At 69.8% G+C, this 57,671-nt stretch carries 39 protein-coding genes (1 of these 39 running past the window's edge); 19 read left to right on the forward strand and 20 right to left on the reverse strand.

Annotated features, from left to right (window positions below):
• Positions 1-225 precede the first annotated feature (225 nt).
• Together ACZ6RT_RS33325 and ACZ6RT_RS33330 are read left to right on the forward strand one after the other, a co-directional pair.
• Positions 226-1,452 (forward strand): cupin domain-containing protein, encoded by a 1,227-nt coding sequence (locus ACZ6RT_RS33325; RefSeq protein WP_470157862.1) that lies wholly within the window; start codon positions 226-228, stop codon positions 1,450-1,452.
• Positions 1,449-1,943 carry a hypothetical protein gene (locus tag ACZ6RT_RS33330; RefSeq protein WP_470157864.1) on the forward strand — a complete coding sequence of 165 codons (495 nt, stop codon included), beginning with the start codon at positions 1,449-1,451 and terminating at the stop codon, positions 1,941-1,943. The genes ACZ6RT_RS33325 and ACZ6RT_RS33330 overlap by 4 nt, the downstream gene beginning before the upstream one ends.
• A gap of 367 nt (positions 1,944-2,310) precedes the next feature.
• Here ACZ6RT_RS33330 and ACZ6RT_RS33335 read toward each other — a convergent pair whose 3' ends face one another.
• Positions 2,311-2,757 carry a hypothetical protein gene (locus ACZ6RT_RS33335; RefSeq protein ID WP_470157866.1) on the reverse strand — a complete coding sequence of 149 codons (447 nt, stop codon included), beginning with the start codon at positions 2,755-2,757 and terminating at the stop codon, positions 2,311-2,313.
• Between the two features lie 794 nt (positions 2,758-3,551).
• Here ACZ6RT_RS33335 and ACZ6RT_RS33340 point away from each other — a divergent pair.
• On the forward strand, positions 3,552-4,469 hold the full coding sequence (locus ACZ6RT_RS33340) for a hypothetical protein (protein WP_470157868.1): 918 nt from the start codon (positions 3,552-3,554) through the stop codon (positions 4,467-4,469).
• 48 nt (positions 4,470-4,517) lie between these two features.
• On the opposite strand, the gene ACZ6RT_RS33345 is transcribed toward ACZ6RT_RS33340, so the two are convergent.
• From ACZ6RT_RS33345 to ACZ6RT_RS33360, 4 genes are all read right to left on the reverse strand, one after another.
• Positions 4,518-5,321 (reverse strand): DUF8094 domain-containing protein, encoded by an 804-nt coding sequence (locus ACZ6RT_RS33345; protein ID WP_470157870.1) that lies wholly within the window; start codon positions 5,319-5,321, stop codon positions 4,518-4,520.
• Between the two features lie 475 nt (positions 5,322-5,796).
• The gene (locus ACZ6RT_RS33350; RefSeq protein WP_470157872.1) at positions 5,797-6,336 is read right to left on the reverse strand and encodes a DinB family protein; all 540 of its coding nucleotides are present in this window, start codon (positions 6,334-6,336) and stop codon (positions 5,797-5,799) included.
• 34 nt (positions 6,337-6,370) lie between these two features.
• Positions 6,371-8,692 (reverse strand): lantibiotic dehydratase, encoded by a 2,322-nt coding sequence (locus ACZ6RT_RS33355; RefSeq protein WP_470157874.1) that lies wholly within the window; start codon positions 8,690-8,692, stop codon positions 6,371-6,373.
• The gene (locus ACZ6RT_RS33360) at positions 8,692-11,841 is read right to left on the reverse strand and encodes a condensation domain-containing protein (protein WP_470157876.1); all 3,150 of its coding nucleotides are present in this window, start codon (positions 11,839-11,841) and stop codon (positions 8,692-8,694) included. Before ACZ6RT_RS33360 ends, ACZ6RT_RS33355 begins: the two co-directional genes overlap by 1 nt.
• Positions 11,842-11,940: 99 nt before the next feature.
• Between ACZ6RT_RS33360 and ACZ6RT_RS33365 the strand changes: the two genes are divergently transcribed.
• Complete coding sequence (locus ACZ6RT_RS33365; protein WP_470157878.1) at positions 11,941-18,228, forward strand: amino acid adenylation domain-containing protein; 6,288 nt, start codon at positions 11,941-11,943, stop codon at positions 18,226-18,228.
• The gene (locus tag ACZ6RT_RS33370; RefSeq protein WP_470157880.1) at positions 18,225-19,673 is read left to right on the forward strand and encodes an amino acid adenylation domain-containing protein; all 1,449 of its coding nucleotides are present in this window, start codon (positions 18,225-18,227) and stop codon (positions 19,671-19,673) included. The genes ACZ6RT_RS33365 and ACZ6RT_RS33370 overlap by 4 nt, the downstream gene beginning before the upstream one ends.
• On the opposite strand, the gene vioC is transcribed toward ACZ6RT_RS33370, so the two are convergent.
• From vioC to ACZ6RT_RS33425, 11 genes are read right to left on the reverse strand one after another with little or no spacing between them, the layout of a single operon-like run.
• On the reverse strand, positions 19,667-20,695 hold the full coding sequence (gene vioC / locus ACZ6RT_RS33375) for an arginine beta-hydroxylase, Fe(II)/alpha-ketoglutarate-dependent (protein ID WP_470157882.1): 1,029 nt from the start codon (positions 20,693-20,695) through the stop codon (positions 19,667-19,669). The two genes, ACZ6RT_RS33370 and vioC, sit on opposite strands and share 7 nt — an antisense overlap.
• Positions 20,688-21,104, reverse strand: coding sequence for an SRPBCC family protein (locus ACZ6RT_RS33380; protein WP_470157884.1), 417 nt, complete (start codon positions 21,102-21,104; stop codon positions 20,688-20,690). The genes vioC and ACZ6RT_RS33380 overlap by 8 nt, the downstream gene beginning before the upstream one ends.
• Positions 21,088-24,747 (reverse strand): condensation domain-containing protein, encoded by a 3,660-nt coding sequence (locus tag ACZ6RT_RS33385; protein ID WP_470157886.1) that lies wholly within the window; start codon positions 24,745-24,747, stop codon positions 21,088-21,090. Before ACZ6RT_RS33385 ends, ACZ6RT_RS33380 begins: the two co-directional genes overlap by 17 nt.
• A gap of 3 nt (positions 24,748-24,750) precedes the next feature.
• Positions 24,751-25,467, reverse strand: coding sequence for a thioesterase II family protein (locus ACZ6RT_RS33390; RefSeq protein WP_470157887.1), 717 nt, complete (start codon positions 25,465-25,467; stop codon positions 24,751-24,753).
• Position 25,468: 1 nt separating this feature from the next.
• Positions 25,469-25,660 (reverse strand): MbtH family protein, encoded by a 192-nt coding sequence (locus ACZ6RT_RS33395; protein ID WP_470157889.1) that lies wholly within the window; start codon positions 25,658-25,660, stop codon positions 25,469-25,471.
• Positions 25,661-25,711: 51 nt separating this feature from the next.
• Complete coding sequence (locus ACZ6RT_RS33400) at positions 25,712-26,473, reverse strand: PhzF family phenazine biosynthesis protein (RefSeq protein ID WP_470157891.1); 762 nt, start codon at positions 26,471-26,473, stop codon at positions 25,712-25,714.
• A complete protein-coding gene (locus ACZ6RT_RS33405; protein ID WP_470157893.1) occupies positions 26,454-27,563 on the reverse strand; it encodes a fatty acid desaturase in 1,110 nt (369 codons plus the stop codon). The genes ACZ6RT_RS33400 and ACZ6RT_RS33405 overlap by 20 nt, the downstream gene beginning before the upstream one ends.
• Positions 27,564-27,566: 3 nt before the next feature.
• Positions 27,567-28,241, reverse strand: a complete 675-nt coding sequence (locus tag ACZ6RT_RS33410) for a TenA family transcriptional regulator (RefSeq protein ID WP_470157895.1) — start codon at positions 28,239-28,241, stop codon at positions 27,567-27,569.
• On the reverse strand, positions 28,238-29,107 hold the full coding sequence (locus ACZ6RT_RS33415) for an aspartyl/asparaginyl beta-hydroxylase domain-containing protein (protein ID WP_470157897.1): 870 nt from the start codon (positions 29,105-29,107) through the stop codon (positions 28,238-28,240). Before ACZ6RT_RS33415 ends, ACZ6RT_RS33410 begins: the two co-directional genes overlap by 4 nt.
• Positions 29,107-30,003 carry a chlorinating enzyme gene (locus ACZ6RT_RS33420; RefSeq protein WP_470157898.1) on the reverse strand — a complete coding sequence of 299 codons (897 nt, stop codon included), beginning with the start codon at positions 30,001-30,003 and terminating at the stop codon, positions 29,107-29,109. Before ACZ6RT_RS33420 ends, ACZ6RT_RS33415 begins: the two co-directional genes overlap by 1 nt.
• Complete coding sequence (locus ACZ6RT_RS33425) at positions 29,993-32,530, reverse strand: amino acid adenylation domain-containing protein (protein ID WP_470157900.1); 2,538 nt, start codon at positions 32,528-32,530, stop codon at positions 29,993-29,995. The genes ACZ6RT_RS33420 and ACZ6RT_RS33425 overlap by 11 nt, the downstream gene beginning before the upstream one ends.
• Before the next feature lie 192 nt (positions 32,531-32,722).
• Between ACZ6RT_RS33425 and ACZ6RT_RS33430 the strand changes: the two genes are divergently transcribed.
• From ACZ6RT_RS33430 to ACZ6RT_RS33445, 4 genes are read left to right on the forward strand one after another with little or no spacing between them, the layout of a single operon-like run.
• A complete protein-coding gene (locus tag ACZ6RT_RS33430) occupies positions 32,723-34,972 on the forward strand; it encodes a non-ribosomal peptide synthetase (protein WP_470157901.1) in 2,250 nt (749 codons plus the stop codon).
• On the forward strand, positions 34,969-36,090 hold the full coding sequence (locus tag ACZ6RT_RS33435; RefSeq protein ID WP_470157903.1) for an aminotransferase class I/II-fold pyridoxal phosphate-dependent enzyme: 1,122 nt from the start codon (positions 34,969-34,971) through the stop codon (positions 36,088-36,090). Before ACZ6RT_RS33430 ends, ACZ6RT_RS33435 begins: the two co-directional genes overlap by 4 nt.
• The gene (locus ACZ6RT_RS33440) at positions 36,087-37,274 is read left to right on the forward strand and encodes a cytochrome P450 (RefSeq protein WP_470157905.1); all 1,188 of its coding nucleotides are present in this window, start codon (positions 36,087-36,089) and stop codon (positions 37,272-37,274) included. Before ACZ6RT_RS33435 ends, ACZ6RT_RS33440 begins: the two co-directional genes overlap by 4 nt.
• Before the next feature lie 58 nt (positions 37,275-37,332).
• Positions 37,333-38,418 (forward strand): branched-chain amino acid aminotransferase, encoded by a 1,086-nt coding sequence (locus ACZ6RT_RS33445; RefSeq protein ID WP_470157907.1) that lies wholly within the window; start codon positions 37,333-37,335, stop codon positions 38,416-38,418.
• Here ACZ6RT_RS33445 and ACZ6RT_RS33450 read toward each other — a convergent pair.
• Positions 38,393-42,967, reverse strand: coding sequence for an amino acid adenylation domain-containing protein (locus tag ACZ6RT_RS33450; protein WP_470157909.1), 4,575 nt, complete (start codon positions 42,965-42,967; stop codon positions 38,393-38,395). The two genes, ACZ6RT_RS33445 and ACZ6RT_RS33450, sit on opposite strands and share 26 nt — an antisense overlap.
• Positions 42,968-43,155: 188 nt before the next feature.
• Between ACZ6RT_RS33450 and ACZ6RT_RS33455 the strand changes: the two genes are divergently transcribed.
• From ACZ6RT_RS33455 to ACZ6RT_RS33490, 8 genes are all read left to right on the forward strand, one after another.
• Complete coding sequence (locus ACZ6RT_RS33455) at positions 43,156-44,997, forward strand: non-ribosomal peptide synthetase (RefSeq protein ID WP_470157911.1); 1,842 nt, start codon at positions 43,156-43,158, stop codon at positions 44,995-44,997.
• 40 nt (positions 44,998-45,037) lie between these two features.
• Entirely contained in the window at positions 45,038-46,219 is a 1,182-nt protein-coding gene (locus ACZ6RT_RS33460) for a cytochrome P450 (RefSeq protein ID WP_470157913.1), read from the forward strand.
• A gap of 23 nt (positions 46,220-46,242) precedes the next feature.
• On the forward strand, positions 46,243-46,983 hold the full coding sequence (locus ACZ6RT_RS33465) for a thioesterase II family protein (protein WP_470157915.1): 741 nt from the start codon (positions 46,243-46,245) through the stop codon (positions 46,981-46,983).
• Positions 46,956-47,735: a thioesterase II family protein gene (locus tag ACZ6RT_RS33470; protein WP_470157917.1), complete on the forward strand. Its 780-nt coding sequence runs from the start codon at positions 46,956-46,958 to the stop codon at positions 47,733-47,735. Before ACZ6RT_RS33465 ends, ACZ6RT_RS33470 begins: the two co-directional genes overlap by 28 nt.
• Entirely contained in the window at positions 47,732-49,069 is a 1,338-nt protein-coding gene (locus ACZ6RT_RS33475) for an MFS transporter (RefSeq protein ID WP_470157919.1), read from the forward strand. The genes ACZ6RT_RS33470 and ACZ6RT_RS33475 overlap by 4 nt, the downstream gene beginning before the upstream one ends.
• 181 nt (positions 49,070-49,250) lie before the next feature.
• Positions 49,251-49,835 (forward strand): response regulator transcription factor, encoded by a 585-nt coding sequence (locus ACZ6RT_RS33480; RefSeq protein WP_470157921.1) that lies wholly within the window; start codon positions 49,251-49,253, stop codon positions 49,833-49,835.
• 56 nt (positions 49,836-49,891) lie between these two features.
• On the forward strand, positions 49,892-50,971 hold the full coding sequence (gene vioD / locus ACZ6RT_RS33485; protein WP_470157936.1) for a capreomycidine synthase: 1,080 nt from the start codon (positions 49,892-49,894) through the stop codon (positions 50,969-50,971).
• 7 nt (positions 50,972-50,978) lie between these two features.
• Positions 50,979-51,800, forward strand: coding sequence for a metallophosphoesterase family protein (locus tag ACZ6RT_RS33490; protein ID WP_470157923.1), 822 nt, complete (start codon positions 50,979-50,981; stop codon positions 51,798-51,800).
• A gap of 115 nt (positions 51,801-51,915) precedes the next feature.
• On the opposite strand, the gene ACZ6RT_RS33495 is transcribed toward ACZ6RT_RS33490, so the two are convergent.
• Both ACZ6RT_RS33495 and ACZ6RT_RS33500 read right to left on the reverse strand, forming a co-directional pair.
• Positions 51,916-54,477: a penicillin acylase family protein gene (locus ACZ6RT_RS33495; protein ID WP_470157925.1), complete on the reverse strand. Its 2,562-nt coding sequence runs from the start codon at positions 54,475-54,477 to the stop codon at positions 51,916-51,918.
• A 5-nt stretch (positions 54,478-54,482) separates the two neighbouring features.
• Entirely contained in the window at positions 54,483-55,136 is a 654-nt protein-coding gene (locus ACZ6RT_RS33500) for a 2OG-Fe(II) oxygenase (RefSeq protein WP_470157927.1), read from the reverse strand.
• Positions 55,137-55,269: 133 nt separating this feature from the next.
• Here ACZ6RT_RS33500 and ACZ6RT_RS33505 point away from each other — a divergent pair, with 133 nt between their 5' ends.
• A complete protein-coding gene (locus tag ACZ6RT_RS33505; protein WP_470157929.1) occupies positions 55,270-55,863 on the forward strand; it encodes a GNAT family N-acetyltransferase in 594 nt (197 codons plus the stop codon).
• A gap of 38 nt (positions 55,864-55,901) precedes the next feature.
• On the opposite strand, the gene ACZ6RT_RS33510 is transcribed toward ACZ6RT_RS33505, so the two are convergent.
• Entirely contained in the window at positions 55,902-57,062 is a 1,161-nt protein-coding gene (locus ACZ6RT_RS33510) for an aminotransferase (protein WP_470157931.1), read from the reverse strand.
• 116 nt (positions 57,063-57,178) lie between these two features.
• On the opposite strand from ACZ6RT_RS33510, the gene ACZ6RT_RS33515 reads away from it, so the two are divergent.
• Positions 57,179-57,671 carry the 5' portion of a DinB family protein gene (locus ACZ6RT_RS33515; RefSeq protein WP_470157933.1) on the forward strand. Its footprint extends 260 nt past the window's final position, so the window shows 493 of its 753 coding nt (coding positions 1-493); its start codon is at positions 57,179-57,181; the stop codon falls past the right edge of the window.

The raw sequence follows: 57,671 nt of genomic DNA on the forward strand, positions 1-57,671 counted from the left end.
CTTCCTCCAGGTCCGTGTCTGCGGATGCCTGAATCACAGTACTCATCAGGTGTATCTCCTTGATCAGGAGTTACACCGAAAACCGTACAGTTCCGGCCTTGGTGAAGATCGGCGCGGTGTTCGTAGCGGATACGTAGCCTTTCCGGAGACGCTTCGGAGCGACAGGGAGTGACCTAATCATGACGATTAGTTGGCTGGGAGGGCGCGGGAACCTACAGTCAAGGAATGCTTGATGACGGGAACGGGGTCGCCGGAGGCGACGAGGCGGTAGGGGGGCTCGCGACACTCCTCGCACCGGTCGGGCTCCGGGAGTTCTTCGGCGGTCACCACGAGAGCGCGCCGCTCTACGTGCCGGGTGCGCCCGGGCGGTTCCGGGATCTGCCGCAGTTGGCGGACGTCGACTTCCTGCTGACGGCGACCGTCTCGGACCGGATCCGGCCCGGTGACGGCGAGCGCCTGGTGCGCAGCGAGGCCGGCGGCGGGCTGACCGAGCGCCGTGTGCAGATCCTGAGCTCCTTCGCCGTCGACGTCCAGGCCGTCTACCGCGCCTACGACGATGGCTTCACGCTGATCGTCAACCGGCTGCACCGGCGGCACGACGCGGTCGCGCGGCTCTGCCGGGAGCTCCAGGCGCAGTTGCGCTTTCCGGTCGGCGCCAACCTCTACCTCACGCCCGCTCGCAGCCAGGGCTTCCTGCCGCACGCCGACAGCCACGACGTGTACATCCTGCAGCTGCACGGCTCAAAGGTGTGGCACGTCAGCGCACCCGAAACCGAGCTCCCGCTGCGCACCGAGCCGGGCGGGCCGCGCGCGTTGCCTGAACCGGAGATCCGCACCCTGACGCCCGGCGACGTGCTGTACCTGCCGCGCGGCTGGCGGCACGCGGCACTGACCGGTGAGACGTCCTCGATGCATCTCACGGTCGGGGTAGAGGCCTACACCTGGCACGACTACCTCACCGTCGCGCTCGACGTGCTCGCCGAATCCGACGTGGCGTTCCGGGCCGCCCTGCCCCGCTCCTACTTCGACGGCCCGGTCGACCCCGACCAGATGGACGCGCTCACCGCCCGCCTCGCGTCCGCCCTCGATGACTCGGGAGTGCGGGCGCGGGCCCGCGATCGGCTGTGCTCCCGCCTGTCGCGCCAGACCCTCCCCACCGGGTTCCAGCGCTTTTCCTCACTCGACGCACTGTCCGCCCTGGAACCCAGCGCGAGGATCCTGCGTAACCCGGGCATCATCTGCGTCGTTCGCACCGGCGCCGCCGAGACAACCATCGAGTTCCTCGGTAACCACGTCACCGGCCCCGCCGTCGTGGCTTCGGCCCTGGCGTTCATCGCCGCAGAGACGAGCTTCACCGTCGCCGACCTGCCCGGCCCCCTCACCGACACCGACCGTCTCGACCTTGTCCGCCGCCTCATCAGCGAAGGCCTCCTGGAGGTAGACCCTAAATGACCGACGACATCGGAAGCGACATCATCGGCGGCGACATGGCCGAGGACGACCAGCGGATCCTTCGGCACTGGCGCGACAGCCTCATCCTGCTCGATGTCCGCTACGAGGACCGCCGTCTCGCCAAGATCGCCGCGCGGGCCATGACCGACCCGGCCTTCCGCGCGTCGGCGCTGGCGCCCGGCGAAACCGAAGCCGCCCCCTACGACGACCAGACGCCCGTCGAGATCCGTTTCCACGTCAACACGCCCACGGTCCTGCACGTCGTGCTGCCGCCACCCGCCGGAGAGGCCGCCCGGCGTCCGCCTTCGCTACGCGAAGCCCTCCGCTCCCGCACCAGCCTTCTCGCCACCGCGGCGATCTTCGGTAACGACGACTGGAACCTCTCCGACCCCGGCACCGACCCACCGATCTTCACCGGCCCGCACACGCCCGACGGCACCGACGGGCACGGCCACGGCACCGGGGACATATTCCAGCTCCCGGGCCACTGAAGGCCAGGGCCGTCAAACGCGCCAGAAGCGGACCAGGTCGGTGAGTTCGCTGCGCGCGCTCCATCCTTGCCGTGCGCGTGTAGCGCTTGCGGTCAGTTCAGGGGCTGTGCGTTCCCACAGATCGTCGGGAACGAGGTCGGGGGAAGACACGCGGCTGATTTTCTTCGAGCAGCGCGGTCGTCACTAGCCTGACACGCCGCTCATTTTGAAACGAGCTGTGATCAACTCCGAGATCATCCACCTGTTGGAGATCGCCCTCGCCGCCGATCCTGGCGGATCAGCGGCCCCTGCCCCGCTACGCGGGAGGCCGGATTCCTCCCCGGCCTGAAGGCTCGGGCATCCTCCGGTTATCCAGTAACCACTTCGCTCAGACGAACATCCAGCAGTAGAGCATCTGGTCGTGCTCCTTCGCGCGGCGAGCCAGCCCGACAAGTTCCTCGACCAGGGACAGCAGGTATTCGCTGTCGTCCGAGGAGTGGAGAGAGAACTCCTCGATCTTCGTCCAGCGTTCCGCCGCCGCGGGCAGGGACGAGTCGTCCGCGCCGGCGAGGATGTCACGCGCGTTCACCGACAACTCGTAGATGGCCGCCCCACCCAGGTAGGGGGAGTCCTCAGGCAGGGCATCCCACTCCTCGTCGGTCTGCGGGGCCGGATCGGGATACGAGGGGTACAGGGACACCGTATCGACCAGGCCGAGAAAGAAGTCGACATCGCCGACGAACGCCACGAGCTGGCCCAGGATCACCTGAGGGTCGACCCATTTAGTCACCACGGCGTCGAACCCGGCGACTCCGTACTCAGGATCGTCGATCACACGGGAACGGTCCGGTTGGACGGTCGCCGCCGCACGATCCGCAGCCCGGTAATACTCACAAAAGACGCTCACGCGAGCGATCCTGGCCCGGCGCGCACACCAGGGCAACCACTCGGGCATACCTGCCCAGTGACCATGTCGCACATGATCGACCGCCTTGACCTGCCAACGTAACGAAGCGAGGCGCCGTCGGCAGATGAGTACGCAGGCCAGTTCGAGGAAGGCCTAGTCAAGATCGGCGCGGACCTCCCGGCAGATGCGCGGGCGGCGGAGGCGAGCAGCACAGCGAATACCTGCTCAACGACCTGGCGCTATCTGTTGAGACCGCAGCCGTGTTCGATGCCGCGGCGGTCGATCAGCAGGCGTATCTACGACTCGCGCACCAAGCGCGGTACGTGTCGTGATCGTAGCCGCGATCGGTCAGGACGACGCCGGGACGCCGCCGAGGGCGGCCGCACTTGTCGCGGACCTTCGAGATCGCGTCCAGTAGCAGGCGAAACTGGGGGCGTCGCCCGCGGTTGGTGCCGGCCACGATGACGGCCAGTGGTATGCCGGTGGCAGCCGAGCTCATTGTGGTGAGCGCTGTTATCCCGCCAGTACGGCCGGGGTGGAGGGTGCACCTTCGGCCAGGTAGCGCTCGACCAACGTGGCCAGTCCGAGGGGGTAGACCTTCTGGTGTGTTGAGCACGACTGGCACGCCGGTGATTTTCCGAAGTGGTCGATGAGGGCAGCAAAGGAAGGATTGACAGCCGGGTCGACGGTTTGCGTGCGGGCCTATGGCATGATCACCCCCCATGAGATGGACAGCGACAATGGCAGGTGCGCTGGGCCTGGCGACCCTGCCAGCCCCCACCCAGACCGCAACGGTCGTCGACGTGGTCGCGGCGGTGCAACGTCTGCAGGCCCAGAGCCGGTCGGTGAAGGTCGTTCAGCACACCGCGGCCGACTGGCCCTACGATCCCCGCTTCCGCGAGATGCCACGCGACGCGTGCCGGAGCGGCAGCGGTGACCCCCATCTGACAGGAGTGGCGCGGCTGGGCCGGGGCGGGGTGGTCGCCGCCGACATGACGCGATCCATGCCGCTCGGCGGGTGTCACCTGCAACTCCTGCGCAAGGACGCCGCGGGCGGCGATCGCCGGGCGGCCGACCTCGCCAAGGTCGGCGCGGCGGCCCACAAGGTACGCAGCGTCGGCGGCGTGCTGTACGGCGCAGGCCCGGCCTACGGCAAGACGTCCTGGGCACGGCTCGGCAACGCACCCGGCGGCGCGGCACTGTACGGCGATCAGATCATCGACGTCTTCGACCTCGGCACGCTCAAAGCGCTCCTCGCCTCGGCCTCCAGCAGCAAGCCGGGCCCACCCCTGCGCGACGCCGACAACCGCGCCGTGAAAAAGACCTGGAGCTACCGCGGCACGACCACCTTCGGGCACCTGTTCGCAAGGTCCAAACCGTTCAAGCAGATGCTCGGCGGGCGCCTGAACCCCCGCTACAGCGGCATCACCCTGCACTGGGGAATCTCCACCGACCTGTCCGGCAGGCCCGTCGTCGTGCAGGCGATCTGGCGACCGGGCGAGGGCTATCCGATGTCGTCGGTGGCGGTGGCCACCCGGTTCAGCTGGAACGTCGCAGCAACCGTCGTCAAGGCTCCGCCCGCTGCCAGCACGGCACAAGACCCCTACGGGGACGACGTCATCGACCTGTTCACGTCCTGACCGGCGAACCCCCCAAGGGTCGATCAGGAACCCGGGCGGTGCGACACCCTACGAGCCCTGAACCGCGAGCGTGGCGAACCAGTCCCCGACGACCATCGCTCGACCGCCGGTGCCCGCCGCCGAAATGGCCGCCACCAACCACGCGCCGGATCGCACCTGAGCGTGGCGGGTGTACGAGCGGCCGCGACTCAACACCCGCGGCCCGCGCCGCGTGAAACTGAGCGGCGACGCACCAGGGGTCGCGGCACGAAACGTATGCGTTTCACGGTGCGCGTACCACACCAGTGCCCCACCATCTCGGGTCCGCAGCCCATACACCCGCTGCGGGGTGGTGACACCCACCGCGAAACTCCACTGCCCCCGCAGTTCCGCGCGATCGGCACGCCGGGCCTGCAGCGCCTGGCTGGTGTAGCCGCCCGCGGCCAGCACCTGCCTGCTGTCAGCGCTGTCGTCGTCACCCAGGCGGGAGAGCCACTCGGCGTGCGCGTCCGCTACGCGCTGGGGGGTGTACATCAGCCCGCGGGCCTTCTCCCCCACCTCCTCGGCATAGCCGTCGGCATCGCGGGCGATCTGCGGAAACTCTCGCGCTTTCGCCGTCGATCCGGCCACCAGACGCCACCCGGGCAATCCTCCAGGTGCCGCGTGCTCCTGGAAGATCAGATGGCTGCGCGAGTCGCTCCACCCCTTGTACATCACGGTCACGACGAACCAGCGGGGCTGTCGTGGTGGTACTCGAGCGATGGTCAGTTCGACAGCCATGATCGGGGGTGGCCCTTTTCGCTGCTTGTCTTCCAGTGCGTTTAGTCGCTCTTGTGTGCGTATTAATTTTGTTTTTGATTTTGAACTTTCCAATTTCCTTTACAATGTAGATTTATAATGAAATGTCCACATTTACTTGGCCTACCGTTGATCGCAGTGAAAGGCTGGCACGCTTGATCCCGTATCGGTCACCGCCGACACCACCCCGGCTTCCCTGCCTGACGGCGCGCCCCTCACTCCCCTCGGCCACCTTGGACACCCTCCCGGCAACGGCCGGTTCCGAGGTGGTGGGGACGGAGGGAGTCGCCAGGCGGGGAATGTCTCCGCCCAGCTCGGTGCCGATTCGGTCAGATGATGGTGCCGGGCGGCCAGGCCGTTGCAGGTCCACCGGCGAACCTCCGCGCCAGGGCACGAGGTCGTTAGAGCTCACATGATCGGAAGATGCTCAACCAGCGTTGCCGGAGCTCTGTACGAAGAGTGGAGGAAGGTAGAAACAGTGGGTTAGATCTGTCGTCGGCGAACATGAACTTTTCGCCCGGAGATCCCCAATTTGGACGATCGCTGAGCGCTACTCCCCCGTCTCCCCGTCCACCGACTCGCGAAGGAGATCGGCGTGACCGTTGTGACGCGCGTACTCCTCGATCATGTGGACCACGATCCACCGCAGGGACGGCGTCTCGCCGCCGGGCCAGGACCGCTGGGCCGGACGATCCAGGCCGCCGTCGTCCAGCGCCTCGGCGACCGCCTCACGGGAGCGCTCCACGGCCTTCTCCCACACCGCGAACAGCTCCTGTGGGGAGTCGTCGGCGGCGGAGTTCCATTCCCAGTCCCGGTCGGCGCGCCAATCTGCGGTGTCCCACGGCGCAGATCGGTCCCGCCCGTGCAACCAGCGGGAGAACCAGTCGTCCTCCACGTACGCCAGATGCTTGAGCAGCCCGCCCAGCGTCATCGACGAGGCACCGACCGTCGCCGTCAGTCCCGCGGTGTCGAGGCCCCGGCACTTCCACCTCAACGTCGCGCGCTGGTAGTCGAGGAAACCCAGGAGGGTCGCCGTCTCGTCACCTGCGACAGGCGGCTCGGGCCGACCGTGCTCGTCCACCTCAGTCATGAACGGCAAGCATAGCGATCGTGATCGCCGCCGGTCAGGAAACACCCGGCCCCGTGTTCCAGGGACGCGGCGAACCCGATCTGACCGCTATCAGACGTAGTTCGGCGGTGTAGAGCTCCCCGTCGGCGTCTCGCAACCAAAGCTGGTCCAGGTCGGGCAGCATCTCGGTGACGGTGATCTCGCCAGCTCCCTCCTCGGCGGTACGACGGATCAGCTTGGCCATGAGGTTCACCATGGGCAGGCTACGGAAGTCCATCGCCAGCGGCTTCCTCTCGCTCGGTACCCGGATGAAGCCCCGCTCGGGCAGACCGTGCCGGGATCGCCAGGACCGTGCGGCGGCGTAGCGCGAGCGCTCGTCCTTGCGATTGGCCCAGGTGGGTTCGGCGGCCGGGAACGTCCAGGTCTCACGGCTCATGACCAGCCGGTCGATGGTGACGCGCGGCCGATGCCCCGATCGGCCGAGAGGGCGGAACGCGTTGGTCGTCAGGGCGGTCAGCGGGTCTCCGGCGGCCTCCAGGAACGGGTAGGTCCGCTTCTCCTCGCGGTGCCGTACGACGAGCGTCTCACCTTCCCGCGTCACGAACAGGTCCAGGATGGAGTGCATGGTTATGCCGGGCGGGGGTTCGGTCGCCTCCCCTCCGATGCTCAGGTAGGCGTTGCCCGGCAGCATGAGTTCGGCGGCCCGGGACATGCGCGAGGTCGTCAGCGGCGAGTCCGCCCGGGGAACGATCAGGAGCCGGCCGTCCGGGTGAGCGGCCGCCGTCGCCTCGCGCAGCCGGCCGGGATCGGGGTGTTGGCTGACGAAGGACCTGTTCTCGATGGTGTTGGCCGCGCAGTGCAGTTCGCCGAGCACGTAGTCGGCCTCGCCGCGCGCCAGGGATTCAGCGTCGGTGGCGATCACCATGAGGTCCGGGGAGAACCAGCGGGCACCGCTCCACCGGGGCGGCCCCACTGGGAACTCCAGGGCTACCCGATCGGCGATGGCGGCGGCGGAGACCCGGTGCTCCCGGACGTCCCCCGGCGGCAGATCGAGGATCCTGGCCCACTTTTCCTGGAACTCCGCCGTCACCTCGTGGACGATCTCCGATTCCGGGCTGAGGGTGAACTGCCCGAGTTCCGGCATGAGAGTGGTCAGGAGCTGGACCAGGGGCAGATCCGCACGACCGGTCCTGGCGGTCTCCCGGTCGAAGATCTCACACGCCAGGGCGTCGTAGCGGTCGCCGACCGTGTTGACGAGCCACAGCGCGCTGTCCAGTACCAATCCCAGCGGTGCGGTCAGAGCGGCGAGCACCCGGGACCCCACCTGGACCTCGGCCGAGCGGACGGTGTCCTCGTAGACCAGGGTCCGGCCGGCGTACAGCCCGCCTGAGCGGCGGCTGGCCTCCTGGTCGGTGAGCCGCTCGAAGGTGTCGGCGAGCTCCTGCTGGGCCTTCATCAGCCGGTCGGCGTCCCCCGCGGCGGCGGCCACGCCCTCCCGCGCCGCCGTCAGCTCTCGCAGCGGCCGGCTGACCCGGTCACGGACCCGTGGGTCGGCGATCGCCTCGATCCGCGCCGCCAGTGTCCGCTCCGGCCAGGTCTCCAGCGGGCCGGACAGGTCGATCCGGACCGCGCCGACCTCGCGCAGCCGCAGCAGGGCCGCCACCGTGGCCGGGACCGGCGGGTCACCGACGATCTCCCGTACGGTCCGCTGCCCGTCGCACCGTGCCAGGACCCGCAGTTCCGCGACCGTCAGCGTCACCGGCCTGGCGAACGGCCGGCGCAGCAGCCCGCCGGTGAGCGACGCCGACAGCTCGCGCCGGGGACGCAGCCAGGGCCACACCTCGGGCAGGGCGGCCAGCGTCCCGGCGAGCGTGCCGATCGCCCAGTCCTCGAAGTAGGTGGTACGTCGGGACAGGAACCCCGTCCCGGGGTCCACGACGATCCCCGTGTCCTCCGGCACCAGCCGGGCCCAGCCGAACGGGCCGAAGAACCCCACCGTGTCGTTCTTGAGGCAGTAACGCTGCAGGTAGGTCGCGATGGTCAGCTCGTGGCGGCGGCCGCGCTTGGCGCGGGACTCGCCCGCCGCGATCTTGTCCAGAGTGAAGCGGACCACCTGTGGGTTCTGCCAGGCCACCGCCTCACGGAAGGCGCCGTCGACCGCGATCCGGCCCATGGCGTCGGACAGGCGTTCGGTGGCTGCGGCGTAGACCTTCTCGTAGGCCGCCCCGGAGTCGGCGGCGGTGGAGTCGCCGGCGGCGGCGAGCTCGTCGTCACAGATCTCCAGGAACCTCCTGGCGGCGAATCCGGCACCGCGCAGCGCGACGTCGCGCCACACGACCCAGCCGGTACCGCCCAGCGGCACGTGATGCTCGCTCATCAGGTCTCGATCTCATCCAGCAGGGTGGCGAACTCGTCCGCTCCGTACCGCTCGACCTGGGCTCGCAGGACCAGTCGCGCCAGCCCTTCCACCGTGGGTGCCTCGAAGACCTGGCGCAGGGAGAGCTCGATGACGAAGGACTCCCTGATCCTGGCGGTGAGCTGGGTCGCCAGCAGGGAGAAGCCGTTCAGTTCGAAGAAGGTGTCATGGACGCCGACCCGTTCGGTTTGGAGCAGTTCCTCGAAGATTTCGGTCAGACGGCGCTCGATCGGCGTGCGGGGGGCCACGTAGGTGTCGACCGCCGGGCCGTCGGAGGCCGGTAGGGGAAGTGCGGCCAGGTCGTAGCCGCCGTCCGGGGTGAGCGGCAGGCCCTCGAGGAGGAGCAGGTGCCCGGGGATCAGGCGGTCGGGCAGCCGGTTGCGCAGGTACGGGGTGATCGTGGCGGTGTCCTGCTCGGGGCCGGGTCCCGTCAGGTAACCGACCACTGCGAGGTCGCCGTCGTCCGTGACCTGCTCGGTCACCAGTGCGTCATGGATCTGCGGCAGCTCGCGCAGGACGGCCACGACGTCCCTCAGGTCATCGCCCGGGTTCTCTCCGCTCCGGGCGACGAGTTCCACCGTGCCGTCGCTCCAGCGGCGCGCGAGGTCGCCGGTGCGGCTGGTTCCGACACGGAGCTCGGCGACCTCACCGGTGGCGGCCGGTCCGCCGCCGGCGTGGACGAGCCGTACCGCGGGGCCGGTGCCCAGGGGGACGACTGTCGGTGCGGACTCCTCCGCCCAGTCCTGTGGAACCGGGTAGGCGGCCGCGGGCCGCCCGTCGCGGCCGAGGCGGTGCACGCCGACGGCCCGGCAGCCCGGTGCCAGGCGGCGCAGCGCGGTGATGTCGCAGGCCAGCAGGTCGCCCGAGTTCTCGATGAAGGCGTGGCGCAGGGCGGGCAGCCGCTCGCCCGCGAGGGCTCGCAGGATAGGCGGTGTCAGGTAGGCGACGGTGATCTCCTCGTCCCGCAGCCAGGCCGACAGGTCTCCGGTGGGTTCCCTCAGCACCAGGGTCCCGCCGGCGCGTAGCGCGCTGGAGACGGCCGAGATCAGGTGGCCGGGCAGCGTGGACAGCACGGCGAAGCGGTCACCGGAGGTGAAGTCGGCATGGGGAGCAGCCGGTCCGGGCAGGACGGGCCGACCTGCCGCCACCTCCTCGTCGCCGGGCCCGTCGGTGAGGGAGCTGAGATCGAGGGTGATGCCCGGCGCGCCGCCGGTCGGGCTCACGTCCAGCACCGTGTCCACCCCGAGGAAGTGGACGGGCACCGAACCGGCGTCCTCGATCACCGAGAACGGCACGCCCGCCTTTGCGCACCCCAGGATCGCGGCCACGAATGCGGCCGACCCTCTGCGCACCACCCCGTAGTGGGCTGGCGCCCGTCCGGCCAGCGTTTCGGCGACCCGGCCGGCCGCTTGAGCCAGTCGCGGGTAGCTCCACTCCCCCTGGCCGTCCCGCACCGCCGTTCCGGTCCCGGGCCATGACGGTGCCGCCTCGTCCGCCGCGGAGCCGCCGGACGGGAGCTCGTCGTGGCCGCCGGGGAGCGGGTAGTCCAGGAAGCTCCTGCCCGGATCCGTGACCGCGGCTTCCAGCAGGGCCTGGAGATGGGTGAGAAGGATGCGCATCATCTCCGGGTCGTAGCGGTCGGCGTTGAAGTCGAGGAAGATCTGGAGCGCTTCGTCGATCTCCTGAGTGGTGATGGTGAGGTCGAACTTGCTGGGGAGCGTGATCGCCTCCAGCGGCTTGACGTCGACCCCGCCGATCCGTTCCGGTTCCGGGCTGTCGATGGTGTTGAGCAGAACCTGAAAGAGCGGGGAGCGACGGGGGTCGCGCGGGACCTGAAGCTCCTTGACGATGACGTCGAAGGGAGCATCGGCGTGCGCCAGCCCTTCCAGCGCGACCTGCCTGGACCGGCCGAGGAGGTCGGCGAAGCTCGGGTCGCCGGACAGGTCTGCCCTGAAGGGCAGGGTGTTGACGAAGAATCCGATCAGTCCGTCCGTGCCGTCGGCGACACGTCCTGCCACCGGTACGCCGATCACCATGTCCCGCTGGCCGCACCAGCGTGACAGGACGGCGGTCAGTCCCGCCATCATCGTCATGAACATGGTCACGCCGTGGCGGCGGCACAGGTCGTGCATCGCCGCGGTCAGCGACTTCGGCAGGGTCAGCTCCAGGTGGTGACCGGGCGAGATCCGTAGCGGGGCCAGGCTCCTGCGGGTGGGCAGGGCCAGCGGAGGCGGCGGATCGGCCAGGTGCCGGCTCCAGTAGCCGACCTCCCGGCGCAACGCCGCTTCGCTCAGGGACTCGCGCTGCCAGACCGCGTAGTCGCGGTACTGGATCGGGAGGTCGGCCAGCCCGGCGCGGGCGGCGTCGCCACCGGCCTCGTAGAGCGCCGACAGCTCGCGGACGAGGAGGCCGACCGACCAGGCGTCGGAGACGATGTGGTGCATCGTGATCGAGAGCAGGTGCTCGGTCTCGGCAAGCCGGAGCAGCGCGCAACGAAAGAGCGGTCCGGTGGCGAGGTCGAAGGGCGTCGCGGCCTGCAGGTCAGCCAGCAGACGAGCGGTCTCGCGCGGGTCTTCCCGTTCACCGGTGAGGTCGGTGAAATCGAGCCTCCAGTCCTCGCCGAGCGCGTCCACGACCTGGGCCGGCCGGTCGTTCACCAGCGGGAACCGGGTGCGCAGTGTCTCGTGGCGGACCAGGATCGCGCGGATGCTCGCCTCCAGCGCGGGCAGGTCGAGCGGGCCGGTCAACAACCTTCGGCCATGGACGTTGTAGGCCGCTCCTGGCCGTACCTGGTCCTCCAGCCACAGACGTTCCTGTTCGAAGGAGAGCACCGGGCCGGCGTCCGCGGGCCGCCGGCCGACGGCATGCGTGCCGGGCATCGGCCGTGCCCCCGCCACCACCGCGGCGATCGTCGGGGAGGCGTAGAACTCCTTGATCGGGATTTGGAGACCCAGCGTCTTGCGGATACGCGCCACGACCTTGGGGACGAGCAGCGAGTGACCGCCCAGCTCGAAGAAGTCGTCGAAGATTCCCAGATCCGGGCATCCCAGGGCATCACGCCAGATCGCGGCGACCGCTTCCTCGTCGGGGGTACGGGGCGAGTGCGACATGGCCACAGGGTAAGCAGGCGGTTCCGGCGGGGCGACGCCCCTCTTCATGTGACATCTCAGCCCGCGGTGCCGTCGGTACGTTCGTGGTCCGGAGGTACGATGCGACGCGATCTTCCTGACTTTCCGACGGCCGCCGACGCGACCACCCTGGCCGAGCTGCTGCGCTGGCGGGCCAGGCGTCAACCGGAGCGCGTCGGCTTCGTGTTCCTGGGCGACGACCACGGCGGTGAGCGGCCGATAACCTACGCGCACCTGGATCGGCGGGCCCGGGCGATCGCCGGCGAACTCCGGCGCGCCGGGGTCGGCCCGAGCGATCGGGTGCTGCTTCTCTACCCGCCCGGTGAGGACTTCCTCACCTCCTTCCTCGGCTGCATGTACGCCGGTGCGGTGGCGGTGCCCACGTTCCCGCCCGACCCGCTGCGGCTGGAGCGTACGCTGCCCCGCCTGCTGACGATCGTGGCGGACGCGCGGCCCGCCGCGCTGCTGACCGTCGCGGCCCTGCTCCCCCTGGCAGGCGACCTACCCCTGAAGGAGCTTGCCTGGATCGCGACCGACACCGCGCCGGACGACGCGGAGGAATGGGCCGGACCCGGAGCCGACGCCTCCGCGCTGGCTCTTCTGCAGTACACCTCGGGCTCCACCGCCGAGCCGAAGGGCGTGATGCTCACCCATGGCAACCTGCTGCACAACTCGGGGATCGTCCAGGAGCTCTTCGGCACCGACGCGGCCATGCGCGGGCTGAGCTGGCTGCCGCCCTACCACGACATGGGTCTCATCGGCGGGCTCCTGCAGCCGCTGTTCGCCGGGTTCCCCATGTGGCTGATGTCCCCGGTCGACTTCCTGCGGCGCCCGGCGAGCTGGCTGGAGGCGATGTCGCGGCTGGAGCTGACGCTGAGTGGCGGGCCGAACTTCGCCTACGACCTGTGCGTCAGGAAGACCACGCCGGAGCAGCGGGAACGGCTCGACCTCAGCGCGTGGCGGGTGGCCTTCAACGGGGCCGAGCCGATCCGGCGCGCCACCCTGGCACGGTTCGCCGAGGCGTTCGCGCCTGCCGGCTTCCGTCCTGAGGCGTTCTTCCCGTGCTACGGCCTGGCCGAGGCCACGCTCATGGTGAGCGGCGGCTTCACTGCCGCCTCCGGGGAAGGCCCGGTCGGCTGCGGGCGTGGCGGCGCCGGCCAGGAGGTACGGATCGTCGATCCGGTGACCTCGAGGCCGTGCCCGGAGGGGCACGAGGGCGAGGTGTGGCTGCGCGGGCCGAGCGTGGCCGGAGGGTACTGGAACCGGCCGCTGGAGAGCCGGGAGGTGTTCCAGGCCGTGCCGGCAGGCGGCGGCGGGCCGTACCTGCGGACCGGGGATCTGGGAAGGCTCGCCGATGGCGAACTGACCATCACGGGCCGGCTCAAGGACCTGATCATCGTCAGGGGCCGCAACCACTACCCGCAGGACCTGGAGGCCACCGCCGAACGGGCCCATCCCCTCCTGCGGCCGGGCTGTGGGGTGGCGTTCACCCTGGAGCACGACGAGCCCGCGGTCGTGCACGAGGTCGCGCGGGACGCCGGTGACGTGGCCGTCGCGGAGGTGGCGCGGGCGGTCAGGACCCTGGTGGCCGAGGAACACGGTCTGCACGTCGGGCTGGTGGTGCTGATCCCGGCCGGCTCCCTGCCCAAGACCACCAGCGGCAAGGTGCGCCGGCGGGTCTGCCGGGACCTGCTGCTGTCCGGAGAGCTGCCCGAGATCGGCCGCAGCTCGATCGACCTGGAGGCCTGTCTGCGCGAGCAGGCCGCCGCCGTCTGCCGGCTCCCCGCATCGGACATCGCCCGCGAGCTCCCCCTGCTGGCCCTGGGCATGGACTCGCTCGCCGCCCAGGAGCTGAGCCGGCGGGTTCAGGCCGAGCTGGGGGTACGGCTCCCGCTGGGTGACCTTCTCGGCGGCGCCTCCCTTGCCGACGTCGCCTCCCTTGCCACCGATCTCCCGCTCCCGGTCCCCGCCGACGAGCCGATCGCCGGGGAGTCTGGCGACTCCGGGTCATCAGTGACCCCTCGGGTGTCGCAGGGGCAAAGGAACCTGTGGTTCCTGCACCGGCTCGAACCGGAGAGCACGGCCTACACCACGGCGGCCGCGTTCCGGCTGAACGGGAAGCTGGACACGGAAGCGCTGCAACGAGCCCACGACCGCCTCCTGGGGCGGCATCCGGCGCTGCGGACCGTCTTCGCCGAACGGGACGGCGAGCCGGTGCCGGTCGTCCGACCGGCCGACCCGCACTCCTTCTCGGTGTCGGAGCTCGGAGAGACGGAGCTGGAGGCCCGGCTCGAGGCCGACGCGAACCGGCCCTTCGACCTCGCCTGTGGCCCGCCGGCCCGGTTGCACCTCTACCGGCTCGCGAAGGACGCGCACGTGCTGCTGTTCGTCGCGCATCACATCGTGACCGACTTCTGGTCCACGATGGTCCTCGGCCGGGAACTGGAGGCGCTGTACGTCGAGGAGACCGGTGGCCCGGCCGCCGGGTTGCCCGCCCTGGACTCCGGTCCGGCCGGTGTGCCGTCCCAGCAAAAGGAGCAGGTGAACGGCGAAGAACGGCCCTTGCTCAGCGGCCCGGGCGGGACCCGCAGGTTCGGGATCGGTGCGCCGCTGACCGCCGGGCTGATACGCCGCGCGGCGGCGGAGGGGGTGACGCCCAGCGTCTTCCTGCTCACCGCCTACCAGGCGCTGCTGCACCGGCTCACCGGCCGGGACGACCTGGCGGTCGGCGTCCCCTTCGCAGCTCGCACCCGGCCTCACCTGGCCGGTCTCGTCGGCTACCTCATGAACCCGGCGCCGATCCAAAGTCAGGCCCGAGACACCTTCCGCGAGCTGCTGGCCCAGACCAGGGACCAGGTACTCGGCATGCTGGAGCGTCAGGACCACCGCGATTCGGCCCGGTTCCGGACGATGTTCGTCTTCAACCAGCCGGCCGCCGCCGACGCCGCGGCCTTCCCGGCGCTGCTGCTCGGTCACGGCGGCGTCCGGCGCCTGTTCGGCGAGCTGCAGGCCGAGTCGATACCGGTCGGCCTGCGTGAATGCGCCATGGATCTGGAGTTGTCGCTCACCGCGCTCGACGGCGACATCCACGGTTGTCTCCGCTTCCGGACCGACGCCTTCGACGAAGACGCAGCGGATCGGTTCGTCCGGCACTTCACGGCCCTGCTCGAGGCGGTGGTCGCCGACCCCGGCGCCGCACTGGGTTCGGTCCCGTCCGCCACCGCCGAGGAGCGCACCCGCCTGCTCGGCAGGTGGAGCACCGGCGGACCCGCGCCGGACATCGAACTTCCGGTGTCCCGGCTCGTCGAGGAGCAGACACTTCGCTCGCCGTACGCGACGGCCGTCGTGGCGGGCGGCGAGTCGCTGTCCTACCTGGAACTGGATCAGCACGCCAACCGGCTCGCGCACCTGCTGCGCGCCAGGGGCGTCGGCTCCCGCGGCCGGGTCGGCATCTGCCTGGACCGCGGCTCCGGCATGGTGGTGGCGATGCTCGCGATCGGCCGGGCCGGCGCGGCGTACGTGCCGATCGATCCGCTGAGCCCGGCCGACCGTGTCGCCGCCGTCTTCGCCGACGCCGGTGTGGACGCCGTGGTGAGCGAGGAGGCGCTCGCCGGAAGGCTTCGGGGCGTCACCGCTCCGCTGGTCCTGCTCGACGCGGATCGACCGGAGATCCTCGGCCACCCGGTGACGGCGCTGCCACCGCCCGCGCTGGACGATCCGGCCTACGTCGTCTACACCTCGGGCACGAGCGGGACGCCGAAAGGGGTGGAGGTCCCGCACCGCGCACTGTCGTTCTTCACCCGGCAGGCCGCCGAGCTGTACGGCATCGGCCCGGACGACCGGGTGCTGCAGTTCGCCTCGATCGGGTTCGACGCCAGCGTCGAGGAGATCTATCCCACCCTCACCCGTGGCGCGCGCCTGGTCCTGCGCACGGACCGGATGCTGGCCGACCCGGGCATGTTCCTGGCCGCCTGCGCGGCACAGGGGGTGACCGTGCTCGATCTGCCGACGGCGTTCTGGCACGAGCTCGTCGACGCGCTGGGCACACCGGGGACGCCGGGGACGCCGGGGACGCTGCCCGCCGCGATCCGGCTCGTCATCATCGGCGGTGAGAAGGCGTTGCCGGAGCGGGTCGCGGCGTGGCATGCCGCGGTCGGCAGCCATGTCCGGCTGGTCAACACCTACGGTCCCACCGAGGCGACCGTCGTCGCGACCAGCCACGAGCTCGACCGGCCGGGCCGTGAGGTCCCCATCGGCCGTCCGCTGGCGGGGGTCCGCGCCTACGTGCTCGACGTCGCATGCCGGCCCGTGCCGGTCGGCCTGACCGGCGAGCTGTATCTCGGCGGCGCCGGGCTGGCCCACGGCTATCTGAATCGCCCCGGCCTGACCGCAGAGCGGTTCGTCGCCGATCCCTTCGGTCCGTCCGGAGGGCGGCTCTACCGCACCGGTGACCTGGTGCGGCACCGGTCCGACGGCACGCTGGTCTTCGTGGCCCGCTCCGACCGGCAGATCAAGCTGAGCGGTTACCGCGTGGAGCCGGGCGAGGTCGAGGCGGCGCTGCGCGAACTGGACGGCGTCACCGACGCCGCCGTGGTGCGGGACGGGCGGTCCCTGCTCGCCTACGTGGTGCCGGAGACGTGCGTGGCCGACGAGTTGCGGGCAGCGCTGCACGCCGTCCTGCCCGGCTACATGGTCCCGGCCCGGTACGTGCCACTGCCCGCGCTGCCGCGAACCCTCAACGGCAAGACGGATCTCGGCGCGCTGCCCCGGCCGCCGGTGTCACAGCCGGGCGTCCAGGGGCCGTTCCGCACGCCGCAGGAGCGTGCGCTGGCGGAGATCTGGCGTGAGGTGCTCGACGTGGAGGAGATCGGCAGGACCGACGACTTTTTCGCGGTGGGGGGACACTCCCTGTCCGCGACCAAGATGCTGGCGCGGGTGAATGACGTCCTCGGTCTCGACCTGCCGCTCCGGGCGGTGTTCGAGACCCCTGTCCTGGCCGAGCTGGCGGACCGGCTTCGCCACGCGCCGCAGGCCCTGTCCCGGCGGGTTCCCCCCGCGCCACGGGACCGGCCGCTGCCGTTGTCGTTCGTCCAGGAGCGGATCTGGTTCCTGCAGCAGCTCGAGCCCGAGAGCACCACCTACAACGTGCCGCGTGCCCTGCGCCTGCGGGGCCGGCTCGACGTGGCGGCGATCGCCAGGACCCTGGACGATCTGGAGGTCCGTCACGAGATCCTGCGGACGACCTTCCCCGAGATCGACGGCGAACCCTTCCAGGAGATCGGCGAGCCGCGCGGAATCCCGCTGACCGTCGTCGACGGTGATGAGGGCCTGCTCCAGGAGTTCATCCTCGCGGCCGGGCAGGAACCCTTCGACCTGGCGAAGGGTCCCCTGCTGCGGGTCACGCTGGTCCGCCTGGCGGCCGATGACCACGTCCTGGTCGTGGTGGAGCACCACATGGTCCACGACGGGTGGGCTCAAGGAGTGTTCCTCCGCGACTTTCTCGAGCTCTACCAGGCCCATGCCACCGGCCGGCCGCCCTGCTTGCCCGAGCTGCCCGTCCAGTACGCCGACTTCGCCGCCTGGCAGCGGCGGACCTTCCAGGGCGAGCGGCTGCGGTCCCTGACCGACTTCTGGCGGGCACGGCTGCGCGGCGCACCGACGCTGCTGTCGGTACCCGGCGACCGGCCTCGCCCCGAGGTACTGGGCTCACGCGGCGGGGAGGAGACCCTCTTCATCGAGGGGCCGCTCGCCCGGCGGCTGCGGGAGTACGGCCGGGACCACGACGCCACCCTGTTCATGGTGATGCTCGCAGCCTTCGCCGTGCTGCTGCGAGAGCGCAGCGGGCAGGAGGACATCGTGGTGGGCAGCGGCATCGCCAACCGGCAGCGCCCCGAGCTGGAGAACCTGCTCGGAATGATCATCAACACGGTCCTGCTGCGCGTCGACCTCTCCGGCCGCACGAGCTTTCCCGACGTGCTGGAGCGGGTGCGGGAGGTCTGCCTGGAGGCCTACGCCCACCAGAACATGCCGTTCGAGAAGCTGGTGGAGAGCCTGCGTCCCCCGCGCAGCCTCAGTCACACCCCGCTCTTCCAGGTGATGTTCAACTTCCTCGACACGCCGATGCCGTCCCTGGTGGTTCCCGGCCTCGACGTCGAGGTGCTGAACGCCCACAACCGCTCCTCGAAGTTCGACCTGAACGTGGTGGTCATCCCGCACGCCGGGCAGCGGTTGGGCCTGGTGTCGGGGCCGGACGCGCCGGAGCGGATCGCGGTGCTGCTGGAGTACAACACCGACCTGTTCACCGTGGCCACCGTCCGCGGCCTGCTGGCCGAGTACCTGGAGATTCTCACCGAAAGCGTCATGCCATGACATCGTTGCCCGCCCTGTTCCTGGCGACCTGCGCCGAGCATCCGGAGAGGCCGGCGGTCACCTGCGGTCCGCGGACCCTGTCGTACCGCGAGCTGGCCGACGCGGCCGGAAGCCTGGCGGCCGAGCTCGGACGTCGCGGTGTGGGCAGGGGTGAGCTCGTCGGTGTGCGCGTGGCCCGATCCGTCGACGTCGCGGTGGCCGTGCTCGGCGTCATGCTGGCCGGGGCGGCCTACGTGCCGCTCGACCCGCGCTACCCGGCCGAACGCCTGCGTCTCATGACCGAGGAGTGCCGTATCTCCCATGTCGTGGGCGACTCCGTGCCGGTCTGGGGCCATCCGCCCGCAGCCGTCCCGCCGGTCCTGCACCCGGACGATACGGCGTACGTGATCTACACCTCCGGTTCCACCGGGCGGCCCAAGGGCTGTGTCGTGACCCACGGCAACGTGCTGAGCCTGCTGGAGGCCGCGCTGCCGCTCTTCGACATCGGTCCGGACGACCGATGGGCCCTGTTCCACTCGGTCAACTTCGACCTGTCAGTGTGGGAGATGTGGGGTGCGCTGACCACCGGCGGCACGGTGGTCGTGGTGGACGAGGACGCCTCCCTCGATCCGGGCGAGCTCATCGGCCTGCTGATCCGGGAGCGGGTCACCGTGCTGAACCAGGTCCCCTCGGTCTTTCGCATACTGGCCGAGGCGCACGAGGACGAGGGATGCCCGCCGCTGCCGCTCCGTTACCTCATCTTCGGCGGTGACGCCGTCGACCTGGAGGGCACCGCGCGTTTCCTGGCGGGACTGCCCGCCGGCGCCGGACCCGTCGCGGTCAACATGTACGGCATCACCGAGACGACCGTGCACGCGACCTTCAAGGAGCTCGACCCGGCCACCCTACGCGGCGCCAACCCCTCACCGATCGGCAGGCCCCTGCCCAACCTGGGGATCACGCTGCGCGACCCGGACGGGTCCGAGGTGGCGGACGGTGAGGCAGGTGAGATCTGGGTGTCCGGAGCCGGCGTGGCCGCGGGCTACCTGGGCCGCGACGAGCTGACCGCCGAACGCTTCGTCGTAGTAGACGGGGTACGCCACTACCGCTCCGGCGACCTGGCCCGGCGGGTGCCCGGCGGGGAGCTGCAGTACCTCAGCCGGATCGACCGCCAGGTGAAGCTGCGCGGGATGCGCGTCGAGCTGCCGGAGATCGAGGTCGTCCTGCGTGCCTGCGCCGGCGTGCGGGATGCGGCGGTGCTGCTGGAGACCGACGACGCCGTGGGCGAGCTGCTGGTGGCCTACGTCGCGGCCGACGAGGCGTTCGACCTTGGGCGGGCCCGGGCCGAGTGTGCCCGGGCCCTGCCCTCCCACATGGTGCCCACCAGGTTCGAGCGGCTGGCCACGTTGCCGCTGTCACCGTCGGGAAAGGTGGACCACCGGGCTCTGAGCGGGTCCGCTCAGTAGATGACGCGGTGGTCGGCCGCCGACCGCCACCCGCGTGAGCCGCGGAGGTTGCGGGTGATGTTGAGCCGCTTGAGCCACCGGTCCGAACCGTCGTAACGCGGCCGGAACGACTTACGGCCGTGCACGGCGCGGAAGTTGTCGATGAACACCACATCTCCCGGCCGCAGGCTCACGCTTCGCGTCCTGGCCTCGATCTGCGCGCACAGGGCTTCGAACGCGCGCAGTGAACGATCCGGCCAGCCCTCGGTCTTCATGTGGTAGGGATCGAGCGCCATGTAGGGGTCAAGGCTGTCGCCGAAGAGGATCGGCCGCTTGACCGGGTCGTCGTTCCACGACTGGATGAGCTCGAAGCTGCGGATCCGGAGCCGGTCCACCACCGGATCCCCGGTGGATCGCCGGGCGTTCTGCGGCTGGTGGGAGTTGTCCGGCATCTGGGTGAACTCCGGTTCGAACAACGCCGCGACATCGAGCGAGGACCAGTCGAGGTCACCGGCGTCACAGAACGTCGTCTCCACCGCGTCCGGATTCTTCAGGCACATGAGCGCCACGTAGTCGCCGCGGCACGGGTGGAAGGCGTCCTCGGTGTGCCAGGAGAGGTGTTGCAGGCTGTTGGAGCCGATCTCGTAGTTCTCGTGTCCCTTGATCGGGAGCACGTCGTGCATGATGCGGCCGTCCTGCTGGGTGGCCCAGCCGAAGACATCGCCAAGGACGGACGCGCACAGCAGGAAGAAGATCTCCTGGGTGAAGGCCGGTGAGCCGTACTGGCTGTCGCGCCAGTGCTCGGGGGTGGGGCCGAGCAGCTCCTCGTCCATCGCCAGGCCGGACAGCACGCACAGGGCGGAGGGCTCACCGAGGCGGAACTCCTCGAGGAACTCCACGAGATGTGTCGGCAGGGACCTGGCCAGCACCCTGGCCCTCCGGATCAGCCCGGTGTCCTCGATGGTGTCGTACGCCTCGGCGATCTCGGCGAGGAGCGGCGCAAGCTGCGCTCGGTCCTGCGGCGTCAACGTGAGTTCATGCACGGTACAGCTCCTCCACATGTTTCTTGGCCCCGTCCAGCTCGGCCCGCATCCATTCGAGTTGCTCGGCGTACTCTTCTGCGGAGTCACCCGGCGACTTCACGTTCGTCATGATCAGCTCGCTCCCCCGGTGGTTGGCGGTGACCCGGTAGGGGATGAAGACCTCGGTGCCGTCCGGGAGGATCACCTTGTGGTCCAGCAGGAGCAGCTCCCGGTGAAAGAGGCTGGAGAGCACGACGGGGCCCTGCGGGCCGGTGACGTCGTAGCTCGTCTCCGACGTCCGCTCGACGGCGAGAGCGAAGGGTGAGAACCGCGGCCAGCCCTCGACATCGGACACGACCTGCCAGACGAACTCCGGCGGGGCCTCGATCGACACACTGTAGGTGTCCGACCGCTCAGTGCGGCACTTCATGCGCGTCCTCCTCGATTCTGGCGGCGAGCTCTCGCAGCGACGGGTTGGCGAACAGGTCGCGGACCGGCACCTGGACGCCGAAGGCGTCGTGGATGCGGGCGATGAGCCGGGTGGCGTGGAGCGAGCTGCCGCCCAGGCCGAAGAGGTCGCCGCCGACACCGACCTGCTCCGCGCCGAGCAGGTCGGCCACCGTGGCGGCGAGCCAGCGTTCGGTCTCGGTGACCGGCGGCAGGTGGGGCACCTCGGCCGCGAGGGGTGCTCCGGCCGGCTCGACGGCGAGTGAGACCCGCTCGGTGTCCAGCGCGAGCGCGGAGGCGAAGCTCCCGGCATGTTCGGCGTGGGTCAGGACCAGGCCGGGCACCGGTTCTGCCGGGGCGACCTGAACGGCCTGCCCTCCTACCTTCCAGACGGCCAGCAGGGCGGTGACGAGGTCAGCGCCGGGTGGCAGGCAGAGGGCGACCCGGTCGCCGGAGCCGGTACCGGTCCGCCGCATCCGGTTGGCGAGCCGGCTCGCGGCCGCGTCGAGCTGCCGATGCGTCCACCGGGTGCCGTCGCCGTCGACCAGGGCCACCTCGCCTTCGGCCGGGTGTCGCGCCAGCAGGTCGGTGTCTCGCAGCGCCCGGTCGCGTTCGGCGGCCGTCAGGATCTCGATGTCACCGATGCGGGCATCGGGTGCGGCGACGGCCTCACCGAGCGCGGTGAGGTAGTGGCCGGCGAACCGGTCGATCCGGTCGGCCTCGAACAGGTCGGTGGAGTACTCGACCGACAGCGGAAGGGTTCCGTCGGGCGAGTCCGAGACGTCGACGGAGATGTCGTAGAGGGCGTAGCGCTCGGGAACGACGATGGGCTCGATGCTCACCTCCCCGAGCACGAGGTCGGTCGCGCCGATGGCGCGCGGCAGAAGGGTCAGGCCGATCTGGAACAGCGGGTTGCGTCCGGCGGCCCGCTGTGGCCGTAACGCGTCGACGACCAGGCTGAACGGCACGTCCTGGTGCGCGGTGGCGTTCAGGATGGTGTCGTGGCAGCGGCGGATCAGTTCACCGAAGGTGGGGTCGCCGTCGAGGGAGGTCCGCAGGACCAGGGTGTTGCCGAAGAATCCGACCAGGGGCTCGATGTCGGCCCGGGTCCGGCCCGAGAAGATGGAGCCGATCGGCAGGTCCCGCTGCCCGGTGTAGCGGTGCAGTACGACCAGCAGCGCGGCCTGCAGCACCGCCAGCAGGGAGACCCGGTGTTCTCGCGCGCAGGCGCGCACCGCGGCGCTCAGGTCTTCGGAGGTCTGCCGTTCGATGGTGTCGCCGCCGCCGGTGGGCCGGTCGGGACGCGGCCGGTCGGTGGGAAAGGGCACGATGGGCAACCCGGCCAGGGTCTCCCGCCAGTAGCCGAGACGGCGTTCCAGCTCGGCCCCGCTCAACCGGCGGCGCTGCCAGGCGGCGTAGTCGGCCGGTTGCACCGGCAGCGGCTCCAGGTCCGCCTCGCCTCCGCCCGTGTACAGGGCCGACAGCTCGCCGCCGAGCACGGCGGCCGACCAGCCGTCGGCCACGATGTGGTGGAAGACCAGTACCAGCGCGTGCTCGTCCGGGGCGAGCCTGGCCAGCGCGTATCGGAACACCGGTCCTCGCGCCAGGTCGAAAGGCCTGGCGCACTCGTCGGCGGCCCACCGCTCGACCTGATCGGCGGGAAGGTCGATCGGCTCCAGGCGCACGGCCGGCGGCGGGTCGATCACCTGGCGCGGCAGTCCGCCCTGGTTCAGGAACCTGGTGCGCAGCGCCTCGTGCCGTGTCACGAGGCCGTACAGGGCCCGTTCCAGCACCCCGACGTCCAGGCGGCCGCGGATCCGCAACGGGAACGGGATGTGGTACACGGTCGAGGCGGTGTCGTACTGGTTCATGAACCAGACCGCCTCCTGCTGGAAGGTGCAGGCCAGCGCGCCGTCGCGGGGTACCGGGACGGGACCAGTGTCCAGCGCCGCCCGTCTGGCGCGTTTGCCGGCCAGCCGGCGTTCCAGTTCGGTGATCTCTTTGTCCAGCTCGTCGTCCGGCCCCATGGCCGGTCCCATGTCCGGCTCGCCGGAGTCGAGGAGTGCCTGGGCCAGTCTCCGGACGCTGGGATGGGTCGCGAGCATGCCGACACTCGCCCCGTCGATGCGGCTGACCACCCGGACCGCGGCGAAGGAGTCGCCCCCCAGGTCGAAGAAGCTCGCGGTGGGATCGACGTCCGGCATGCCGAGGACCTCGCCGAAGACCTCTGCGACCTTCTCCTCCAGCCGCGCGGCCTCCGCGCTGAGCGGCTCGGTCTCCACCACGGAGGCGACGGGGGCGAGCGGCGTGACGGCGTCGGGACCGGCCGCCGCGACCACGGACGAGAGACGGTCGGCGCTCGCCATCGTCTCGAAGACGGCGTGCAGGCGCGCCAGGACGTCGTCGATGAAGCCCTCGTCGAAGCGTTCGCGGTGGATCAGGACCTGCAGTTCGGAGACCGGCTGCGGCGCGACCGTCAGCGTCAACGGGAAGCTGATCTTGTCGTACAGGGCGTCCCGGCGGAACGCGGGTGCTCCCGCTCGTCCGGCACCCGCGGGGCCGACCGCCAGGGCGGCGTTCTCCAGGACGACCAGGCTCTCGAAGAGCGCTCGGCCCGGCGTACCCGCCCACGCCTTGATGTCGGCCAGCGGCGTGTACTCGTACCGGCGCATCCGCGCGTAACGGTCCTGGATGTCGCGTAGCCATTCGCCCACGTCGCCGTCGTCGGGAACGTTCACCCGCACCGGCAGCGTGTTGGCGAACAGCCCGACCATCCGCTCGACCTGGGGCAGTTCGGCGGGTCTGCCGGAGCTGGTGGAGCCGAAGATCACGTCGGACCGGCCGGTGTAGCGCCGCAGCATCACCGCCCACGCCCCCTGCACCAGCGTGCCGAACGTGACACGGTGACGGGCCGCCGCCTCCCTCAGTCCCCTGCCGAGCCGCTCGGGCAGGTCCACCGTCCGGCGGCTGACGTCCCCGGTGCCGCGCTGCGGATCCCAGGGCTGCAGCACGGCCAGGCGGCTGGGCGTGACGCCGGCGAGCGTGCGCGTCCAGAAGTCCTTGGTCGCCTCCGGGTCCTGCCGCTGCAGCCAGGCGATGTAGTCACGGTAGGGCGGCGGGTCCGGCGGGGTGGGACCGCCGCCGAACCGGGCCATGACCTCGGTCATGACGACCGCCACCGACCAGCCGTCCAGCAGAAGGTGGTGGTAGGTCCATGTCAGGCTGTGCCGGTCCTCCCCGAGCCGGACCATGTGCAGGCGCTGCAGCGGCGCGGCCGTCAGATCGAACCCGGCCGCCCGGTCCTCGGCGTGCAGCCGTTCGAGCCGTTCACGCTGTGCTGCGGAATCCAGCCCCGTCCAGTCGTGCCGGTGCACGGGCAACGTCACGTCCCGGTGGACGACCTGAAGGGGCTTGTCGAGCCCTTCCCAGTGGAAGGACGTGCGCAGCGAGGGATGAGCCTGCAGGACGGCTTGCCAGGTCCGTTCCAGGGCCTGGTGGTCGAGCGGCCCCTCCACCTCGTACATGTGCTGGCTGAGGTACATGTCGGCGGCGCCGTCATGTGTGCTGTGCAGCAGCATGCCCTGCTGGAGCGGTGAGAGTTCGTAGATGTCCTCGACGTCGCCCATGCCCTACTCCCTTTTCGAACCGGCCTGCAGGGTCTCCAGGAGCTCGTCCGGAGCGTCCTGGAACCGGTGGTGCCGCCCGGGGAAGATCGGGAAGGCGGTGTCGCCGCATTCGGCCCACCCCTTCATCTCCTCGGGCCGCACCTCGGTGTCCTCGCTCCATCCGATGGCGGTGATCGGGCACGCGAGCCGTACGGGATCCGGCATCAGATAGCGTCGGCTCACCTCGACGTCCATGCGGAGGATCTTGAGATAGATGGCGACCAGCTCGGGGTGCGGCGTGTTGCCCTGCTCCCGGATGGACTCCTCCAGCTCCGCCCGCAGCTCGGCGTCGCTCATGGTGAGCATCCGCCCCACCGGCCCGTCCTGCGGTGCCAGCTGCGAGGAGACGAACAGGGACGCCGGAGGCCGCCCGGTCCGCTCCAGCCGGACGGCGACCTCGTACGCCGCGTAGGCCGACCAGCAGTGCCCGAACAAGGCGAAGGGCACGTCCAGGTACGGCCACAGACCGTCGATCATGGCGTCGGCCAGCTCCTGGAACGTGTCGGGCATCGGGTCGTCGAAGCGGCTCAGCCTGCCCGGCAGCTCGACCGGCAGGAACTCCGTGGAGTTCCGCTCCTGCGGCCAGGCGCCGAACACGCTGGTGCCACATCCCGCGTGCGGGAGGCAGAACACCCGTCCGGCCGCGCCGGGCGAGGGCTCACGTTCCAGCCAGAGCGTCATGTCAGCGCGCGCTCAGTGGACGCAGATCGGTCCAGTTACGCTCCACGTATTCCAGGCACGCCTGACGGGAGTCCTCGCCGTGGACCACGCGCCAGCCCGCAGGCACGGTGAGGTGGCCCGGCCAGAGCGAGTGCTGTTCCTCGTCGTTGACCAGCACCAGGAAGCCACCATCGGGATTGTCGAACGGGTTCACGCCACGATCTCCTTGGAGGGGTTGCGAAACGGGATGGAGGCGGGCACGCCGTTACCGAGGCACCGCCGTGCCGAGCACGCGCACGCGGTCGTCGGCCAGTGTCATCTCCAGGCGTCCGCCGCGCTGGGACAGCTGCAGCGCGATGAGTCGGGTACGGCCCAGTCTTTCCGCCCAGTACGGCGCGAGCTTGCAGTGCGCGGTGACGCACACCTGGTCCTCGTCCACGCCGAGGGCCGGAAAGAAGGTCCGCGACACGAAGTCCACATCGGACGAGGCTCGCGCGGTCACGATGTGACCGCGAAACGGCTGGGTGGCCAGCGCCGCGAAGTCGGGCCGCACAGCGGCCACGGCCTGCGCCGAGTCCACCTCGACCAGGATGTCGTCGCTGGAGACCGCGCAGCGTACCGCGGCGGTCCCCAGCGCCTCCAGCAGCCCGGCAGGCGGCTCGCACGGCACCGGTGGCACCGCCTGCAGCTCGATGGCCACCAGGTCGCCGTCGCGCTCGGCGCGCAGCACGCCGTTGTCGGAGACGAAGGTGAGCCGTTTGACGCCGCTGTCCCGGTCGAACAGATGGCGTGCGCTGGCGATGGTGGCGTGACCACAGAGGTTGATCTCCTTGTACGGGGTGAACCAGCGCACCCGGTACTCGTCCGGCGCAGCGGCCGGGACCACGAAAGCCGTCGTCGGCAGGCCGATCCGATGCGCCTTCCCCTGCATCGCCTCCTCCGCCGGGAACGCCTCCGCGACCACGACCGCGGCCGGGTTCCCGGCGAAACTCTCATCGGCGAAGGTGTCAACCACGTGGAACCGCATGCGCGGGGAGCTCCTCCCAGGTGCGGAAGACGCGGTCGATGGCCTGACCCATCCCCCACACCTCCTGGTACGGCGGGCCTTCCGGTCCGTTGTCGATGTCCCGCTGCCGCGCGTAGGCCGCGATGGTCCAGTCCTGCGTGGTGGGATAGCGGTGGTGGTAGTCGTGGTTGGGCAGGTCGCCCACGACCACGAGGAGCCGCGACGGCAGGTGGTAGAAGAGGGTCAGCGTGATCCAGCGGACCCACGCCCACGGCCCGTCTCCCTTGGCCGGCACGGGCCCGCCGCAGAAGCGGGCGGAGGTGTTGGCCGCGGTGTAGAAGCGGTGGCCGTACTCGGCCTTGCGCGGTGCCAGCCACTCGTGTTCGCCAAGCCGGTCCAGCAACGCGCTCAGCTGGGCGAACGCGATGACCGGGAGGACGAACGCGAGCAGCAGCACCAGCAGGCCGTTGGGGAACCAGAACGGCAGCGACAGCCACCAGCCGAACCAGATCGCGAAGACCACCCGCCGCAGGTGGCCGCCTCGCAGGTTGCTGGCGATCCGGCCGGCGAATCCCTTCCAGTAGAAGACCGGCGAGAGGAAGACCGTCCACGCGCGCCGCCAGAGCCGGGCCCGGGACATCCCCGGCAGGAATCCCAAGGCGGCGAGGAACTGCACCGGCGGGTCCACCTCGGTCGCGAAGACCTCGCGCCGGTGATGGTTGTCGAAGTGTTCCTCCTTGAAGTCGCCGAAGGTGTGGAAGACGCTCAGAACCGTGACGGCCTCGCCCCAGAACCGGTCGCCGGCCGCCCGGCCCGAGAACCGCCGGTGCAACGCCTGGTGCGCGATGACCAGGACCATCATGCGGGCCCCGGCCAGCGTGAGGACCCAGCCGGCCACCAGGGCCGCGATCCAGTACGCGGGCATCGTGGCCACGGCGGCGGTCGAGACCGCGAGACCGGCCAGGAACAGCGTCAGGGTCACGGCCAGGTACGAGGCCCACGTATGACGCAGCAACGGCTGCTGTCCGGGCAGCGCCTTACCGGTCTGCCAGGTCCAGAAGTGCTGCGTCCATGACGGGAAGCGAAGATACGTGGCGCGAACGTCCTGCACGGCTCACGCTCCGAGACCGGTCTGCGTCGAGAGGCGGTCGAAAAAGCGCGTCCACAGCCGCCACATCTCGTCGGCCGCCTCGAAGACCGCTCTGGCCTGTTCGGGGGTGTAGTCCGCCATCAGTGTGTGGTTCGCCTCCTCCACGTGGTCCGGCTCCTGCTCGACGTGTATGGCGACCCACTCGTTGTCGGTGACACCGGTGGCCCGCTCGATGGCCTTGCCGATGCTCGACACCATGAGCAGGTCGGTGGTCTCGGTGGCGAAGATGAAACCGATGGCGCTCTCCCGCTCCTCCGAGGCTCGGCGGTAGCCCTCGACCAGGGCGGCGGTCTCCTCGAACGGCTCGGTGCCGGTGACCCGTTCCCGGTCGAAACCGCACTTGGCCATCGAGTCGGCGTAGATCACTTCGTGGGCCCGCTCGACGCGGCCGCCGCCGGCCTCCTGGTTGAGGATCCGCGTGATGGCGCTCTTGGAGGCGATGTCGGGCAGGACCGCCACGCAACGGGCCAGGAACGTCGGGAAGTAGTGCAGCGGGTGCCACCACTGCTCGATGAGGACGGCGGCCTGCTCTTTGGTCAGGTCCGCCGTGTCCACGGCCGCGAAGAACCGATGGTCGCGGAAGGCCTGGTAGACGGCACTTTCGGCGAGCTGGTCGTTGAGGGACAGTGTCGCAGTCATGCTTGCCCGCTTCCTGAGGGTCGATCCAATGTGAAGTACTGACGCAGTTCCGTGGCGTGCGTGAGGACGGCGGGGTCCGCGCTGTCGCGAGCGAGGCCGATCATGGTGTCCCAGACGAAGTCGGCTCCTCCGTCGCGTCGGAAATGCGTCTTGACGATGATGCCGAAGACCTCGTTGAAGGTGTCCATGGTCAGCACCTGCGACAACCGTTTCAGGGACGAGCGTTCTGCGTCGGGAAGCGGCGGCCGGTGGACGACCCGGGAGGCGTCGATCGTCCCGTTTCCCTCGTCGGGAATGGCCAGGATCGGCCCGTCCTGGGGCCGGTCCGCGAAGTCGAAGATGAGATGGATCCGTGGCTCTCCTGAGAAGGAGGCCACCGAGTGGATCTGCGAGGCGTCGAAGTGCCACACCTCCCCGGCCCGCATCCGGTAGACCACGTTGTCCTCGCTGAAGTAGCAGTCCTCGTGGGTGGCGAGCGGAATGTGCAGTCGGTGGGCCGAGCGCGAATCCTCCGGGATCTCGGCCAGCTCGATGTAGTCGCGGTGCGGGACGATGACGCTCTTGGAGAACACGGCCAGCCGGACGAAGTTCAGCCTGGCGGTGTTGGCCACGGAGGTGATGATCTCCTGGATGTACGGCAGTTGCCGGCCGTACTCGGTGAAGGTCGAGCGCTGGTCGTAGTGGTAGTTGGTGAGCAGGCCGTCGCCTTCGTCACCGCCGGTGGCCCAGAGCATGGCGCTCTTCCACGGTCCGCCGATGAGGTAGTTGCTGTAGGCCTCGGAGAACTTGAACGTCAGGGCCTGTTCCAGGTCCTTGGCGAGCCGGGCCTCGTCCAGCGTGAGGGTGTTCACGTACTGCGTGCGCATCAGACCGTCCTTTCCAGCCGGTCGAGCGGGGTGAACGGCTCGCCCCAGAGGTTCTCGCCGAGCACCCGGTTGAGCCCGTGCTCGTCCTCGCCGGCGACCAGCACGCAGCCGTGCCGGTCGAGCTCGAACCGGTGGCCGAACTCCTCGAATTCCGTCATGCCGCCGTAGACACGGACGTGGGTGGGGACGGTGCGGATGGCGAACCCCATACGCTGGCGGTTGCTGGTGTTGGGATTCGACCCGTGGATGCAACGGGCGGTGAAGATGATGAACTGGCCGGGCCGCATCTCCAGGTGACGGACGTTCTGCTGGTCCGGGTCCCAGTCTTTGTCGATCTTGATGTCGTTGTAGTTGTAGCCGAAGAAGGAGTTGTCCTTGGCCGCGCCGTTCCACTTCATCGACGCGGTCTCATCGTAGCGCCATTCCCTGTGGCTGCCCGGGATGACCTTCATGCAGCCGTTCTCCCTGGTCGCCTCGGTGAAGGCCACCCACGCGGTCAGCTCCATGGGCCTTCCGGGAGCGCGGTCGGTCGCTTCCAGCATCCCCTTGCTCGCCTCGCCGATGGCGTAGGTCTCGACCTGGTGCCAGCCGGTGCCGGTGTCGCCGGGGTTCTTGGGGAAGAACTCGGTGCGCCAGCAGAGGATGTCCGAGCCGATGAGCGCCTGCATCCGCCGGACGATCGCCGGCTCGGTGATGAGCGAACTCAGCCCCGGGATGTCGAGATGCCTGTCGTAGTTGACCGGGTTGTCGAAGGCCTTGCGCGCGTTGTTCTCCGGGTCCAGCAGCGCCTTGCGCTGGACCTTCCACCACGCCTTCATCTCCTCCGGCTCCCAGAGTGTGAAGGGCCCGATGTAGCCCTGCTCCGCGAAGGCGGCGCGGTCGGCTTCAAGATTCATTGTGTGCACTCCCCTGGCGTTCCAACGCGGCGTCCAGCTCCTTGGCCGTCTGACTGACGTCTTCGGCGCGCATGATCCCCCAGTGATCGCCCGGTACGGGGACGACGGTGAAGGGGCCGGTGCACAGTTCGCGCAGCGCCTCAGCCGCCCGCGCCTGCCGTGGGGCGTCCGTTCCCGACTCCTGGGAGCCGGACGCCTGGAACAGGTGGACGGGCCCGGCATAGGGCTGCGGCCGGTAGGCCGCAGCCGCGGCCATGCATGCCCTCGCGGTGTCGAGGGTGGCACGCAGGTGGTCGCCGGAGGCTCCTTCGGCGATGGGCGTCCCCATGAGCTGGATCCAGGTCTCGCCCGAGGTCAGCTCCTCCAGCTCGGCGCCGGCTCCGTCGTCCAGCCTGGCCACGACCTCATCGAGCAGGCTCAGGAACGGCGTCTGGGCGATGGGCAGGCCGGTGATGGGGTCGATGACCGGATTGGCGTCCAGCAGGCCGAGGAAGTCGACGATGGCGCCGGCGGCGGTGAGCTGTTGCGCGATCTCGTAGGCGAGGACGCCGCCGAAGGACCACCCGGCCAGCAGGTAGGGCCCGTCGGGCTGGATCGTGCGGAGCTGCTCGACGTGCGTTTCGGCGATCTCGGACAGGGAGAGCCCGAACGCCGGTGGTTTTCCGCTCCAGCCGATGCCGAGCATGCGCACCGGAGCCTGCGAGGCGCGGGCGAGCTCCCGGTAGCCGAGCAGTTCACCGCCGAGCGGGTGCACCAGGTAGAGGCTGCGCGCGCTGGGGCCCTGCCGTACCGTGACGATCCGGGTGGGGTGCCGTTCCACGGCCGTGACCGGGCCGTCGGCACCCAGTGCGGCGGCGAGGTCCTCGACCGTGCTGGCGTCCAGCAGGACGGAGAGCTCGACCGGGCGGCCGATCGCCTGGCCAAGCTCGGCGACCACCCAGGTGGCCAGCAAAGAGTCGCCGCCGACGTCGAAGAAGTCGTCGTCCTCGGCGAAGTCGTCGTGGCCCAGGACCCGGACCCACAGGTCGGTGATGAGCCCGGAGAGGTCCTGTGCCGGCCCGGCCGCGAGCTCGGGCAGCGGCAGTTGCGCCAGCGCGGCTCTGTCGATCTTGCCGGACGTCGTGCGCGGCATGGACTCGACGGCCACGACCCGCGAGGGGATCATGTACTCCGGCAGCAGTCCCCGGACGTGGTCGGTGACCTCACGCGGCGGCAGCGGGCCCTCGGCCTGGACATAGGCGACCAGCACCGGGATGCCGCCCAGCACCTCCCGGAGCCCGACCGCTGCGGTCACCACGCGGGGGTGGCCGACCAGGGCGTGTTCCACCTCGCCGGGTTCGACCCGGAATCCACGGATCTTGAGCTGGTCATCGGAGCGGCCGACGAAGTGGTAGGTCCCGTCGGCGGAGCGGCGCGCGAGGTCACCGGTGCGGTACAGACGCTCGCTCCCCCACGGGGAGGCGACGAACCGTTCCGCCGTGGCCACCGGTGCCCGGTGGTAACCGCGGGCCAGGCAGTCCCCCGCGACGTACAGCTCGCCGACCTCGCCGTCGGGCACGGCCTCCAGCCGGTCGTCGAGGACCCGGCAGGCCACGCCGTCCACCGGTGTGCCGATCGCGGGAAGCGCCGGCCAGGACGCGGGGTCGCCGGGCAACGTCAGGCTGGTCACCAGGTGCGCCTCCGTCGGCCCGAAGTGGTTGTCGAGGCGGCAGTCGCCGAGTGCGGTGAAGAAGTCCCGGATCGCCGGCGTGATCAGCAGACGCTCCCCGGCCGTGACGACGTGCCGCAGGGAGCCCGGTACCACCCCGGTCCGGACGGAGGTCTCGGCCAGCAACTGCAGGGCGACGTAGGGCAGGAACAACCGCTGGATCCGCCGGTTCACGATGGTGTCCAGGAGCGCGCGTGAGTCCCGGCGGGTCTCCTCGGGGGCGATGACCAGGCGACCGCCGGTCGCGAGCGTGGAGAGCACCTCCTGGAAGGTCACGTCGAAGGAGGTCGCGGTGAGGTGCAACGTGCGCAGGCCGGGCTCGCCGTCGGCGATCTGCCAGCGGATCAGTCGGTCCAGCCCGCGGTACGGCATGGCGACCCCCTTGGGCACGCCGGTCGAGCCCGAGGTGTGCAGCACGTAGGCCGGGGCGTCCGGAGAGAACGGCTTCGCGGCGGGCGTCGCCCGGCCTGCGGAGCAGGTGAGCCCTTCAGGCGAGATCGTCACGAGGGCCTCGAGCTCGCGGGTCAGCGCCTCCATGCGGGCGAGCGGCAGGGCGGGGTCGATCGGGCAGTAGGTGCCGCCCGTGGCCAGCACCGCCAGCATGGCGACGACCGTCTCGGCCGAGCGTCCCAGCAGGACCGCGACCGGCTGTTCGGCTCCCACGCCCATGCTTCGCAGCCGGTCGGCCGTCTCCTCCACCCTGCCGATCAGCGCGGCGTAACTCAGCGTCGAACCGTCCGTCAGGTCATCGAGTGCGCAGGCCTCGCCGTCGGTCCTGGCTCGCTCCCGGACGGCTTCGAAGGCGAAGGAAACAGCCAAGCGAGGCTCCTCAGGTGGCATCTGCGGCTTCCGCAACGAAGCTACAGACGTGCGCGAGGGTTCTGGAGTCACCGGAACTGGCCACACACGCCCGGTTTAGGCGCTTTGTCCAATAAACGTGGGACGGGCGCCGCCCTTGAAACCGCCGACGACGTCTTCCTTCACTAGTCGCGACAGAGGTGAGGAGCAACCTTGATCAACAGCCAGAATCCCACGCAGAAGTGTGTCGGACCCATCGCCATCGCACCCGACATCGTCAACGTGCTCGACGGCCTGGCCAGGAGCGCCGGCACGGACGATCTCGCCCCCTTCACCGTCTGCGCGGCGGTGGTGGCGGACCGGCTCGCGACCCCCCGCGGCGTCCGGGTGATCCGCGGCGATCTGGAGGAGATCGTGCCGCTCACGGCAGGGCCGGTGGATCCCGCCCTCAGCCTCAGGGCCGCCGTGGCCCGCATGGACGCCGGCCGCGACACCACCCGGTCGGCCGTACCCGCGGACGTGACCGTCCTGCTGTCCGATGACGGCCTGCGCCTGTACGTCGAGACCGCGACCGGCGCCGAGAGCTGGGCACGGACCTACACCCGCCTTCTGGCCGGTGCGGCCCGCCGCCCCGACGTCCCCCTCAACCTGCCCTCGTTCCTCCACCGGCCCCTGACCCGGCCCGTGGAGGAGCAGGCCGAGCGCACTCCGGACGCCGTCGCCGTGCTGGACGAGGACGGCCTCACCCTCACCTACCGGGAGCTGAACGAGGAGGCCAACCGGATCGCCCGCTTTTTGATCGAGCGCGGAGCGGGCCGGGGCACCCGCATCGGCATCTGCCTGGAGCGCAGCGTCGAGCAGATCGTCGCGATCCACGCCGCGGTCAAGACCGGTGCCGCCTACGTGCCTCTCGACGCCGACCTGCCGGACGCGCGGCTGGCCTACATGCTGCAGGATGCCGGGCCGCTGCACGTCATGACCGACGCGGCCTGCCGCGACCGGATCCCCGAGGGCCCCTGGAGCGTCCACGACCTGCGGGCCGACCGCGCGCACTGGGTGTCTCAGCCCGCGGGCAACCCGGTGGTGGAGGGGTCCCCCGCCGACCTGCTGCACATCCTCTACACCTCGGGGACGACAGGCCTGCCCAAGGGGGTCGCCTACCCCGTGGACGGAGCGCTCACGCATCTGGAGTGGATGCAGTCCCGCTACCCCTTCCGGCCGGGGGACACGGCCGTCTTCAAGACCTCCCCCGGCTTCGACGTCTCCGTCTGGGAGATCTTCTGGCCGTTCTGCCACGGAGGGCGGCTGGTGGTCTGCCGTCCCGGCGGCCACCAGGACCCGCGCCATCTGGCCCGTCTGGTCGAGGAACAAGCGGTGTCGGCTCTGTTCCTGCCACCCACCATGATGGCCCCCTTCCTGGAGGAGGTGCGGCCCGCTCACGCCACGGCCCTGCGCTGGGCCTTCTGCGGCGGCGAGCCGGTCACGCCCCGGATCCGCGACACGTTCCATACCACGCTGCCGGGGGCGACCCTGGTGAACTGCTACGGGCCCACGGAGGCGGGCAACGTCACCGACATGGTCCTGCCCCACGCCCCGGGCAAGCCCGTCCCTCTGGGCCGTCCGGCCGCGAACTTCCGGCTGCTCGTCCTGGACGAGAACCTCGAACCCGTGCCCGCCGGGACGCCGGGCGAGGCCTACATCGGCGGCGACCCCGGTCTGGCCCTGGCCTACTGGCGGGCACCGGGACGTACCGCGGAGCGCTTCGTCGCCGACCCCTACGGGCCGCCGGGATCGCGGCTCTACCGCACCGGCGACCTCTGCCGCCAAAGGGACGACGGCGTGGTGGAGCACCTGGGCCGGATCGACCGGCAAATCAAGATCCGGGGACTGCGGGTGGAACCGGGGGAGGTCGAGGCGGTGCTCGCCGCGCATCCGGCGGTCGCCGACTGCGCGGTCATCGCACACGGCGAGCCGCTCCGGCTCCTCGCCTTCGTCGTCCCCCACGAGGCGGAGCTCGACACCGAGGCGATCCTGGCCCACGCGGCCGCGACGCTCCCCAGCCACATGGTGCCCGCACGTGCCGTGGCGGTCCCGCGCATCCCCGCGACGGTCAACGGCAAGATCGACCGGGATGCCCTCCTCGGCCTTCCGTCACGGCCGCAGGCCCGCGAGATCGTGCCACCGGCCGACGAGACGGAGGCCGCCCTGGCCGAGATCTACGGCCGGGTCCTGGAGGTGGGAGCGGTCAGCGTGCTCGACACCTTCACCCGCCTGGGCGGAGACTCGGTCCGGGCCTTCCGGCTCCTGGAGGCGTGCGAGGAGCGGTTCGAGACCAGGCCGGCCGTCGCCGACCTCCTGACCAGCCCGCTGCGAGCGGTGGCGGCGGCGATCCGGACGGCGGGGCGGTCCCCAGTAGATGGGACAGGTAGCGGATCGGCCCCCGAGCCTACGGTTTCCCCATGAGCCAGCTCGCCAACCTGACCATCCTTGAAGTCGACGCGCTGACCGACGTCGACGGCGGCCTCAACCTGACCGACGGCCATGCGCGGCTGGTTCTCACCGAGAAACAGGCCGCCGTCGTCGCCCGCATCCCCGAGATGTTCACCGAGGCCGTCCGCCGCCCCTTCCCCGACCTCGAGCGCGAGGCGCACGAGGTCTTCCTGCGGACGATCGGCCAGCACAGTGCGCCGGTGGGCACCGGCAGGATCCTCAGCTGCTACTCCTCGACCCTGGCCACCGACATCGTGGCCAGGGCCCTGCCGGCCGGTACCACCGTCGCGGTGCTGCATCCCACCTTCGACAACATCGCCGACCTCATGGTCACCCGCGGTCTGTCACTGGTGCCGTTGTCGGAGGAGGCGCTGTTGAACCAGGACTGGCCGGGACCGCCGGTCGGCGCCATCGTGGTGACCCACCCGAACAACCCGACGGGTCTGATCACCCCCCAGGGACACCTGCGCTCGCTCGCCGAGCACGCCGTGCGGCACGGGCAGACGATCATCATCGACGCCAGTTTCCGCGGCCAGGTGCGCGAGGCGCAGTACGACACGTATGCGGTGCTCGACGCGGCCGGCGCGGACTGGATCGTCATCGAGGACACCGGAAAGCTCTGGCCCACCCACGAACTCAAGATCGGACTGCTGGCCTACAGCGAGCGGACGACCCTGCCCATCATGCGGGCCTTCTCCGAGTCGCTGCTCGCCGCCTCGCCGGTCGTGCTCCAGCTGATCAGGGAACTGGCCGTCGACTGGGGAGACGGTGGCTACGAGCGCGCCAGGGAACTGGTGGAGCGCAACCGGGCGGCGGTCGCGCAGGCCATCGAGCCGGTGGGGCTACGGCTGAGCGATCCCGCCTCGCAGATCAGCGTCGCACGGGTCGGGTTGCCCGCCGACGGCCCCGACTCCTCGCTGCTGCACAAGGCCATGCTGGCCAAGGGCGTCCACGTGCTGCCGTGCGCACCCTTCCACTGGGCCGACCCCGAGGAGGGACTTCGCTACATCCGTCTGTCCCTGGCGCGGCCGTACAGGACCGTCGAGACCGGAGCCCGGCTGCTGGCAGAGGCATACCGGGAGTTGCGGTGAAATATGACCCGTTCGACTATCGCGTGCATGAGGACCCCTATCCCGTCTACGCCTGGATGCGCGATCACGCACCGCTGTACCGCAACGACGAGCGTGACTTCTGGGCACTGTCGCGACATGCCGACGTCCAGGCCGCGCTGCGCGACCCGGGGCGGTTCTCCAACCGCTACGGCATCTCGCTGGAGCCGGAGCTGTGGGGTGCGCACGCGCAGAAGACCAGCTTCTTCCTGGCCATGGATCCGCCTTCGCACGGAGTGCACCGCGGCCTGGTGTCCAGCGTGTTCACGCCACGCCGGATCGCCGCTCTGGAGCCCCGGGTCCGGGAGTTGGCCCGCGAGCGGCTGGAGCCGCTGCGGGACCTGGCCCGCTTCGACTTCGCCGCAGACTACGCCGCCGCCCTGCCCAACGACGTCCTGTGCGAGATGCTCGGCATCCCGCAGGCGGACTGGGACCAGATCCGCGCCGACACCGACCAGATGAATCAGCGCGAGGACGGGCTGGCCGAGCGCGGCCCGAACTCGGTGGCCGCGGCCCTGCGCCTTGCCGCCTACCTGGCCGCGCTCGTCGACGACCTGCGCCGCCACCCCGGGGACGACCTGACCTCCGTCATGATCGCAGCGGAGGTCGACGGGGCCCGGCTGTCCGACTCGCAGATCGTCGGTTTCCTGTTCGTCATGATCGGCGCCGGCAACGAGTCCACGGGCAAGACGATCGGCAACGCCTGGTACCAGGGCTGGCTCCACCCCGAGGCCCGGCGCAAGGGCCTGGACGGCCGTGCCGCCGACTGGTACAGCGAGACGCTGCGCTACGACTCGGCGAGCCAGATGACCGCGCGCCTCGTCACCGCCGAGACGACCGTCCACGGAACCACGCTGCCGGTGGGGGCCCGCGTGGCCCTCCTGCCTGCGTCGGCCAACCGCGACGAGCGGGCCTTTCCGGACCCCGACCGCTACGACCTCGACCGCGACACCCGGAAGATGATCAGTTATGGCCTGGGCCCGCACCACTGCCTCGGTTCGGCGCTCGCCAACCTCGAGATGGAGATCGCGCTGGACGAGATCGGTCTCCTGGTGGAGGACTACGAGCTCGACACGGCCGGTGCCCGCCGGGTGCACTCCCCCCACCAGCGCGGGTTCGCCTCCCTGCCCTGCAGCGTGACACACCGTTCCCGGGCGCGTGGGTGAGCCGTGCGGCACTTGGCGTCAGATCTCCCTACGACCTCACGACAAGGACGGTGTCCCGATGATCGACTTCGAGATCCGCACGAGTGACCACCCCCTGCCGGACGCCGAACGAGCGGAGATCCTCGCCGCGCCGGGATTCGGTCAGCACTTCACCGACCACATGATCACCATGCGATGGTCGACGGCGAGCGGCTGGCATGACGGACGACTGGAGCCCTACGGGTCGTTCACGCTCGACCCGGCCACCTTGGTGTTCCACTACGGCCAGGAGCTTTTCGAGGGCATGAAGGCCTATCGCCAGGGCGATGGGACGATCGCCCTGTTCCGGCCGGAGGCGAACGCCGAACGGTTCAACAGGTCGGCACGGCGCATGGAGATCCCCGAGATGCCGGTCGAGTCCTTCGTCCGGGCGCTGGAACTCCTCGTCTCGCAGGACCGCGCCTGGGTGCCGTCCACCTTCGGGGAGAGTCTCTACCTGCGGCCTTTCGTGATCGCCACCCAGCGGACCCTGAGCTTCACCCAGCCGTCCTCCAGCTACCTCTTCTGCGTCATCGCCTCCCCCGCCACCGCGTACTTCGGCGGGGGGACCCCGCGCGCGCTGACCGTGTGGCTGTCGGAGGACTACTCGCGCGCGGCCCCCGGCGGCACCGGTTTCGCCAAGGCGGGCGGGAACTACGCCGGCGCGTACGCCGCCTCGCGCCAGGCCGTCGAGCAGGGGTGCGACCAGGTTGTCTGGCTGGACTCCGGTGAGCGCCAGTGGGTGGAGGAGATGGGCGGCATGAACCTGTTCTTCGGGTACGGCGAGCGCATCATGACCCCGTCGCTCACCGGCACCCTGCTGCCCGGCGTCACCCGCGGCTCGCTGCTCACGCTGGCGCCCCGTCTCGGTATCGAGGCCGAGGAGGGCAGGATCTCCATCGGCCAGTGGCGCAAGGAGTGCGAGAGCGGCGTCATGACCGAGGCGTTCGCGTGCGGCACGGCCGCCGTGATGGCCCCGGTCGGCACGGTGCGTGGCGTCGCCAAGGAGTGGCGGATCGGCGACGGCCGCCCCGGCCCGGTCACCCTGCGCCTGCGCGAGGAGCTGCTGGGCATCCAGTACGGCCGCCGCCCCGACCCGCTCAGCTGGGTGCACCCAGTCTGCTGAGCAGCGTCTCCAGCTGCTCGGGAGCCACGCGCGCCAGCGGGAAGTCCGCCGGGGCCGGCCTCGCGCCGATCAACCCGCGCAGTTCCGCGAGGTGGCGGTCGGCCAGGCTCCGGATGGTCTGCTCCTCGTGCAGATCCTCGCTGTGACGCCACCGGACCACCAAGCCGCCCGCGACGATCGACGCCTCCACCTCGACCGGATACGGTCTCCGCCCGCGCGGGCTCGCAGTGTGCTGCACCGGCTGATCCAACTGGCCGAGGTAGGAGAACAGGAGTTCGGCCGGCGACGGCGGCAGCGGGTCGGACCCGTGGTGCAGCAGCTGCCAGCCGATGCCGCGCAACGGCGCGGCATCCGGCGCGAGGGTACCGTCGAGCAGCACCGGATGGGTCCGGCTGAACCAGCCCACGGTCCTGGTCAGGTCCACATCGTCGAAGATCGGCTCGCGGTCGTGCCGTTCGAGGTCCACCAGGTGCCGCTCGGCCCCGGTCCATCCGCTGAGGGTACGTCCGAGGGCGGCCAGCAGCGCCGCCAGGATTCCGTGCGGGACCCGCGACAGCTCGCCGGTGGCCTCGGCGTCGAGCATGGCGAGCACGGTCCGTTCCGAGGACACCGTGCCCGGGTCGGGCACGACGTCCTCCGCGGCCCTGTCGTAGCGCAGGCGTCCGACGGGCTCGGCCAGCAGCGCCGACCAGTGGTCCCGCTGCGACCGGACGGCCGGCGTGCCGGCGTGCCGGCTGAGCCGGCGGGTCCAGGACTGCCAGGACGTGGTCTTGGCCGGAAGGTCCCCGCCGGACAGCAGGGTGCCGAGGTCCTCCAGAAGGATCCGCACGGAGGCCGGGTCCGCCACCAGCCGGTGGACGGTCAGGACGAGCCGGTCCGGCCCGTCGGGGCCGGATCTGACCAGCGCCAGGCGCAGCAGCGGGCCGACCGCCAGGTCCAGTCCGGTCTGCATGTTCTCGGTGAGTTCCCGCATCCGGCGGACCCGCTCGTCCTCGCCGAGGCCGGACAGGTCGTGGGTGTCCACCGGGACCGCGTCACCGCGTGGCGCGATCCGCACCCTTGTCCGCTCGCGGGCCAGCAGGAAGCGCTGCCGCAGCCCGTCGTGGTGGGCGACCAGCCGCTCGACGGCCTGGCGTATCCGGTCGGGCTCCACCCGGCCGGGCAACTCCAGCACCGCCGAGGTGTTCCAGTGGTGGGGATCCTCGAGATCGGCCGACGCGAACCACTGCTGCCCCGCCACCAGGTGGACCGGCCCGGTCACATCACCCTGTTCGGCGTCCACGACGACCCCCGTCACGGCCACCTGCGCCAGCAGCCCGACGGTCGGGTTCGCGAACAGGTCGTACGGCTCCAGCCGGATGCCGGCCTCCTGGCACCGCGCCACCACCTGGATCGCCAGAATGGAGTCGCCGCCGATCTCGAAGAAGTTGTCGTTGACCCCGATCTCGTCGACCGCGACGACCGCCGCCACGATGGCGGCCAGGCGCTTCTCCAGCGGCGTCCGGGGCGCGAGGAACTCCTCGGCCAGCTTGGGCCGACCCCCGTCCGGCGCGGGCAGCCGATCTTTGTCGATCTTGCCGTTGTGGTTGAGCGGCAGCTCGTCGATGTCGACGAAGAGCGAGGGCACCATGTACGGCGGCAACGTCCGCTCCAGGAAGCGACGCAGGTCACCGTCACCGGCTGCGGGCTCCGGGTGTCGCACGACGTAGGCCACCAGTCGCCGGTCGCCGGGCGACGGCTCATGGACCGTCACGACCGCTCCGGTGACCGCGGGGTGCTCGCTCAGCACCGACTCGATCTCCGTCGGTTCCACCCGGAACCCGCGGATCTTGATCTGCGTGTCGACGCGGGAGATGAACTCCAGTGTTCCGTCGGCGCGCTGCCGGATCAGGTCACCCGTACGGTACAGCCGCCGGCCGGGGTGTGCGGGATCGGCGACGAAGCGCTGGGCGGTCAGGCCAGGGCGGCCGAAGTAGCCACGGGCGACGCTGACACCGCCGATGTACAACTCGCCGATGCCGCCCCGGGGTACAGGCCGCAGCCGACTGTCCAGGATGTGCAGCTCGGCCGAGGGCAGCGGGGTACCGATCGGCAGGTTGGGGCGGTCGTAATCCGGATCGGTCGGGTCCAGGCGGAAGAAGGTGGAGCTGACCGTGGTCTCGGTCAGGCCGTAGACGTGCATCAACGGCACGCCGAGCCGCCGCCACATGGCCAGGCGCTCGGGCAGGATCCGTTCGCCACCGATGATCACCAGCCGCAGGCAGGGTGGGAGGTCCCGTTGGCGACGGTCGAGTTCGCGCACCCACTCGTGCCAGTAGGCGGTGGGCAGCTCGATGACCGTCATCCGCTCCCGCTCGATCAGATCGGTGAGGTCGGCTCGCCCGCCGATGAAGTGCTGGGTGGGAATGACCACCGCGCCGCCGGCCAGCCAGGTCGGGAACAGTTCCTCGACGTGCACGTCGAAGCCGGCCGACGCGAACTGCAGGAACCGGTCGCCGGAGCCGAGGCCGAGCCGGTCCACGACGTCGCGCGCGAACACTGCCAGAGATCGATGTTCGATGACGGTCCCCTTGGGCCGGCCCGTCGATCCAGAGGTGTAGATCACGTACGCCGGGGAGGACGGGTCGGGTTCGGGCAGCTCACCATCGGTTTCCCCAGGCGGGTCGTCCAGCGGCTCGTCGAGGTGGACCACCTGCTCCGGACGGCCGGGACCGGCCGGCAGGCTCCGCTGGGTGACCAGAGCCTTGACCTGGGCGTCGGCCAGCATGAAGGCGATGCGCTCGGCCGGATAGGTGGGGTCCATGGGGACGTAGGCCGCCCCAGCCATGAGGATACCGAGGATCGCCACGGGCAGCCGCGGCGAGCGTTCCACCAGGATACCGACCCGCGTGCCCTCGCCCACGCCCCGCGCGCGAAGGTGCCGGGCGAGGCGCTCGGCCTGTCGGACGAGCTCGGAGTAGCTGGTCGGCGCGCCGTCACAGATGACCGCCGGCGAGTAGGGGGCGAGGGCGGCCCGGCGGCGGAAGTGCTCGACGAAGGTCGGGCCGAAGGGGGCCGTGGTCGCTCCGGTGCCCGCCACGGCGGTCGTGGCCTCGGGGCCGCCCAGGTCCACGGCCTCCACCGGCCGGTCCGGGGTGGTGACGATCTGGCGCACGATCGCGTGGAGCTGATCGGCCAGGAGTTCCACGGTGCTCGCGTCGAAGAGCTCGGTCATGTACTGCCACTGGAGCTCCAGGCGGTCGGCCTTCGGGATGACCGCGACGGTCAGGTCGACCGAGGCCAGGCCGAGTTCCATCGGCTCCGGCGTGAGGCGCAGTCCCGGCAGCTCCAGCGTGGTGTCCGGAACGGTGAGCACGTTGAGCCACATGCCGCTCAGCGACGTCTGCGACGCCTCGCGGCCCAGGCCCAGCGCCTCAATCAGCCGGTCGAACGGTACGTCTTGATGGTTGAGCGCGTCGGAGACCGTGTCACGAGCCTGGAGCACCACCTCGCGCAGCGTGTGCCCGGCACCGATCCGCATGCGCAGCGGGAGCGGGTTGGCGAAACAGCCGATGAGCCGCTCCGTCTCGACCCGGACGCGGCCGGAGACCAGGGATCCGACGACGAGATCGTCCTGCTCCAGGTGCCGGTGCAGCAGTATCGAGCAGGCCGCGAGCACGACCGTGCCCAGCGAGGCGCCTTCCTGTTCGAGGAAGCGGCGCAGCTCGGTGCTGAGCTCGGGTGAGAGGTGCACCGAGACCACGTCGCCGGCGAAGGTGGGCCGGGCCGGGTAGGGCCGGTCCGTCGGCAGCGCCGATCCGGTGGGGACGCCCTCCATCACCTCTCGCCAGTACCGTACCTCCTCGGAGATCCGCCGCTCGTCGTACAGGCTCCGCTGCCAGGCGGCGAAGTCGCCGAACTGGATCTGCGGTGCCGGTGGCGCCGTACCGACACCGCGGTGGGCCTGGTAGAGCTGCGCGACCTCCTGGACGATGATCGACAGGGACCAGGCGTCCGAGGCGGCGTGGTCGGTGGCGAACAGGGCGACCCTGGTCTGCTCGGCCAGGTGGAACACGGTGATCCGGAGCCGTTGCGGGTCCTTGGCGTCGAAGCGGCGCGAGATCTCCGCCAGGCAGCGCCGGCGGAGCTCGGCGCGCTGCTCGTCCGGCGCGAGATCGGACAGGTCGACCACCGGGATCGGCACCCGGGTCACCTCGTGCACCACCTGGACCGGCGTGTCGCTCGCGTCGATGTCGAAGGTGGACCTGAGCACCTCGTGCCGCTCCACCACCTCGGTGAGGACCAGGCCGAGCAGACCCAGATCCAGCTCTCCTTCGATCCGGAAGGCCCCGGTGATGTTGTTGGCCCCGCGGAAGCGCTCGACCGCCCATTCCCGCTGCTGCGCGATCCCCAGCGGCGTGGGCCTGGAACGGTCTCGTGGCCCGATCCGGCCACCGATCCCGTCGTCATGCGTCGAGGCCCGTGCCGCCACCAGCTCGGCGAGCCTGCGTTCGAGCAGTTCCCGCTTTTCCGGAGGCAGGGCAGCGATCCGGCTCAGATCATCAGTCACTCGGCCACCGTAAGCTGCGCCGCATTTATCGAAATGTCCCGTGAAGTCGGGACAGTAACGATGGTGGCGAAATATATAGCTTTGTGGCGGGTCCGCGTGTCGCGAAGGAGTGCCATGAACCGGTCCAATGAGAACTTGTGCAGCGCCGGCCGCACTGCTTCCGGCCAGAGATGATGGTGACCACGACCATGACCGCGGTAGGTGTCCCGCAGTGCGTGCACGAGATGGTGGCCGCTCAGGCCGCCCGCACGCCGGACCGGATCGCGGTCAGCTTCGCAGGGGCCACCCTCACCTACCGTCAGCTCGACCGCGCCGCCGACGCCTTGGCGGTACGGCTGCGTGAGGCCGGCGTCGGCGGAGGGGCGGTGGTCGCCGTCGTCCTCGGCCGCACCCCGGACCTCGTCGTCACCCTGACGGCGATCCTCAAGGCCGGCGGCGCCTACCTCTACCTCGACCCCGCCGAACCGCAGGCGCAGCACTCCCGGATCGTGCGGGACGCCCAGGCCCGGTTCGCCGTCGTCGGCGAGGGCTTCCTCGACCACGCACCCGACGTGGCCCGGGTGCTGCCTCTGGAGTCCGACATGGCCCTCCTGGCGGAGTCCGGCGGGACGGACCCGGCGGGCGGGGCCGTTTCGCCCCCGCATCCCGACACCCCGGCCTATGTCTGCTACACCTCCGGTTCGACCGGCGAGCCCAAGGGGGTGGTGGTCTCCCACCGCGCCATATGGCGGCTGATCCACCGGCCCACCTGGATCGAGGTCCGCGACGACGACGTCTTCCTGCAACTGACCCGGGTCGGTTTCGACGTCTCCACCTTCGAGATCTGGATGCCCCTGGTGAGGGGGTGCCGCCTCGCCCTCGCCCCGACCGGGCACGCCGATCTGGAGGAGATCGTGGCGACCCTGCGGACCGAGGGGGTCACGGTCCTGTGGCTCACCACCGGCCTGTTCCACAAGATCGTCACGCATCACCTCGACGGCCTGGCCGGCATCCGGCATCTCCTGGCCGGCGGCGACATCCTCTCCCCGGCGCATGTGCAGCGGGTCATGTCCGCCTACCCCGGCATGATCTTCACCAACGGCTACGGGCCCACCGAGAACACCACCTTCAGCACCTGCTGGACGACCACCCGGATCAGTGACGCCCCGCGGGTACCGATCGGCGTGCCGATCGACGGCAGCACCGCCGCCGTCCTCGACGACCGGCTGCTGCCGGTCCCGCCGGGCGAGGTCGGCGAGCTGTGGGTCGGCGGTCACGGCGTCGCCACCGGTTACCTCAACCGGTCCGGCGCGACCGCCGAGAAGTTCGTCGCCGACAGCGATCCGACGGCCCCTCCCGGCAGCCGGATGTATCGCACCGGGGACCTGGCACGCTGGGCCGAGGACGGCACACTGGACTTCCTCGGCCGGGCGGACCGCCAGGTGAAGATCCGCGGATACCGGGTCGAGCTGAGCACCGTCGAGGTGGAGCTCGCGGCCCAGCCGGAGGTGGAGCAGGCCGCGGCCCTGACCTACACCGACGGGGCCGGCGACACCAGCCTGCTCGCCTACGTGGCGGTCGGGCAGCAGGTGGAACCGGACGACTTCGGCACGTTCGGCGTGACGCTCCGCGAGCGGTTGCAGGCCGTGTTCCCGGCGCACCTGGTACCGCGGGCGGTCATCGTGCTGCGCGACATCCCCCTGAACCCGAACGGCAAGGTGGATCGTTCCGCGCTGCCCACCAAGATCCCTCGCAACGTGTGGAACGACTACGTCGAGCCGCGCGACCCGACCGAGGAACTCCTGGCCACGATCTGGAGCGAGGCGCTGGACGTCGAGCCCATCGGCGTGCAGGACAACTTCTTCGAGCTCGGCGGCCACTCGCTGCTCGCCGCCGAACTGCTCGCCACGCTGGACCAGCGCTTCGACGTCAAACTGCCGGCCCGCACCCTGTTCCTGCGGCCCACCATCGCGGACCTCACCGAGGAGTTGCGCCGCCGGGGTGTGGCACCCGGCACCGACAGAGGGGAAACGAATGCGGGAACCCGGTAACGACGCGACGGGATGCCCGGTCGGAGGACTGGCGGACCCGATGCTCTACACCACTCTCGATTTCCGCGGGAGCTGGAGCGGCATGCGGGAGCTGGAGCACCTTCAGTGGCAACAGGCCGACGAACGGAACGGGTTCTGGTCGGTGCTGAAGTACCACGACGCCGATCGCGTGCTGCGTGACGCGGCCACGTTCACCTCCGAGCGGGGAACGTTGCTGAACATCATCGGCGTGGAGGACCCGGCGGGGGGCAGGCAGATCGCGGCGACCGACCCCCCACGCCACACGATCATGCGGGCCCGCCTGCAGAAAGCCCTGTCCATCAAGGCGGCCGAGCGCCAGCACGAGCTGATCCGCGACCTGATCCTGGAGATCATCGCCCCGCTGGCCGACGGTGGCCCGTTCGACTTCGCCCAGGCCATGCTGATGTTGCCGGTCGCGGTGGGCGGGGAGATGATGCGCCTGCCACGCTCCGACTGGCCCCGGCTGGAGCGGCTGCTCAACGCCTCGATCGCCCCGGACGATCCCGAGTACGCGATGCCCGGCGGCTCCAGGGAGACGCTCGACCGGGCCCACCGCGAACTGTTCGCCTACTTCCAGGACATCTACCAAGAGCGCCGCAGGAACCTCGGCGACGACCTGATCAGCGTCCTGATCACCACCGAGGTGGACGGGAGGACCATGTCGCCGGGGGAGGTCATGTCCAACTGCTACAGCGTCCTGCTCGGCGCGGTGGTCACCACCCCCCACTCGCCCAACTACGTCATGTCCGAACACCTCGGCGACGGGTTGCTGGAGACGTGGGCGGCCGACCTTACGGCCACTCCCTCCGCGGTGGAGGAGGCGCTGCGTCTCGCCTCGCCGGTCAGCCACTTCATGCGGTACGCCGTCAGGGACACCGAGGTACGCGGCACGAAGATCAAGGCAGGGGACGCGGTGGTCACCTGGCTCGGCGCGGCCAACCGCGACGAGGAGGTCTTCGCCGACGCCGGGCGGTTCGACCTGCGCCGCAGGCCCAACAAGCACCTCGCCTTCGGGATCGGCCCGCACTACTGCGTCGGCCACACGCTGGCCCGGGTCACCCTGCGCATCCTGTTCACCGAGCTGCTCACCCGGTTCACCGGCTTCGAGCCGGCCGGTGAGCCCTCGCGGATGCACTCCAACTTCATCTCTGGCTACAAGCACCTGCCCATCGCCGCGAAAGCAGCTCGCGGCACCACCTGACACGAACCTCTGGAGGCGCGTCCATGTCTCAGCAGAGGCAGCGCGACAAGTGGCTGCCGTCCATGCCCTCGGCCTCGGCGATCGGGCGGGTCTTCCTGATCCCGTACTCGGGGTGCGGGGCCGGCATGTACCGCAGGTGGCCGCGGCGGCGAGAGGGCGTCGAGTTCCTGCCGGTCGAGCTGCCCGGGCACGAGACGCGCTTCGCCGAGCCCACCTACCAGAGCTACCAGGAGCTGGCCGAGAGCATGGCGGCCGCACTCGAGCCCTATCTCGACGTCCCGTTCGCCTTCTTCGGTCACTGCGGCTCGGCCCTGGCCGCCTACGAGGTGTCGGCCGAGTTGGTGCGCACCGGCAGGCCCTCACCTGCCAACCTCTACGTGTCCTCCGAGGTCGCCCCCCAGGACGGCCCGGCCGGCCGCTTCCTCACGATGGACGACGCCGAACTCGGCGCCGAACTGGAGAAACTGATCCGCGAATCCGGGGGCACGCCCGCCCCCGCCCTGATCGAGCTGTACGTCGAGGTGCTCCGCTCCGACGTCGAGGTCAACAAGCGCTACGTGGTGCCCGACCCGCTGCGGCTGCCCGGTCCGATCACCGCAATCGGGTGGACCGAGGACGACGAGATCCCGTACTCGACCATGGGCGGCTGGAGCGCGTGCGGCGAGGTCACCCCGGTGCTCCTGGAAGGCCGGCACCACCGCTTCCTCGAAGGCCCCCCCGACCTGCTGGAGGTGTTGTGCACGGGTCTCATGGCCAGGCGCTGAGCGGTGACCACCGCTGGCTCAAACGCTTTGGCTGGCCGGCGCCCGGCGGCGTCCAGCTTCTGTGTTTTCACAGCGGCGGCGCCGCCGCGGGCATGTTCCGCCACTGGGCCCAGCCGGCGGCCCCGGACATGGAGATCGTCGCGGTCCAGCTACCCGGTCGGGCCGACCGGTTCGCCGAGACGCCGTACCGCCGGATGCAACCCCTGCTCGACGACCTCGTCACAGCCGTCGAGCCGCTGCTCACCCGGCCGTTCGCGCTGTACGGCACGAGCATGGGGGCCCGTGTGGCCTGGGCCCTCGCCCACGCGCTGCGTGAGCGGGCCCTGCCCCAGCCCCGCGCGCTCTACGTGGCGGCCAGCGCCGCTCCCTGCCTGGACGACGGGACCTGGCTGTGGGAGGACCGACAGGACGGCTTGGAAGGCTACGTCCGCGAGATGGGCGGTACTCCCGCCGAGGTGCTGGCCGAGCCCCAACTGCTCGCCCTCCTGCTGACCACGCTCGACGCCGATCTGACCGTGCTGAGCACGCACGACTTCCACCCCGAGACACCGCTCGACCTGCCGATCCACGCGTTCGCCGGCTCGGAGGACCCCGAGGCGCCCCCCGAGCGCATGATCGGCTGGAAGGCGGAGACCACGGCCCGTTTCGACCTCACCCCGATCCCGGGCGGACATTTCTTCGACCGTGAAGGCGACGGTCTGGTCATCGAGACGATCGGCTCGGATCTTGGAGCAGGAAGGCAGCGGTCATGAAAGGAATGCACACCTTCGTCGTGGTCTGGATCGGTCAGTTCGCCTCAATGATCGGCACCAGCCTCGGCGGCTTCGCTCTCGGGGTCTACGTATACCAGCAGACCGGCTCGGCCATCCAGCTCGGCTCGGTCTTCGCCATCGCCCTGCTGCCCTCCATCCTGGCCTCCCCGATGGCGGGATCGTTCGTGGACCGATGGGGGTCTAGGCGGGCTCTCCTGTTGAGCAACACCGGCGCCATGGCGATCACTCTGACCCTGGCGCTGCTGCTGTTCACCGACTCCTTCGCGATCTGGCACGTCTACGTCGTCGTCGCCGGCCTGTCCTTCCTGTCCGCGTTCGAGGGCCCCGCCTTCGGCGCGCTGGTGCCACAGCTCGTGTCCAAGGATCAGCTGGGCCGGGCCAACGGCATGCGGATGTTCGCCCTGGCGGCGAGTGAGCTGTTGGCCCCGATCTCCGCGGGGTTCTTGCTGCTGGTCATCGGCATCGAAGGCATCGTGCTCATCGACGGCCTCTCCTTCGGCCTGGCCCTGATCACCCTGCTCGCTGCGCGTGTGCCCCGCCCCCGGCCCCAGAAGGTGCCGGGAGGCGAGAAGGTGGACGAGCCACGAGTGGAATTCCGGGCGGCATGGCGTTACGTCGCCGCCCGGCGGGGCCTGCTCGCCCTCATGATCTTCTTTGGCGCGGTGAACTTCAGCGCGGGCTTCATCGACCTGCTGATGACCCCGCTCGTGCTGTCCTTCGCCTCGTCGGACGCGCTCGGTACGGTCCTGACGATCGGCGGGCTCGGCATGCTCGGCTCCAGCGTGCTGGTGAGCATGTGGGGCGGACCGAAACGCCGCGTCCGAGGGCTTCTCGGGCTGTCACTGGTGCTCGCGGCGGCCACGGTCATCGGCTCGCTACGACCGAACATCGCCATGATCGCCGTGGCCGCCTTCCTCTTCATGGGAGCCCTCGCGGCCTTCCTCAGCATCAACCAGAGCATCTGGCAGACCAAGGTGGAGCCGGGCATGCTGGGCCGGGTCGGCGCCCTGCAGAACATGGTCATCTCGATCCCACAGCTCATCGCCTACTGCCTGGCGGGTGTGCTGGCCGAACGGGTCTTCGAGCCGCTGGTCGGTCGCGACGCGGTCGCCTCCCCCGGCCTGGCCGTGGTCATCGGCGACGGACCCGGCCGGGGCATCGCCCTGCTGATCATGATCATGGGCGGGCTGATCGTACTCTCCGCGACGGCCGCCGCCCTCCATCCACGGCTGCGCCGCCTGGAAGACGAACTCCCCGACCATATTGCTGTCGAACATATATCGCCGGACAGCATTTCCGAAAAGGTTCGATAACCGTCTCCGGCATCCACGACCAACGCAGCGTCATAACATTTTGCTCCACAGTGATAACTATTGCATAAATCAGCGAATCTAGTAATGATTGAAGCACGATAGAGCCGCCTGGGATCAGGATCTTCCGATGGAGCCTCGCGCCATTTAACGGGAACTATCAAGCAAAGCACAGGAGCCTTTGATGATCAGGGTCGCCGCCCTCATCGATTCACCGATTTTCTCGGTCGGCCTCGTGGAGACGCTGACAAGCGCCGGGATGACCGTGACCCTCGCATTCAGAATCGCTGATGATCAACTCACCTGGCCAGCCGACGTGGTATTGATCGACATCAATGCCCTGCCGCCCGACAGTGACCTGTCCTGCATCAGGAAACTGTCGGGGCGTGCCGGCATCCTCATGCTCCATGACGATCACATGGACCTCGACCCGTACATGTGCGCCGGGGCGTGCGGCGCCATCAGCAAGCGGGAGTCGACCGAGAACACAGTCTCCGCGGTCTGGGCCGTCGCCACCGGGAACCGGGAGCTTTCAAAGGACCGCCCGTCCCCGCCCGACCAGTCCAGGACGCTCGGCGCGTCCCTGTCCGGGCGGGAGGAGCAGGTACTCCACCAGATCTCACACGGCCTGACCCACGGCCAGATCGCCACCAGGCTGGGCATCAGCCCTCACACCGTCGACACCTACGTCAAGCGGATCAGAACGAAACTCGGGGTCGGTAACAAAGCCGAACTCACCCGGGCAGCCCTCCTCACGCGGGCGAGCTAACCCTATGAAACGAGGATGAAACCATGGGATTGGCCATCGCCGAACTCGAAGAATGGATGCGCCGCTATTATCACAACGTCGACCACGACATTGGCAGCAGCGGTGTGCGAGACCTGACCATGGGCGAGCTGGCGGCAATCTGTGAATTCGAGCTCTCCGAGCTCGAATCAATGAGATTCCATGACAGTGAAAGTTTCGGTGGGAGCCGCCTGAGAAAAACGCTCGCCGACCGTTGGACGGGGGGCGAGGTGGACCCCGTGATGGTCACTCACGGTTCCAGCGAGGCGATCTACATCGTGATGCACACCGTCCTCACTCCCGGCGACGAAGTGATCGTGGTCGATCCCGCCTACCAGCAGCTGTACGACATCGCCGCGGGTTTGGGCTGCAGGATCACCCGCTGGCCGCTGGATCGGCACAACGGCTTCGCCGCGGACCTGGACCTGCTCAGGCGGCTGGCGGCGAGTCGACCTCGGATGATCGTGGTGAACTTCCCGCACAACCCCACCGGCGTCTCCATAACTCCGGAGCAGCAGCGGGAACTGATCGAGATAGCCGAGAAGGCGGGCGCCTGGCTGGTGTGGGACCACGCCTTCGGTGAGCTGACCTACTCTACCGATCCCCTCCCGTTGCCCTTCGGGTCATACGACAGGTGCATCGCGTTCGGTACCTTCTCCAAGAGCTACGGTCTGGCCGGTCTGCGCGTGGGATGGTGTCTGGCGCCGCCCGAGGTGCTGAGCAGGATGGCAGTGCTGCGCGACTACATCGCCCTGTACGTGTCGCCGGTGCTGGAGTTCTTCGCGGAGAAGGTGGTCAGGAACGCCGACCGCATCGTCTCGCTCCAGCGCGAGCACGCCAGGGCCAACTTGAAGACCCTGCTGCACTGGGCCGGTGAGCTGCCTGATCTGGTCCGGGTCCACCCGCCAGCCGGCGGGGTGAGCACGTTCGTCGAGTTCCCCGGCCATCCCGACGTGACCGGGCTCTGCCGCCGCCTCGCCGAACAGGAGCGGGTCCTTCTCGTGCCTGGGAAATGCTTCGGTGACCCCTTCGCCGGTCACGCCCGGCTGGGTTTCGGTGGGACCGCGGCCGAGCTGAGCGCCGGGCTGTCCGGCATCAACCGCCTGCTGCTCGGGTGACGCCGGCGTGAGCAGCCTGCTGGCCATCAGTGACCTCCACGTGAGCCAGGCGGAGAACCGGCGGCTGCTCGACGGCATCGTCCCCCACTCCCCCGGCGACTGGCTGATCGTCGCCGGAGACGTCGCCGAGCGGACGAGCGACATCCGCTGGGCTTTGGAGCGGCTCGGCGAGAGGTTCGCCAAGGTGATCTGGGCTCCCGGCAATCACGAGCTGTGGACGACCTCGGGTGACCCGTCGGCGGCCCGGGGCGAGGAGCGCTACCGGGAGCTGGTCAAGACGTGCGGGGAACTGGGCGTCCTGACGCCCGAGGACCCCTACCCGGTCTGGGAGGGAAGCGGCGGGCCGGTTACGGTCGCCCCTTTGCTCCTCCTGTACGACTACAGCTTCCTCCCTGATGGTACGTCGACCAAGGAGGAGGCGCTGGCCCTCGCCTACGACTCCGGCGTGGTCTGCACCGACGAGGTGCTGCTGCACCCCGACCCGCACCCCAGCCTGGAGTCCTGGTGCGAGGCGCGGGTCACCGAGACGGAGCGGCGCCTGGAGGAACTGGATCCCCGGATCCCTACCGTCCTGGTCAATCACTACCCTCTGGTGCGGGAGCCGACCAGGGCTCTGCGGCATCCGCAGTTCGCGCAGTGGTGCGGCACGGAACGTACCGCGGACTGGCACCGCCGTTTCCATGCGGTGGCGGTCGTCTACGGTCATCTGCACATCCCCCGGACCACCTGGCACGACGGGGTGCCGTTCATGGAGGTCTCTGTGGGCTATCCCCGGGAGTGGAGCCGTCGCGGCGGGTATCCGGGACCGACCCTGGTCCTCCCGGCGTGATCGAGGAGCCTTCCCCGCCGCGGTGGGAGCCAGGCGTCCGGTGACCCACCCGAGCCGAAACCGCGTCCGCTCAAGAAGTTCAGCACGGCCCGCCCGGTGGTCGGCACTCACCACCTCACGGAACCAGTGTCAGGGTGTGCTCCGCCTCGGCCCTGACCCGATCCCGCGACCAGCGCATCGGCGCCGTGCGACCGGTACGCCATAGTTCCAGCTGGTCCCCGTAATGGGGATGGAAGGCGTGCCCGGAGTTGCCGGACAGCTGGATCCAGGCCGAGCCGTCCAGGTTCGCCAGGTCCACGATCATTCGCATGGACGGCACGAAGTCGACCTCATAGCCCCGCTCCGGCGTCCAGCCCGTGGCGTTGACGAGGTCCGCGCCACCCGCCGTCGCCACCGGTCCCAGGTTGAAGAGCCACTCGATCGGCGCGATGCCCGACTCGCCGAAGGTCGCGTTCCGCAGCGTCAGGGTATGGAGGTCGCCCCATCGCCACTCGAGCGGCTCGTCCCCGAGCAGACCGCTCAGCTCGGATGTCGCCGTGTTCATGGCGGCCACGAGCATGTCGTTCATCGACTCGACCCCGGGCGTCGTCTTGTCGTCCCACCACGGCGAGGACGGCTCGCCCAGCAGTGGCCGGAGGATCTCCCACGAGCCGTCGCCACTGGCCGGCTTCTGACCGTCCGGCACCTCGTCGAAGGTGCGCAGCAACAGGTGCCTTAGAGAGGCGTTGTAGAAGGCCGCGGCGGCCGAGTCCGCAGGCTGCTGGAAGTCCCAGCCCCGCATCAGCTCCCTGGCGCGGGCAGCGGCACCCGTGACACCCTCGGCGGCCAGCAGTGACGGCACCAGTTCCGGCGCGAAGCCGTTGCGGTTGTCGAACTGCATCTCCCGCATGTCCCCCAGGTCGAGCCTTCCGCGGCTTGCGCGCTCGGCGATCATGTCGAGCACGCGCTGGCTGCGGTAACCGTAGGACCAGTCGTCGGTGAGGAAGGGGCCGCGCTTCGGTCTGGTCACCGCCTGGTTGGCGGTGACGATCACACCGCCGGGCGGGTTGAACCGCTGAGGTAGTTCCGCGAACGGGACATAGCCCGTCCAGTCGTAGGCGGGATCCCAGCCGGGGGCAGGCCACTGGCCGTTGCCCTTGCCCCTGACCGGCACCCGCCCCGGGGCCTGATAGCCGATGTTGCCGTCCACGTCGGCATAGACCAGATTCTGCGAAGGCACCTCGAACAGGGCCGCCGCGGCACGGAACTCCTGCCAGTTCGCCGCCCGGTTGAGCGCGAAGACCGCCTCGACGGTGCGTCCGGGGGAGAGCGCGGTCCAGCGCAACGCCACACCGTAGGGCCCCCGGGCAGCCGCGGCCGGCACGCCGGGAGCCTCAACGTCGAGGCTGGGTGCGGGCGTCGGCACGGCCTGGTGGCGTGCGATCCCGAACAGCTCCGCCGACCGGTCCGACAGCAGCGGACCGTGCTTGGTGGAGCGCACCGTGAGGGGTACGGCGCCGCCGCCGGCCACCTTGATGACCTCCTGGCGGGTGGTGAGGTCACGCCAGCCGGTGCCGTCGAAGTACCGCTCACCGTCGAGCTTTTCCAGGTAGAGATCGGTGACGTCGGGTGCGAGGTTGGTCAGGCCCCAGGCGACCCGGTCATTGTGCCCGATCATCACGCCCGGCAGGCCGGATAGGGAGAAGCCCTGAACGTTCAACCGGCACTCGCAGCGCAACCCGACCTGGTACCACACGTTCGGCTGGGAGGAGCCCAGGTGCGGGTCATTGGCCAGCAATGGCTTGCCCGAAGCGGTCAGCGCGCCACCTACCACCCAGGAGTTCGAGCCTATCCCGGGGCCGCCCGAACTCAGCAGGCCCGGCAGGGCCTTCAGCGCGGCCAGGGCGGGACTCGCCTTCCGTAACACGCGCCGCGACGGGACGACCTCGGACCCAGCCTCGGTGGTGACCTTGACCGCGCCGTCGTCGAGGATCGGGCGGTTCCTGTCGTACGGGTAGGGCGGGAACAGCTGGGTGATCTCCTTGCGGGTGAGCCCGTGCGCAAGCAGGGAGGCGCGTCCGATCTCGGCGCTCAGATTGCTGCGCAGGTCCCACGCCATCGCCTTCAGCCATGCGATGGAGTCGATCGGGTCCCAGGGAGCCACGGTGTACCCGCCGTTTTGCAGGCCGAGGACCGTGTACTCCAGGCTCTTGCCGCCTGTCGCCGCGGTGCCTCCGTTGTCGGCGATCCAGGCGTTGACCCCGTCGGCGTAGGCCCGCAGGTGACCGCGGGCCTCCGGCGAGATGAGCTGCCACTCCTGCTCGGCCACTCGCCGCCAGCCCAGCGTGCGCAAGAACGCGTCGGTGCCCACCTGTGAGGCGCCGAACATCTCCGACATGCGGCCGGAGGCGAGGTGACGGCGGAAGTCCATCTCCCAGAAGCGATCCTGTGCGGTGACGTACCCCTGCGCCTTGAACAGGTCCGCCTCGGTGCGCGCGTGGATCTGCGGCACGCCGTACCCGTCGCGGTGGACGCTCACCGGAGCGGACAGGCCCGGCAGGGTCAGCGTGCCCTCGTACTCCGGGAACGCGCGGCGCACCGTCCACACGGCCAGCGCCGCACTCGTCAGAGCAAGGACCAGCATCAAAGCCAGGCCCCACCGTGCCACCCGCCACAGCCGGCCGTGCTTGTCTCGCATGACGGCTACGGCCGGCCGTACAGGTACTCGTTGAGGTCCTGCGGCCGCGTCTCCTCCGGGCAGTCGTCGGTGTAGTAGTTCATGCCGATCGCCATGCGCAGGCCCGGCTCTCGCAGCCGGCGCACGTAGTGCGGGAAGCGCCGCGCGTCGAAGAAGACCAGGTGCCCGGCCATCGGGTAGAGGGTCGAACAGTCCTCGTCGACTTCCTCGACCGACTGGGCCCGCTCGTCGTTGGCCACAACGAGTTCCCCGCCGGTGCCCCGGGGGTGATCGGTGACGTAGAGCAGCGCCTCGACCGGGTTGGTGTCCACATGGCACTCGTAGCGGTCGGTGCCTTCCTGGACGTTCATGACGACCGCGTAGCGCCGATCCTCGGTCGGGTAGATCCTCTGGCCGGTCGCCTCTTCGTACAGCTCACGGAAACAACCTTGATAGAGGTCGATCAACCATGGCAGGCGATCCCACATGATGGGACCACGGACCGTCATAATTTGCAGGGACTTCACCTCGGAACCTTCCCGGGAGGTGGAGTGCGGTGGAACCAGGCGCTTGATGATCCGGTCATCACGGGCGACCTTCTCGATCTCCTCGCGCCAACCCACGGGCATGGTGGAGGAGACGTCGAAACTCAACCAGCTGAACCGATTAGCCGAGAACATGTGCACATCGTCCCCGACGATCCCGCTGAAAGCGGCTCCCAGCTTTAGGGGACGCCAGGGGCCGGAGACGGTCCGCTAGAGTGCCTCGGGACACCTAGCCTCGAGACCCTGGCCGAGGGAAGGATCGCGGGCGATGATCGTAGTTCTACCGGCCAACGAAGTGAGCTGGGAAGACCTGCAGACGGTCTTCGGCAAGCGTGGTGAGGCCGCCAAGTGCCAGTGCCAGCGCTACAAGATCCGTCATGCCCAGTGGCTAAGCCACACCCTCGCCGATCGCACCCACCGGCTGCGCCAGCAGGCCGACTGCGGGCAACCGGGCTCCGGCGCGACCAGCGGCCTGGTGGGCTTCCTCGACGGCGAGCCGGTCGGCTGGTGCGCGGTGGAGCCGCGCACCGAGTATCCGCGGCTGCTGGACACCAAGGTTCCCTGGCTGAAGCGCGACGAGGACGCCTCCGACCCCGGCGTATGGGCCGTGACCTGCTTCGTCACCAGGGCCGGCTTTCGTCGGCAGGGCGTCAGCCGGGCCCTCGCCCGCGCCTCGGTCGACTTCGCCCGTAAGGGCGGGGCCCGCGCGCTCGAGGGGTACCCGATGCTGACGACGGAAGGGCAGGACATCCCCTGGGGTGAGCTTCACGTGGGCAGTCGCAGCGTCTTCGTCGACGCCGGATTCCGCGAGGTGGCCAAGCCCACGCCCAGGCGTGTCGTGATGCGGATCGACTTCTCCTAGAGCCCGGCGGCTTCTCCTGGAGCATCCGCGGTTTTCTCCTAGAGCTCCCGCAGCGCCGCGAGCCGATCGGCGAGATCCGCGAACGCCTCACCACCCAGATTGCCGACGCTCACCCGGATCATGCCCTGGTCGTCGGGCAGGAAGGCCGTCCCCGGGATGACCAGCATGTCGAGGCGGATCGCGAGGTCGCGGACCACCTCTTCGGTGGGCCGCCCGGTGAACGGATGCCGCATCCAGCCGAAGAACCCGCCCACGGAGACGAGTTTGAATCCTCCAGGACGCCCGGCCATCACCTCGGCGAACCTGCGGCGGGTGGCGGCGAGTTCTCCGGCTCGCTCACGTCGCCACCGCCGGGCCCCGGTCAGCCCGGCCCAGGCGGCCTCCTGTCCGATTCGCGGAGCGCAGATCGCCACGCAGTCGAGCAGCTTCAGCACCTCCCGGTTGACCGACGGCGAGGCGACCACGGCTCCCACCCGGTAACCGGGCAGCGCGAGATCCTTGGAGAAGCTGTGCAGGCTCACCACGGTCTCGCCCCATCCGGGATCGAAGAAGAGTTCGTGCGCGGGTTCCTCGGTGTCGCGGAAAGATCGGTAAGTCTCATCCAGGATCAGGGCGATTCCGCGGCGCGTGGCGAACTTCGCGAACTCCGCGATCACCTTCGGATCGAGTGTTACCCCGCTCGGGTTACCCGGAGTGATCAGCACGATCGCCCTCGTCCGCGGGGTGACCAGCGCTTCGGCACGTTCCACTGTCGGCACCAGATCCGGACTGGGCTCGAGGTACACCGGGCGGATTCCGGCCATCCGCAGCCACATGTCATGGTTGGGGTAGAAAGGCACCGCCAGGACGATCTCATCTCCGGCTTCCGCCAGCGCGGACGCGACCAGGCAGAACGCCTGGTTGCACCCGGCGGTCACCACGACGTTCTCCTCGCCGATCCTTCCGCCGTAGGCTTGGGAAAGCTCGTCCGCGAACGTCTGCCGCAACCGTGGCAACCCGGCGATCTCCACGTAGGCCCCGCCGTTCACCTCCCGGGCGACCGACGCCACGTGCTCGACCACCGTCGGCGCAGCCGGATACGGCGGAGCGCCCTGCGCCAGATCGAGTAGTTCACGTTTCCTGCATCGTCGCTCCAGGAGCGAGTAGGCCGCATCGAAGGGAGAGTCGATCTGCTGGAGAGTCCGCGGGTTCAGTCGCATCAGATCAGCGTGGCCTTGCCCGGTCATCCCGTGTATCCCCATTTCGCGGGACACAGATGGCACGCGTGAGCAGGTGCGTGTTCGACGTGGCCGGCGGGCACGGGGACAATGGCCCGATGGCATCACCCGATATGCGGGATCTGCGGGGCTCCTCCTTTACCGGCGCCGACCTCACCGGGGCGAGGTTCCGCGACTGTGACATGCGCCAAGTCAAGATCATCTCTTCGGTTCTGGTCGACGTCTCTGTTTCCGGCGAAATCGAGAACTTTCTCGTCAACGGCATCGATGTGACCGGATACGTGGCGGCCGAACTCGACCGCCGCCATCCCGAGCGAGTCCTCGTACGAGAGATGAAGACGGTCGCCGACCATCGCAAGGCATGGCAGACGATCGAAACGCTCTGGTCGGGCACCCTTACCCGGGCCGAGCGTCTGCCCGAACCGTTCCTCCATGAAAGGGTGGAGGACGAGTGGTCTCTGGTGGAGACCCTTCGCCATCTCGTCTTCGCCACCGACCTATGGGTCTCGCAGCTGATCCTCAACATCCCGGCTTCCTATCATCGGCTCGCCCTCCCGCCCAGCGACCACCCGCCTGAAGCCCTGCTGGGTC

The sequence above is a fragment of the Streptosporangium sp. NPDC050148 genome, from assembly GCF_055586505.1.

Coding starts and splice junctions, on each gene's coding strand:
- ACZ6RT_RS33500 (WP_470157927.1), bottom strand. CDS start 55,136: ATGTTCTCGGCTAATCGGTTCAGCTGGTTGAGTTTCGACGTCTCCTCC.
- ACZ6RT_RS33340 (WP_470157868.1), top strand. CDS start 3,552: ATGAGATGGACAGCGACAATGGCAGGTGCGCTGGGCCTGGCGACCCTG.
- ACZ6RT_RS33385 (WP_470157886.1), bottom strand. CDS start 24,747: ATGGGCGACGTCGAGGACATCTACGAACTCTCACCGCTCCAGCAGGGC.
- ACZ6RT_RS33505 (WP_470157929.1), top strand. CDS start 55,270: ATGATCGTAGTTCTACCGGCCAACGAAGTGAGCTGGGAAGACCTGCAG.
- ACZ6RT_RS33445 (WP_470157907.1), top strand. CDS start 37,333: ATGATCGACTTCGAGATCCGCACGAGTGACCACCCCCTGCCGGACGCC.
- ACZ6RT_RS33495 (WP_470157925.1), bottom strand. CDS start 54,477: ATGCGAGACAAGCACGGCCGGCTGTGGCGGGTGGCACGGTGGGGCCTG.
- ACZ6RT_RS33460 (WP_470157913.1), top strand. CDS start 45,038: ATGCTCTACACCACTCTCGATTTCCGCGGGAGCTGGAGCGGCATGCGG.
- ACZ6RT_RS33370 (WP_470157880.1), top strand. CDS start 18,225: ATGACATCGTTGCCCGCCCTGTTCCTGGCGACCTGCGCCGAGCATCCG.
- ACZ6RT_RS33465 (WP_470157915.1), top strand. CDS start 46,243: ATGTCTCAGCAGAGGCAGCGCGACAAGTGGCTGCCGTCCATGCCCTCG.
- ACZ6RT_RS33415 (WP_470157897.1), bottom strand. CDS start 29,107: ATGCGCACGCAGTACGTGAACACCCTCACGCTGGACGAGGCCCGGCTC.
- ACZ6RT_RS33480 (WP_470157921.1), top strand. CDS start 49,251: ATGATCAGGGTCGCCGCCCTCATCGATTCACCGATTTTCTCGGTCGGC.
- ACZ6RT_RS33350 (WP_470157872.1), bottom strand. CDS start 6,336: ATGACTGAGGTGGACGAGCACGGTCGGCCCGAGCCGCCTGTCGCAGGT.
- ACZ6RT_RS33365 (WP_470157878.1), top strand. CDS start 11,941: ATGCGACGCGATCTTCCTGACTTTCCGACGGCCGCCGACGCGACCACC.
- ACZ6RT_RS33330 (WP_470157864.1), top strand. CDS start 1,449: ATGACCGACGACATCGGAAGCGACATCATCGGCGGCGACATGGCCGAG.
- ACZ6RT_RS33510 (WP_470157931.1), bottom strand. CDS start 57,062: ATGCGACTGAACCCGCGGACTCTCCAGCAGATCGACTCTCCCTTCGAT.
- ACZ6RT_RS33455 (WP_470157911.1), top strand. CDS start 43,156: ATGACCGCGGTAGGTGTCCCGCAGTGCGTGCACGAGATGGTGGCCGCT.
- ACZ6RT_RS33360 (WP_470157876.1), bottom strand. CDS start 11,841: ATGTCGCACTCGCCCCGTACCCCCGACGAGGAAGCGGTCGCCGCGATC.
- vioD (WP_470157936.1), top strand. CDS start 49,892: ATGCGCCGCTATTATCACAACGTCGACCACGACATTGGCAGCAGCGGT.
- ACZ6RT_RS33420 (WP_470157898.1), bottom strand. CDS start 30,003: ATGAATCTTGAAGCCGACCGCGCCGCCTTCGCGGAGCAGGGCTACATC.
- ACZ6RT_RS33325 (WP_470157862.1), top strand. CDS start 226: ATGCTTGATGACGGGAACGGGGTCGCCGGAGGCGACGAGGCGGTAGGG.
- ACZ6RT_RS33355 (WP_470157874.1), bottom strand. CDS start 8,692: ATGAGCGAGCATCACGTGCCGCTGGGCGGTACCGGCTGGGTCGTGTGG.
- ACZ6RT_RS33475 (WP_470157919.1), top strand. CDS start 47,732: ATGAAAGGAATGCACACCTTCGTCGTGGTCTGGATCGGTCAGTTCGCC.
- ACZ6RT_RS33435 (WP_470157903.1), top strand. CDS start 34,969: ATGAGCCAGCTCGCCAACCTGACCATCCTTGAAGTCGACGCGCTGACC.
- ACZ6RT_RS33390 (WP_470157887.1), bottom strand. CDS start 25,467: ATGACGCTCTGGCTGGAACGTGAGCCCTCGCCCGGCGCGGCCGGACGG.
- ACZ6RT_RS33400 (WP_470157891.1), bottom strand. CDS start 26,473: ATGCGGTTCCACGTGGTTGACACCTTCGCCGATGAGAGTTTCGCCGGG.
- ACZ6RT_RS33410 (WP_470157895.1), bottom strand. CDS start 28,241: ATGACTGCGACACTGTCCCTCAACGACCAGCTCGCCGAAAGTGCCGTC.
- ACZ6RT_RS33380 (WP_470157884.1), bottom strand. CDS start 21,104: ATGAAGTGCCGCACTGAGCGGTCGGACACCTACAGTGTGTCGATCGAG.